A 50,591-nucleotide genomic window follows, 5' to 3' on the forward strand; every position below is an offset into this window, starting at 1 on the left:
CACGATCACCGAGACGCCGGTGTTCGAGGGCGTCGTCGCTGAAGGCCGGCGCGACAAGGTGCCTTTCCTGACGATGTTCCGCGTGCGCCCCGTCGCGATCCTCATCGCGATCGGCGCCGCCCTCCTCGGCATCGGCTCCTACTCGCTCATGAACACGTACACCGTCAACTACGGCGTGACCGAGCTCGGGTTCAGCTTCCAGGACCTGCTCATCGCGACGACGATCGGCGGCCTGCTGCAGCTCGTGACGATCCCCCTGTTCGGCGCGTGGGCGAACCGCATCGGCTCGGCGCAGGTCGTCCTGTGGGGCGCCCTCGGCACGCTCCTCATCACATTCCCGATGTACTGGCTGCTGCAGTTCGCGACGTTCCCGATCCTGGTGGGGACGATGATCGTCGGCGGAATCCTCCCCACCATGGCGTGGGCCGCGCTCGGCGGACTCATGAACGACCTGTTCCCCGACCACTTCCGCTACTCCGCGCTGTCGGTCTCGTACGCGTTCGCGGCGACGGTGAGCGGCTTCGTGCCGCTGGTCACGACGGCGCTCGGCGGTGCGACGGACTTCGCGTGGTGGCATCCGGGCATCGTCCTCGCGGTGATGTCGGCGATCACGCTCGTCGCAGCGTGGGCGGCGGCGCGTCTCGCGCGCACGCGTCCCGTGCCCGAGGCGGGACCGGCTCCCGAAGAGATCGAGACGCCGGTCGCGGCCGCTCGCTGACGCGATGGGGGTGACGGATGCCGCGGCATCCGTCACCCCCGCATCGTCGCCGGGCCCGTGTCGCCGACCCATGACAGGATGAGCGCATGCCCGGCCGCCTCATGCTGCTCGACAGCGCTTCGCTCTACTTCCGCGCGTTCTACGGCGTGCCCGACAAGGTGCGCTCCCCCGACGGCACGCCCGTCAATGCGGTGCGTGGGTTCCTCGACATCATCGCGCGGCTCGTCACGACGTACTCGCCGACCGATCTCGTCGCGTGCTGGGACGACGACTGGCGCCCGCAGTGGCGCGTCGACCTCATCCCGTCGTACAAGACGCACCGCGTCGCCCAGGTCGTCGAGGGCGCACCCGACGTCGAGGTGGTCCCCGACCCGCTCGAGGTGCAGGTGCCGATCATCCGCGAAGCGCTCGCCGCGGTCGGCATCGTCATCGTCGGCGCCGCCGAGCACGAGGCCGACGATGTGATCGGCACGCTCGCGACCCGCGCGACGCAGCCGGTCGACATCGTGACGGGCGACCGCGACCTCTTCCAGCTCGTCGACGACGCGCGCGACGTGCGGGTGGTCTACACCGCACGCGGCATGAGCAATCTCGAAGTCGTCACCGACGAGACCGTCGTCAAGAAGTACGGGGTGTTGCCGCAGCAGTACGCCGACTTCGCGACGCTGCGCGGCGACTCGTCCGACGGTCTTCCCGGCGTCGCGGGCATCGGCGAGAAGTCCGCGGCCGGACTCCTCGCGGCGTACGGCGACCTCCCGGGCATCATCGCCGCGGCCGAGAGCGGCGAGGGCGGGATGAGCGCGGGCGTGCGCGCCAAGATCACCGCGGGCCTGCCGTATCTCGCCGTCGCGCCGAAGGTCGTGGAGGTCGTGCGCGACCTCGACCTGCCCGACGTCGACGCGCGCCTGCGTCCCCTGCACGAATCGGCGAAGACGGATGCCGCGGCCTTCGCCGACCGCTGGGGACTCGGCGGCTCGATGACCCGGCTCATCGAGGCGCTCGATCGGGTCGAGACGGACTGACACACCGTGCGCCGGGCGCCCTGGGGCGGGATTCAGCGCCGGGGTCGTCCGGCCGCCGCGATCGCGGCCAGCAGCGCCGCGCAATAGCCGATCGCGAGCACGAGCAGCAGCACGAGCGCGGCTGTCCACTCCCCCGTCGCCTCGTGCATCGCGCCGACCACGGGCGCGCCGAGCGCGCCGATCGCGTACCCGACGCCCTGCACGAGGGCAGACAGGCCGGCGGCCTCTCCGTCGTCGCGCGCGACGGCGACGAGTGCGGAGAAAATGACGACGAACCCGCCCGCATGCCCGATCGCGCCGATCGACAGCCACACCCACAGCGGCCCGGGGTCGACGAGCAGGCCGATCGTCACGACGAGCCACGACGCGCAGATCACGAGCGGCGTCACGATCCGCGGAGTGAAGCGCATGAGCAGCGGCACGAGGAATGCTCCCGCGATGCCGACGCCCTGATAGACCGACGCGATCGCGCCCGCGGATGCCGCATCGAGCTGCAGCTCGTCGGCGGCGAAGGTCGGCAGCCACGTCGATAAGGCGTAATAGATCGTGCACTGGAGCGCGAACGACGCGACGAGCAGCCATGTGACGGGGCGGCGGAGCATCCGTCTGTGTCGGGTGACCACCGGAAGTGGTCCGGTGAGGATCTCGGGGTCGACGTCTCGCCCAGGTGCCGGCGCGGACGCCGCCGGAGCCGGAACCCCGGAGTACTGCTCGTCGGGATCCTCGCCGGTCCGCCGCTCGCGCTGCAGGTGCGCGGCCCACACGATGATGCCGGCGATCGTGATGACCGACCACGTGAGCAGCGCCGCCGGCCACCCGATCACCGACGCGAGGGGCGCGGTGAGCAGCGACGTGATGAGCGATCCGGCGTTGAGCATCGCTGCGTACGCGGCCGTCACGATCGCGACGCGCTCAGGACGCACGTCCCGGCGGATGATGACCGGTATGACGACGTTGCCGATCGTGATGGACGCCCCGATCACGACCATCCCGGTCAGCATCGAGCCGAAGCCGGGCAGAGCGCGGATGAAGGTGCCGAGCAGCACGCCGCTGAGCGAGAGGACGAGCGCCGTCTCTGCGCCCGCCCGACGGATCACGACGGCCGCGACCGGCGTGAGCAGCGCGAACATGAGGACCGGCGCGGTCGTGAGCAGACCTGCCGCCGCAGATCCGACGTCGAGGTCGCGCTCGATCGCCGACAGCACAGGAGTCGGCGCCACGATGGGGCCGCGCAGGCTCAATGCGGCGACGAGCACGCCCGTGATCACGAGCCACGGCATCCGGCTTCTCTCGTTGGATGCCGGGCGCGCGTTCACCTCACGAGTCTAGGCGGCGGCCTCCAGGCGCAGTCCGGTGGCGATCGCGTTGCGCGCCCAGCGGTAGTGGTTGCCGCCGCACTCCAGCGCGAACTCGCCGAGCGGCGAACCCTGCGTCCAGGGATGGATGTCGGGGTCGCTGAGCTCGGCGTCGGAGTGCAGCGCGACATCCGCCTGCAGCGACTGGTGAGACGCCTTCAAGAGCGCGAGCAGGTCGTGCAGGCTCGTGTCCTGCCACTGCTGACGCAGGTCCTCGTTGAGCTCGGCGAGCTGCGACCAGGAGTACCCGTCGGCGGGGATCGCGGGGATGCCGCCGGTCGTCCCCTCGGCGTACCAGCCCTCGAAGAGGATGTGCCACGCGTGCAGGTGGGCGACGACGTCGCGCACGTTGCGGTCACGCCCGTCGCCCGCGAACTCCTCGTCGAGACGGTCCGGCGGCAGCGAGTCGATCAGCCCCATGAGCGCCTCGAACTCCTCGTCGTTGCGCTCGAGCAGCTCGTCCCTCGTGAAGTCCACCATCATCCGAACGTACCGTGGGCCGGCGGCGTTCGGCGAGAGTTCATCGGGGTCTCCCGAGCCACTCCCGGAGCTGTTCGAGGGGCCACGTCGTCACGATGCGGTCGGCGGGCACGCCTGCGCGCTCGGCGCGCTCGGCGCCGTAGTCGATGAGCGACAGCTGGCCGGGCGCGTGCGCGTCGGAGTCGATCGAGAAGAGACACCCGATCTCGAGCGCGAGCGCCAGCAGGTCGTCGGGCGGATCCTGGCGCTCCGGCCGCGAGTTGATCTCGACCGCGACGCCGTGCTCGGCGCACGCCTCGAACACCGCGCGCGCGTCGAACGTCGACTGCGGGCGCGTGCCGCGCGAGCCCTCGACGAGGCGGCCCGTCACGTGCCCGAGCACATCCGTGCGCGGGTTCGACACGGCCTCGATGAACCGGCGGGTCATCGGCCCGGACTCCATCCGCAGCTTCGAGTGCGCCGACGCGACGACGACGTCGAGCTCGTCGAGCAGGTCGGGCTCCTGGTCGAGCGCGCCGTCGTCGAGGATGTCGACCTCGATGCCCCACAGGAGCGTGAACTTCTCGTCGCGGAAGCCCTCGACGACCTCGCGCTGTGCCCGCAGCCTTTCGGCCGACAGCCCGTTGGCGACCCGCAGGCGCGGCGAGTGGTCGGTGAGCGCGAGGTACTCGTGCCCGAGGATGCGCGCCGTCTCGACCATGAGGTCGACCGACGTGAGTCCGTCCGACCAGTCGCTGTGGCTGTGCAGATCGCCGCGCAGTTGGGAGCGCAGCTGCGATTCGCGCTGCACCCCGGCACGCTCGCGCAGATCCGCGAGATAGGCGGGGACACCGCCCGCGAGCGCCTCCTGGATGACCGCGAACGTCGAGTCCCCCACGCCCTTGAGCCGACGGACGGATGCCGAGTCCCGCAGCTCCTCGTCGCTCAGCCGCGCGATCGCGTCGGCGGCCGCGCGGAACGCCTTCGACTTGTAGCGCGACGAGCGCTCGCGTTCGAGGAGCGTCGCGATCTCGATGAGCGCATCACGCGGATGCATCGCGGTCTCCGCGGGACGCGTCGATCATGCCGGGCAGGTCAGTCCCCCGGCGCGGCGAACGCCGAGCGCTTCACGACGACGGGGGCCGTGGCGAGGCGGTGCAGGGCCCATCCGAACATGATCGACAGCACGCCGACCGCCGCGGCGAAGGCCGCGACGCCGTACGAGACGACCGACGTGAACAGCGACGCCCGAAGGAACGACGCGTTCATCATCGTCGCGCGCACCGGGTCGTCCTGCGGCAGTTCGGCGTACGTCTGGCCGCCGGACGCCTCGAGCGCATGGCGGTTGATGATGTCGGCCTGCACATACGCAGTGAAGGGGCCGGACACCTGCTGGCCTTGGAACGCCATCGCATCGTCGGGGATCGTGATGTTCTCAGCGCGAAGCTGCGTGGTCACGACGATCCACACGACGATCGCGACGACGATGAGTGCGATGCCCGCGAGGATGCCGAGGATCCCGACGACCTTGACGCCCCCGGTCTTGCGGGCGGGTGGTTCGATCGCGTCGGGGGCCTCGGGGGCGACGGCGTCTGACATGGCGAGCTCCTCTTCGTGTTCCCGAACGGATGCTGCGGCAAACCTAGCGTCCGGCGGCGACGCGCCGCCAGAGCGCTCCGCGCGTGTGCGGAGAAGGGTCGGTCAGGCGGGCGCGAGCGAGGTCGTGACCTCGACCCAGCGGTCGAGTGTGGCCGCGGCCCTGCCTTCATCGATGGCCGCTGCGCCGAGCTCCATCGCCTCGCCGAGGCGCTCGAGGATCGGTCGCTGCACCTCCGACGCGTCGCGGAACAGGCGGTACGCCACGATGCCCGCGGCGGCATTGAGCAGCACGATGTCGCGCACCGGACCCCTCTCGCCCGCGAGCACTCGTCGCACGATCTCGGCGTTGTGCGCGGGATCGCCGCCGAGGAGGTCGCCGATGTCGGCGAGCGGGATGCCCAGGTCGCGCGGGTCGAGGTCGTGCTCGTGGATGTCGCCGCGGCTCACCTCCCAGAGGCGACTGTGGCCGGTCGTGGTGAGTTCGTCGAGACCGTCGTCGCCGCGGAACACGAGCGCCGTCGCACCGCGCGTGCGGAACACGCCCGTGATGAGCGGCACGCGGTCGAGGTGCGCGACGCCCACCGCATTCGCCTCGGCGCGGGCCGGGTTGCACAGCGGCCCGAGGAAGTTGAACACCGTCGGCACGCCGAGCTCGGCGCGCGTCGGGCCAGCGTGGCGGAACCCGGGGTGGAACGCGGTCGCGAACACGAACGTGAGCCCGGCCCGGTCGAGCGTCTCGGCGACCGCCTCCGGCGAGAGGTCGAGGTCGACGCCGAGCGCGCGGAGCACGTCTGACGAGCCGGACGAGCTGCTGGCGGCCTTGTTGCCGTGCTTGACGACGGGGATCCCGGATGCCGCCGCCACGATCGCGGCCGTCGTCGACACGTTCACCGTGCCGAAGCGGTCGCCGCCCGTGCCGACGATGTCGAGCACGTCGGCAGATACGGGAAGCGGAAGCGCCGCCTCGAGGATCGCGTCGCGGAATCCGACGATCTCGTCGACCGTCTCGCCCTTCGCGCGCAGCGCCACGAGGAACGCGCCGAGCTGCGACGGCGTCGCCGACCCGCTCATGATCTGGCGCATCGCCCAGGTCGACTCCGACACGCTCAGGTCCTTGCCGTCGAGCAGGCTCGAGAGGATCTCCGGCCACGAGTACAGCTCCGCCATGACCCAGAAGCCTAGTGCGCGTCCCGACACGCCGACCGCGCACCGGGCCCGATCGAAGGCGTTCGCGCCGCCCGGCGGCCCCTCGGCGTTCTCCGGGACGCTTGTCAGCGCACTCTTAGGTGGCCTCAAGTTCTCCTTCAGGCCCGCTGGATGATCGGCGGTGCATGAAGCCTCTCTCAGGATCAGCCATAATGGGGACGTGACGAGCACGCCAGCGACCTATTCCCAGGCCATGCGATCCGTCAAGCGTCCTGATCCGGTCGCTGTCGGAACGATCGTTTGGCTCGGCAGCGAGGTGATGTTCTTCGCGGGACTCTTCGCGATCTACTTCACCCTGCGGGCCACCTCCCCCGAACTGTGGGCGGACCGCACCGCGCTGCTGAACATACCCTTCGCCGCCGTGAACACGCTCATCCTGGTGCTCTCGAGCTTCACCTGCCAGATGGGCGTCTTCGCCGCCGAGCGGTTCCAGCCGTACCGCACGGGCGGCTTCTGGAACTTCCGCCGGTGGGGCATGGTCGAGTGGTTCTTCCTCACCTTCTTCATGGGCGCCGTCTTCGTGTCCGGCCAGGTGTGGGAGTACGCGCAGCTGGTGTTCGAGGGCATGCCGATCCAGTCCGACTCGTACGCGTCGGCGTTCTACCTCACGACGGGCTTCCACGCCCTGCACGTGACCGGCGGCCTCATCGCGTTCCTGCTCGTCATCGGCCGCGCGTACGCGGTCCGCAACTTCGGGCGCAAGGAGATGACGTCCTCCATCGTCGTGTCGTACTACTGGCACTTCGTGGACGTCGTCTGGATCGCGCTGTTCATCGTCATCTACTTCCTGAGATAGAGCGGAGCGGAATCCCGACATGGCACGAGAGAGCAAGCGCCGCTCGCACGGGCGCCGGAGTCCCTGGGCGGCGGCCGCCCTCATCGGTATCGGTCTTCTGATCACCGGTGGCGTCTATGCCGGCGCGTCGGCGGCGATGGCCGCGACGGCGGAGCCGTCGGCCTCGAGCACCCTGACCGTCGAAGACGGCAAGCTGCTGTTCCAGGCGAACTGCGCCACCTGCCACGGCCTCAACCTCGAGGGGTCCGAAGACGGCCCGTCGCTGTACGGCGTCGGTGAGCTGTCGGTCGAGTTCCAGCTCGCGACCGGGCGCATGCCGCTGCAGATGCAGGGGCCGCAGGCGCCGCAGAAGCCGCCGCAGTTCACCCAGGAGCAGATCGAGGCGATCGCCGCCTACGTGCAGTCGACCTCGCCCGGCCCGACCTACCCCGACCCCGAGGTGCTCGACGGCGAGGGTGACATCGCGCGCGGAGCCGAACTGTTCCGCATCAACTGCGCGATGTGCCACAACGTCGCCGCGGCCGGCGGCGCGCTCACCGAGGGCAAGTACGCCCCCGCGCTCCACACCACGAGCCCGCTGCACATGTACGCGGCGATGGTGACGGGCCCGCAGAACATGCCCGTGTTCGGCGACATGAACCTCTCGCTCGAGGACAAGCGCGACATCATCTCTGCGCTCATCTTCCTGCAGAACGAGGAGTCCGCCGGCGGCTTCACGCTCGGCTCGCTCGGCCCGGTCTCGGAGGGCCTGTTCATCTGGATCTTCGGCATCGGCGCGCTGATCGCAATCACCGTGTGGATCACGGCGAAGTCCAACTGAATCGACGACGACACTCACGCGAAGAGGACACAGCAATGGCACACGAGGAAGACCCGCTCGAGCACGAGAGGGCCTCCTGGAAGCCCTCACCGGGGCTCGCGGTCGCTGTCAGCGACCCCGTGAAGACGCCGGACCTGCCGCCGCACAGGGCGCGCATGACCGACAAGGATCCGGCCGCGATGAAGCGCGCCGTGCGGACGATCTACACGCTGTTCTACCTGTCGGTGGCGGCGAGCGTCTTCTCCGTCGCGGCCTACATCATCTTCCCGATCGAGAGCGGCCGGATCGCCGACATCCGATACAACAACCTCTTCGTCGGCCTGGGCATCGCCCTCGCGCTGCTGGCCCTCGGCATCGGCGCGATCCACTGGTCGAAGGCCGTCATGTCCGACAAGGAGTTCATCGAGCCGCGGCACGCCACACGCGGTCGTGACTCGACGCGCGAGGCGGCGGTCAAGGCTTTCGCCGACGCGAACGAGGAGTCGGGCTTCGGCCGTCGTGCGATGATCCGCAACTCGCTGTTCGCGGCGCTCATCGCCTCGGTCGTTCCCGGCATCGCGCTGTTCCGCGGGCTCGCTCCGCAGAACAGCCCGACGAACCCGGTTGCGGGTGATCCGGTTGCGCTGCTCTCCCACACGATGTGGGAAGAGGGCATGCGCCTGGCGCGCGACCCCGAGGGCACCCCGATCCGCGCCGCGGACGTCACGCTCGGCTCGGCCATGCACGTGATCCCCGAGCCGCTTGCGGAGCTCGGCCACGAGGAGGGTTACCTCGAAGAGAAGGCCAAGGCGATCGTGCTGCTCATGCGCCTCCTGCCCGAGCAGCTCGTCGAGGCCGAGGACCGCAAGGATTGGTCGTACGACGGCATCGTGGCCTACTCGAAGGTCTGCACGCACGTCGGATGCCCGGTCGCCCTGTACGAGCAGCAGACACACCATCTGCTGTGCCCGTGCCACCAGTCACAGTTCGATGTCACGCGCGGCGCGGCCGTGATCTTCGGACCGGCGGCACGTCCCCTGCCGCAGCTGCCCATCACGGTCGACGATGAGGGCTACCTCGTCGCCCGCAGCGACTTCACCGAACCCGTCGGCCCGAGCTTCTGGGAGCGCCATTGAGTACCGCATCCGCAACCTCCCGGTTCCAGGCGGAGACCAACGAGAAGCCGCTCGGCGGCCGCTTCGTCGGCGCGGCCGCGAACTACATCGATGAGCGGACCAGCCTGTCCGGCTTCGTCAAGGAGCTCGGCCGCAAGATCTTCCCCGACCACTGGTCGTTCATGCTCGGCGAGATCGCGCTGTGGAGCTTCGTCGTCGTCCTGCTCTCGGGCACGTTCCTCACGTTCTTCTTCCAGGCCTCGATGGTGCCGACGCACTACACGGGCGCGTTCATCCCGATGCGAGGCGTCGAGATGTCGGCCGCGCTCGACTCGACCCTGAGGATCTCGTTCGACCTCCGCGGCGGCCTGCTCGTGCGTCAGATCCACCACTGGGCGGCTCTGGTGTTCGTGGCCGGCATCGGCGTGCACATGCTGCGCGTGTTCTTCACGGGCGCATTCCGCAAGCCGCGCGAGCTGAACTGGGTGATCGGCTTCATCCTGTTCATCCTCGCGATGGGCGAGGGCTTCACCGGCTACTCGCTGCCGGACGACCTCCTCTCGGGCAACGGCCTGCGCATCATCGACGGCATGATCAAGGGCATCCCGCTGATCGGCACGTGGACCTCGTTCCTGCTGTTCGGCGGCGAGTTCCCGGGCACCGCGATCGTCGGCCGCCTCTACACGCTGCACATCCTGCTGCTGCCGGCCATCCTCGTCGCGCTGCTCGTCGTGCACCTGATGCTCATGGTCATCAACAAGCACACGCAGTTCGCGGGCCCCGCGCGCACGAACAGCAACGTCGTCGGCTACCCGATGATGCCCGTGTACATGTCCAAGATGGGCGGGTTCTTCTTCATCACGTTCGGCGTGATCGTCCTCGTCGCATCGCTGTTCACGATCAACCCGATCTGGAACTACGGACCGTACGACCCCTCCCCCGTCTCCGCCGGAACCCAGCCCGACTGGTACATCGGCTTCGCGGACGGCGCCCTGCGTCTCGTCCCGCCCGGATGGGAGTTCGTGTTCCTGGACCGCACGTGGTCGTTCAACATCATCGTGCCCATCCTGGTGCTCGGTCTGTTCATCGTGCTCGTCCTCATCTACCCCTTCATCGAGGCGTGGATCACGGGCGACAAGCGCGAGCACCACATCGCGCAGCGTCCGCGCAACGCCGCGACGCGCACGGCCATCGGTGCGGCGGGCGTCACGTTCTACGCGGTCCTGTGGGCCGCGGCCTCGTCCGACATCATCGCGACGCACTTCTGGCTCACGATGGAGGGGGTCATCCACACCCTCCAGGTGCTGCTTATCGTCGGCCCGATCATCGCCTACTTCGTCACGAAGCGCATCTGCATCGCGCTCCAGAAGAAGGACCGCGAGATCGCGCTGCACGGCTACGAGTCCGGCCGCATCGTGCGCCTCCCCGGCGGCGAGTACATCGAGGTCCATCAGCCCGTCGACGAGTACGAGCGGTGGAAGCTCATCGGCCACGAGGTCGAGGAGCCCCTCGTCGTGCGCCCGAACGCGCGCGGTCGCATTCCGTGGCACCAGAACCTCCGCGCCGCGTTGTCGCGCTGGTTCTTCGAAGACCGTCTCGCCCCGATCACGCAGGCCGAGATCGAGGCAGCCGTCGAGCACCAGCACCACACCCTCGACCACATCGCGGTCGAGGAGGACGCCGAGATCCAGGCGGCTCACGAGCGCGCCGGCGTTCCCGACGCTCCGCACGTGCCGATCGACGACGGCCACAACACCGAGACGGCCAATCGTCCGTCGAACGTGATCGTGGTCGACGAAGAGAAGCCGAAGAAGTCCAAGAAGGGCGACGACAACGGCGACGAGTGATCAGCCGAACATGCACCGGATGCCCCGGCTCCCCCGACTCGGCGGGAGCCGGGGCATCCGCCTTCCCGCCTCCCCTGGGTCGACATCATCGGCAGGAATCCGGCGTCACATGGCGCCTCCGCGCGGCGGGCCCACGCGCACCCATCCCTAGGCTGGACCCATGACCGATGCGCTCACGTACTTCTCCGCCAAGCTCACCCACGAGACCGATGCTTCCGACGTCTACGCCGCTCAGAAGGCCGGCGAACGCTTCGTCCTCGTGGATGTGCGCAGCGATGAAGCGTGGGCGCAGGGCCGGATCCCGGGCGCCATCCACATGCACTACAGCGAGATCGCGACGCGTGCCCCGAGCGAGATTCCCGCGGACATGCCCGTCGTGGTCTACTGCTGGAGCCCCGGGTGCAACGCGGGCACCAAGGGCGCCCTCGAGTTCGCGAAGCTCGGGTACGCCGTGCGTGAGATGATCGGCGGCTATGAGTACTGGGTGCGCGAAGGCCAGCCCACCGAAAACGACGAGGGCTCGCTCCCCCGCACGTTCGACCCTCTCACGATGGTGGTGCGCGAGCGGGTCACATCTGCCCGATCGCATCCGGGCCACGAGCTGAAGTCGCCGTCGCCGCCGACCGCCGTAGCGCGCTGAGACGCCTCCTGCGCCCGTCGGGCGCGACGGCAACCAGGCAGACAGCCCTCCGGGCGCCTACGCGGACTCCAACTCCTCACGGAAGCGCTCAGCGGCCGCGCCGGCGAACTCCGGTGAGAGCGGGTCGAGCACGTCGGGAACGACGTCGCACACCACCGCCGTGATGTTGTCACGCGAGCCCGAGCGGATGGCGAGCTCGACGAGCAGGCGCGCCGCCGTCGTCGGCGATCCCGTCGCGAGCACCGGCGCGAGTGCGCGCTCCGTCACGTAGTCCGTCACGCCGTCGCTGCACAGCAGCCAGCGGTCTCCGAGGTCCGACACGCGCGCGACGATTGCGATGACGTCCGCATCGCGCCCCTGCATGGATGCGGTGATGATGTTCCTCTGCGGGTGGGTCGCGGCATCCGACTCGGCGATCAGCCCGCGGTCGACCAGCACCTGCACGAGCGAGTCGTCGTGCGACTCCTGCGTGAGCCCACCGTCGCGCAGGAGGTAGGCGCGCGAGTCCCCCGTGTGCGCGAGGATCACTGTGTCATCCGGCGCCGTGAGCAGCCCCGTGAAGGTGGTCGCCATGCCGGCGAGCGAAGGGTCGTGCTCCACACGCGCACGCAGGTCCCAATTGGCGATCCGGATGCGCTGCAGCCAGTCGTCGAGCACGAGAGGCCCCCGAACGCCGGCCACCAGGCGATGGAGGAACGCGGACGACGCGAGATCGCCCGATGGTCCTCCCCCGACCCCGTCCGCCACGGCGGCGCCCCAGGGCGCGGTGAACGCGGAGTCCTGGTTCGTCGCGCGGTGCGGGCCGACGTCCGACACCGCGGCAGCGCTCAGCCGCAACGGCACGTGATCAGCGCGCGAAGTAGCCGCGGTAGTACTCGTACACCCAGCCGACGATCGCGACCACGAAGATGCCGATTCCGATCGGCATCAGCCATGTGCCGACGGCGAGCCCGATCATGCCGATCGCGGCTGCGAACGCGAGCACGATGGGCCACCACGACCACGGGCTGAACTCCCCGAGCTCCGGGTCGCCGTCATCGATCTCCGCGGTGAGGCGGTCCTCCGGAAGCTCGCCGCCCTGCGCGCGGTGCACGCGGCTCACGTAGAACGCGATGAGCAGCGACATGAACGAGGTGAACAGCAGCGCGATCGTGCCGACCCACTCGATCCGGTTGACGAGCTCGCCGGTGTTGTTGACGATGTTCCACCACGTGTAGATGACCGCGACGAGGAAGAAGAACGCGCTGAGGACCCACCAGAGTCCGACGTTGGTCCGCATCTACTTCACTTCTCCTTCGGCTGCGTCGACAACGGGTGCAGCGGGTGCGTCCTTCGCAGGCCCCACGCCGACGGGCAGACCCGCCTCGGGGTGGTTGAGGTCGAACGCCGGACGCTCGCTGCGGATGCGCGGGATCGACGTGAAGTTGTGCCGCGGCGGCGGGCAGCTCGTCGCCCACTCGAGCGACGCACCGTAGCCCCACGGGTCGTTCACGGTCACCTTCGGCGCCTTGCGGGCGGTGATCCAGATGTTGAACAGGAAGGGGATCATCGACGCGCCGAGGATGATGGCACCGACCGTCGAGACCTGGTTCTGCCACGTCCAGCCGTCGGCCTCGGAGTAGTCCGCGTAGCGGCGAACCATGCCGTCGACGCCCAGCCAGTGCTGGATGAGGAACGTCATGTGGAAGCCGATGAACAGCATCCAGAAGTGCACGTAGCCGAGACGCTCGTTGAGCATGCGGCCCGTCCACTTCGGCCACCAGAAGTAGAAGCCGGCGAACATCGCGAACACGACCGTGCCGAAGACGACGTAGTGGAAGTGCGCGACCACGAAGTACGAGTCGGACAGGTGGAAGTCCAGCGGCGGCGACGCGAGGATCACGCCGGTCAGTCCACCGAACACGAACGACACGAGGAAGCCGAGGGCGAAGACCATCGGTGTCTCGAAGGTCACGGATCCTCGCCACATCGTGCCGATCCAGTTGAAGATCTTCACACCCGTCGGCACCGCGATGAGCATCGTCATGAGCGCGAAGAACGGCAGCAGCACCGCGCCCGTGACGTACATGTGGTGCGCCCACACCGCCACCGACAGCGCCGCGATCGCGATCGTGGCGTACACGAGCGTCTTGTACCCGAAGATCGGCTTGCGGCTGAACACCGGCAGCACCTCGGAGATGATGCCGAAGAACGGCAGCGCGATGATGTACACCTCGGGGTGGCCGAAGAACCAGAACAGGTGCTGCCACAGCAGCACGCCGCCGTTGGCCGGGTCGTAGATGTGCGAGCCGAGCACGCGGTCGGCAGCCGCCGCGAGGAGCGCCGCCGCGAGCACCGGAAACGCCATCAGGATCAGGATGCTCGTGACGAGCGTGTTCCACGAGAAGATCGGCATGCGCCACATCGTCATGCCCGGTGCGCGCATCGTGACGATCGTCGTGATGAAGTTCACGGCGCCGAGGATGGTGCCGAAACCGCTCATACCGAGGCCGAGCATCCAGAGATTGCCACCGGCCCCTGGCGAGAACGTCGCATTGGCGAGTGGCTGATACGCGAACCATCCGAACGCGGCCGCGCCCTGGGGCGTCAGGAAGCCCGACACCGCGATTAGCGAGCCGAACAGGAACAGCCAGAACGCGAAGGCGTTCAGGCGCGGGAACGCGACGTCGGGGGCGCCGATCTGCAGCGGCAGCACCGCGTTCGCGAAGCCCGCGAACAGCGGCGTCGCGAACATCAGCAGCATGATCGTGCCGTGCATCGTGAAGAGCTGGTTGTACTGCTCCTTCGTCGGCACGATCTGCATGCCCGGCTCGAAGAGCTCGGCGCGGATGATGAGCGCCATCACCCCGCCGAGCAGGAAGAACAGCACCGACGCGATGAGGTACATGTAGCCGATCGTCTTGTGGTCGGTGGAGGTGATCCACTTGACGATGATGTTGCCCTTCTGCTCGACGCGCGTGGCGCTGAGCAGCGCCGCCTGGCGCGGCGGCAGGGTGGTCGGGCGACCCTGCGTCGGTTCCTGGAGCGGAAGCGTCGTGGCCATGATCAGCTGTCTCCCTCGTGCTCGGACGCCTCACCAGTGGTGCCGGGCAGGTTCTGCAGGCGGTCGTACGCGTCGTCGATGTCGCCGGTCTGCCCCGCGGCGCGGAGCGACTCGAGGTAATCCTCGTACTCTTCCTCGCTGACGACCTTGACGTTGAAGAGCATCATCGAGTGGTACTCGCCGCAGAGCTCGGCGCACTTGCCGGCGTACGTGCCCTCTCGTGTCGGCGTGAAGGACCAGTAGTTGTCCTTGCCGATGTACATGTCCTTCTTGTAGAGGAAGTCGATGATCCAGAACGAGTGGATGACGTCACGCGACTGGAGCTTGATCTTGACGGTCTGGTCGACCGGCAGGTAGAGCGTCGGCAGCGAGTCCTGGTCGATGTCGCCGTTCGGCGCGGGCTTGGCCTGGACGCCCATGGTCCAGACGGCGTCGGAGTTGTCCTCCTCCTCGCCGTCGTACATGAAGTCCCACGACCACTGCTTGCCGATCGCGGTGATCGACACGTCGGGGTCGTCGTACTGCGTCTCCAGGATCGTCTGGTCACGCGCGGTGAACGCGAAGAACCCGATGACGAGGATGAACGGGACGATCGTGTAGAAGATCTCGATCGGCATGTTGTACCGCAGCTGCACGGGCAGGCCGACCTGACCCTTGCGACGGCGGTACGCGATCGCGGCCCACCCCATGAGGCCCCACGTGACGACGCCGACGACGAGCAGCACGATCCACGAGTTGGTCCACAGGCCGGACACCATCTCGGTGCGATCGGTCGCGGGCGTCCCGTCTTCGACGAAGCCCGGAAGGAAGCCGTTCAGCTCGGTCGGCGTGCAGCCAGCGAGCACGACGGCCGCGGCGATACCGACGGGTACCAGGGCCCAGCGAAGACGGCGTTTCGACGGCACGGGCGCACCTTTCAGAGTTGCGAAATGTGACTGTGGCCAGTCTAGGGCAACCGCTCAGCCGATTCCGGCCAAGTGCCCAGCATCCACCCGCTCAGCGGGTCGCGGATGCCCGGAAATCCGGCGTTTCCGCGGCACGACGAAGAGGCCCGGACACCAGGTCGCGGGCCTCTTCGGGTCAGCCGTCAGTGGAAGCTGTCGCCGCAGGCGCAGCTGCCGGCCGCGTTGGGATTGTCGATCGTGAAGCCCTGCTCCGAGATCGTGTCCTTGAAGTCGATCGTGGCCCCGTCGAGGTACGGGATGCTCATGTCGTCGACGATGACCTCGACGCCGTCGAAGTCCACCGTCTTGTCGCCTTCGAGGAACCGCTCGTCGAAGTACAGCTGGTAGATGAGGCCGCTGCATCCGCCGGGCTGGACGGCGACGCGCAGACGCAGGTCGTCGCGTCCTTCCTGCTCGAGCAGGCTCTTCACCTTCTGCGCGGCGGCGTCGGTGAGCAGCACGCCGTGCTCGCGCGCGATCTGATCGGTCGACAGTGCGGTGTCGGTCATGGCACTCCTCCGGACGGGCCGCGGTGACGCGGCGGATGCTGCGATTCTACGCCCGCCGCATGTGAGCGGGCTCGGGAACCGCCGCGCGGCACTCCGCTCACCGGGTGCGCGCGTCGAGCTTCTCGAGCAGCAGGGCCTCGGCCACGAGCGCGTTGCGGAACGTCTCGAGGTGCAGGGACTCGTTCGGGCTGTGCGCCTTGCCGTGCGGGTCCTCCACACCCGTGACGAGGATCTGCGCGCCCGGGAACTCGCGCACGAGGTCCGCGATGAACGGGATGGAACCGCCCACGCCCATGTCGACAGGGTCGACGCCGTACGCCTCGGTGAACGCGTCACGGACGTCGGAGACGGCCCATCCGGATGTGTCGACGAGGAACGGGTCGCCGTAGTCCTGGTCGGTGAACTCGAGCTGCGCGCCGAACGGCGCGTGCGCACGCAGGTGCGCCTCGATCGCGGCATACGCGTCGGCCGCTCGCTGACCGGGGGCGATCCGCGCGCTGATGACGACCGCGATCTCGGGACTGAGGGTGTTCGAGGCATTGGCGACGCTCGGCGCGTCGATGCCCGTGACCGTGATCGACGGCTTGTTCCACAGGCGGCTCAGGATCGTGCCACGACCGATCGGCGACACGCCCTCGGGGAGCCCCGCCTCGTCGCGCAGCTTGTCTTCGCCGTACTCGGGAGTGGGCGCGTCGCGCTCCGTGAGGCCTTCGACGGCGACCGCGCCGTCCTCGTCCCACAGGGTCGCGAGCAGCTTGACGGTCGCCATCATCGCGTCGGGGACCGCTCCCCCGAACATGCCCGAGTGCGATGCGTGCTCGAGCGTGCGCACCCGCATCGTGAAGCGCGTGTTGCCGCGCAGCGACACCGTGAGCGCGGGCGTCTTCGCGTCCCAGTTGCTCGAGTCGGCGACGACGATGACATCGGCCTTCAACGCATCCGCGTTGTCGCTCAGGAACTGCGCGAACGATCGCGAGCCGGCCTCCTCCTCGCCTTCGAAGAAGAGCGCGACGCCGAGGTCGAAGTCGTCGCCGAGCGCCTCCTTCAGCGCGCGCAGCGCGCCCAGGTGCACCATGATCCCCGCCTTGTCGTCGGCGGCGCCGCGGCCGTAGAGCCTCCCGTCGCGCAGCGTCGGCTCGAACGGCGGCGAGTCCCACAGCGCCTCGTCGCCGACCGGCTGCACGTCATGGTGGGCGTACAGCAGGATCGTGGGGCGGCCGTTGCGCGCGGCCCGCGTCGCGATCACCGCGGGCATGCCGAGCTCGTCGGTGCCGGGGATCGCGGCCTGCCGCACGTCGACCGTCTCGAAGATCCCGAGGTCGCGCGCGAGGCCGGCGACGGTCTCGGCGCTGCGGCGCACTTCGGCCGGGTCGAACCCGGGGAAGGCGATCGACGGGATGCGCACGAGCGTGCCGAGGTCTGCGAGGGCCGACGGGATGCCCGTCTCGGCCGCTTCGCGCACTGCCTGGGGCCGGGAGTTCTCTGAGGTCATGCGGGTAATCTTAAGGGCACCCGTTTCCGCACGATCGAGGATCAGCCGTGGCCAGAACCCCTTCCGCACCCGCATCCGACGGAGCCTCAGAAGGCACCGTCCTCAATGGGGAGCCCGCGCGCGGAGCCTCGGGCAAGGGCCGCCCCACCCCCACGCGCGCCGAGCGCGAGGCCGCCCGCAAGCGCCCGCTCGTCGCCGACACGAAGGAGGCGAAGGCGCGCGCCCGCGCCGAGCTCGCCGCGCAGCGCGAGAAGGCGCGTCAGGGCATGGCCGCCGGCGACCCCAAGTACCTGCCGCCCCGCGACCAGGGCCCGCAGCGCAAGTTCGCACGCGACTTCGTCGACGCGGGCTGGCACCTCGGCGAGGCGGTGATGCCCGCGATGGTCATCGTCATCATCGCGACGTTCATCCCCGCGGCGATGATCCAGTACTGGGCCTTCATCGGCCTGTGGATCTTCATCCTCTTCGTGGTCGGCGACATGATCGTGACGTCGATCCGCGTCAAGCGCGCCGCGCGCGCGAAGTTCGGCGCCGACCGTCTCGAGAAGGGTCTCGGCTGGTACTCCGCGATGCGCACGATCCAGATGCGCTTCATGCGCCTGCCCAAGGCGCAGGTCGCGCGCGGCCAGTACCCGTCCTGATCCGACGGATGCCGCGCCCCGCGCGCATCCGTCGGCTCACTTGCGAGCGGCCAGGCCGCGGTTGATCTGCCGCGGCCACAGCGGCCCACGGTAGAGGAACGCGGTGTAGCCCTGCACGAGATCGGCGCCCGCGTCGAGGCGCTCGCGCACGTCGGCGGCAGTCTCCACGCCGCCGACCGACACGACGCAGAACGACTCCGGCACAGCCGAGCGCACGAGCCGCAGCACGTCGAGCGACCGCTCCTTCAGCGGCGCCCCGGACAGTCCCCCGTCCCCCGCCCCGGCGACGACCCCGGGGTCGGTGACCAAACCCTCGCGCGAGATGGTGGTGTTCGTCGCGATGAGACCGGCGAGTCCGACGTCGACCGCGAGGGCGGCGATGCCCGTGATCTCGTCGTCGGGCAGGTCAGGCGCGATCTTGACCAGGAGGGGCGTCCGGCCGCAGGCGTCCTTGACCGCCTGGAGCAGCGGCCGCAGCGTCTCCACCGCCTGGAGCCCCCGCAGCCCGGGCGTGTTCGGTGAGGAGACGTTGACGACGAGGTAATCGGCGAGGGGCGCCAGCAGGCGCGCGCTGCGCTCGTAGTCGGCCGTCGCATCCGCCACGTCGACCACGCGGCTCTTTCCGATGTTGACGCCGACGACGGGGCGCCTCGCACGGCGTCGCAGCTTCGCGAGGCGCACCGCGGCCGCCTCGGCTCCGCGGTTGTTGAAGCCCATGCGGTTGACGACCGCGCGGTCGGGGATCAGCCGGAACAGCCGCGGGCGCGGATTGCCCTCCTGCGGGATCGCGGTGAGCGTTCCGACTTCGACGTGCCCGAACCCGAGCGCGTAGAGCCCCTTCACGCCGATGACGTCCTTGTCGAAGCCCGCGGCGACGCCGAACGGCGAGTCGAACGTGAGCCCGAGCGCCCGCGTGCGCAGGGACGGATCGGGGCGCGTGAGCGCGCGGGCGATCCAGCTCGCGGGGGGAAGCCCCAGCATCCGGATCACCGCCATCGCCAAGTGGTGCGCGCGCTCGGGATCCAGGCGCGACAGGACGGTGCGGAAGAGGAGGGGATACATCCCCTCCAGGCTATCGGCCGCGCTCCCCCGCTCCCGGCGGGTCAGTCGGTCTCGTCGTCGCCCGCGGCGCTCGCGTACGCGTGGTCGGCGCGCAGCAGCGCGATCGCCGCCTCGAAGTCCTCGAGCGACTCGAAAGCCTGATACACGCTCGCGAAGCGCAGGTACGCGACCTCGTCGAGCTCGCGCAGCGGCCCGAGGATCGCGAGGCCGATCTCGTTCGTGTCGACCTGCGACGCGCCGGTCTGGCGCACCGTCTCCTCGACCTTCTGGGCGAGCACCGCCAGGTCGCCGTCGGTCACGGGTCGCCCCTGGCACGCCTTGCGCACACCCGACATCACCTTCTCGCGGCTGAACGGCTCGATCACGCCCGAGCGCTTGATGACGTTGAGGCTCGCGGTCTCGATCGTCGAGAAGCGCCCACCGCACTGAGGGCACTGGCGGCGGCGACGGATGCTGAGTCCGTCGTCGCTCGTGCGGGAGTCGATCACGCGCGAGTCGGGGTGGCGGCAGAAGGGGCAGTGCATGGCACCGACAGACTACGCCCGACGAGCGGCGGCGTCCTCGGCCGACGCCGTGGGATCGGCGGATTCGAAGCGGACCGTGATCGCCTCGCCGTGCGCAGGAAGGGCCTCCGCATCGGCGAGGACCACGATCTCGTCGCGCACGCGCGCGAGCGCGACGTGGTCGTATTCGATGACCTGCTGCGGCCGGAGGAACGTCGCGGCCGACAGCCCCGAGGCGTACCGGGCCTGACCACCGGTCGGAAGCACGTGGTTGCTGCCGGCGAGGTAGTCGCCGAGGCTCACCGGGGAGTCCGGGCCGACGAACACGGCACCGGCGTGGACGAACTCCTCCGGACGCGGGTCGGCGAGGTGCAGCTCGAGGTGCTCGGGGGCGTAGGCGTTGCTGAACGCCGTGGCGGCGGCGATGTCGTCCACGAGGACGATCGCGGATTGCGGCCCCGACAGCGCGGCGGCGATCCGCTCGGCGTGCCGTGTACGAGCGGCGCGGTCGGCGATGTCGGCCGCGACGGCGTCCGCGAGGGAGGGCGACGTGGTCACGAGCACTGCGGAAGCCTGCTCGTCGTGCTCGGCCTGGCTGATGAGATCGGCCGACACGAGACGCGGATCGGCCGAATCGTCCGCGACGATGAGGATCTCGGTGGCGCCGGCTTCGGCATCCGTCCCGACGAGTCCCGCGAGGACCCGCTTGGCGGCCGCGACGAAGTTGTTGCCCGGCCCGGTGACGACGTCGACGCGCTCGAGGCCGAGATCCGGCACTCCGTGCGCGAATGCGCCGATCGCGCCGGCGCCGCCCATCGCGTAGACCTCCGTCACGCCCAGGAGACCCGCGGCGGCGAGGATCACCGGATGCGCGCGTCCGCCGTGCTCGTGCTGGGGCGGCGTCGCGAGGGCGATCTCCGAGACGCCGGCGACCTGTGCCGGAACGACGTTCATGACGACGCTCGACGGATACACCGCCTTGCCGCCCGGGACGTACACGCCCACGCGGCGCACCGGCTGCCACCGCTGGATCACCCGCGCGCCCGGTGCGAGCTCAGTCGTCGCAGGCTTCGGCACCTGTGCGGCCGACGCAGTCCGCACGCGCGCGATCGCCTCTTCGAGGGCGGCGCGGACGCGCGGGTCGAGGGCTGCCACCGCGTCGTCGATGTGATCCTGCGGGACGCGGATGTCGTGGCCGACCGTGCGGTCGAACTGCTCGGCCTGCGCCCGGAGCGCCTGCTCGCCGTCGCGGGCGACGTCGGCGACGAGACGCGCCGCGGCGTGCTGGGCCTCCTCTCGTGCCGCGGTGGCCCGCGGAACAATGGCGAGGAGCTCGGAAGGTGTCGGTGTGCGGCCACGCAGGTCGATCGTGCGGAGCATCGTTCCAGGCTAGCGCGAGTGCCTGGACGTTCCCGCGCGCCGGATCCCGCCGGGCGGGTGCCCGGTCGACCGCCGGACGGGTCAGCCCCGCGTGACGCCGGAGACGTCGTGCAGGTAGCCGACGCGGCCGTCCTCGTGGCGGACGACGAACGTGTCGCCGCGGTCCTCGATCACGAGCGCCCATGCGGTCGGGCCGATGCGGAACAGCGGGACACCCCGCTCGTCGACGACGTCGCGCTCCTCGGGCACGAGCGCCCAGAACGCCTGGTAGCGCACGGCCGACGTCTGCTGCGCCGACTGCGCGGGAGCCCACTCCTGCGCGGCATCCGTCCCCTGCGAAGCGTACGCGTCGCCGCTGTACGCCCGGTCGCCGTATCCGCCCTGGCCGAACGCGCCGCCCGTGTACGCCGCGGTCGACGTGTCGGGCTCGCCGTACGCCTGCGCGGGCGCGTACTCGCCGCCCGGCTGCGACGCCTCGGCGGCAGGGCGCCGCTCGGGCGCGGGGCGCTTGCTCACCGGGCGCGTCGGTCGCGCGACCTTGTGCGCGACGACTTCGGGTCGGCCGCGGAAGTCCTCTGAGAACGGAGGGATGAGCGGCGCGAACACCGTGAACACAACGCCCGCCAGCATCGCCGCGAACGAGACCCACATGACCCACGAGCGGACCCACGGTCCGTTCTGGGCGACGATGCTCACGGTCTCCCAGATCCACGTGAGCCACACCACGGCCGAGACCGAGAAGGCCACCGATGCGAACTGGTCGATGCCGAGCGAGCCGACACGGCGGATGCCCTCGGGCGAGAGGCGCCGCAGGACGATGAGGAACACCGCCACCGTCGGGAGGGCGATCGTCAGGATCCAGCTGATCCCGGCGGTCCACACCGACTCGAAGCGGAGGTTGTTGACCGAGAAGAACGAGACGACGAAGGCGACCAGCCACGCCACGCCCAGCGCGACCTCGCGGATCGAGAACGGGCCCACGCCGTACTGCGGGGGCAGCTCGGGGCCACCGACGTCGTCGCCCACCACGGGCTCGGACTCGGCCGCACTCGTGTCGTCGGCTGTCGCGTCGGCCTGGGCCGCTGCTTCGTACTCGGTGGTCTCGCTCCGTTCGTCAAGCCTGCGCTCGTCTGTCACGATCTTCCCTTTCCGCACGACGTCTGTCCTGACGCGTGGTTGCGATCCTACTCACGGCTGATGAGACGACCGTGAGACAACGCCGATGTCGGCGAGGCTCGGTCAGCCCAGGCACTGCGGCCCGAGCAGACCCTTCAGCTCGCCGTACAGGTCGGCCGTCACCGACACCGGATGCGGCACCTCGAACACCTTCGCGGTGCCGCCTCTGTGCAGCCGCAGCGTCACCTCGGTGTCGCCGCGATGGCGCTCGAGCACGTTCGCAAGCTCGGTCACGACCGACTCGGTCGCGCGGTGCTCGGGCATCTGCAGAATGAGCGGGCCGGATGCGTCGACCGCCCCGAGATCGGGCGCGAAGCACGACACCGCATGGAGGTTCAGGCCGTCGTCGCGTCGCGAGACGCGGCCGCGCACGACCAGGATCGAGTCGGGCTGCAGCATCGACTGGAACTCGGTGTACGTCTTGCCCATGAACATGACCGTGACCTCACCGTCGAAGTCCTCGACGGTGATCATGCCGTAGGGATTGCCGCTCGACTTCGCCACGCGGTGCTGCACGCTCGTCACGAGACCGGCGATCGTGACCTGGTCGCCGTCGCTCAGGTCGTCGGACGCGAGCAGGTCGTGGATGTTGATCGAGGCATGCTTCGCGAGCGGGATCTCGAGGCCGGCGAGCGGGTGGTCGGACACGTACAGCCCGAGCATCTCGCGCTCGAACGCGAGCTTGTCCTTCTTCGTCCACTCCGGACGGTCGGGGACCTTCTGCGTCTGCTGCGGTTCGTCGTCGCCCCACAGCGAGTCGAAGTCGAATCCGACCTCGCCGTTGGCCTCGCGACGCTTGTCGAGCACTGCCTGCTCGGTCGCATCCTCGTGGATCTCCATGAGCGCGCGGCGCGTCGCCCCGAGCGAGTCGAACGCCCCCGCCTTGATGAGCGACTCGACGGTGCGCTTGTTCGCGACGTGGACGGGCACCTTCGCCAGGAAGTCGTGGAACGACGTGAAGGGCGCCTCGGCGCGCGCCGCGACGATCGCGTCGACGACGTTCGCACCGACGTTTCGCACGGCGCCCAGGCCGAACCGGATGTCGTCGCCGACTGCCGCGAAATACCGGGTCGACTCGACGACGTCGGGTGGGAGGACCTTGATGCCCATGCGGCGGCACTCGTTGAGGTACACCGCGAGCTTGTCCTTCGCGTCGCCGACGCTCGTGAGGAGCGCGGCCATGTACTCCGCCGGGTAGTGCGCCTTCAAGTACGCGGTCCAGTACGCGATGAGGCCGTACGCGGCCGAGTGCGCTTTGTTGAACGCGTAGTCCGAGAACGGGACGAGGATGTCCCACAGGGTCTTGATCGCCTGCTCGCTGAAGCCGTTGGCCTTCATGCCGGCTTCGAAGCCCTCGTACTGCTTGTCGAGCTCGGACTTCTTCTTCTTGCCCATCGCGCGGCGCATGATGTCCGCTTGGCCGAGTGTGAAGCCGGCGACCTTCTGGGCGATGGCCATCACCTGCTCCTGATAGATGATCAGGCCGTAGGTGGTGTCGAGGATGTCGGCGAGGGGCTCTTCGAGCTCGGGATGGATCGGCGTGATCTGCTGCTGGCCCGTCTTGCGCAGCGCGTAGTTGATGTGCGAGTTCGCACCCATCGGGCCGGGCCGGTACAGCGCGATGACGGCCGAGATGTCTTCGAAGTTGTCGGGCTTCATGAGCCGCAGGAGAGACCGCATGGGTCCACCGTCGAGCTGGAACACGCCCAGCGTGTCACCGCGCGCCAGCAGGTCGTACGCCGCCTTGTCGTCGAGGCCGAGGTCTTCGAGCACGAGCCGCTCACCGCGGTTCGCCTCGATGTTGTCGAGCGCGTCGTCGATGATCGTGAGGTTGCGCAGCCCCAGGAAGTCCATCTTGATGAGGCCGAGCGCCTCGCACGCCGGATAGTCGAACTGCGTGACGATCTGCCCGTCCTGCTCGCGCTTCATGATCGGGATGATGTCGATCAGCGGCTCGCTCGACATGATGACGCCGGCCGCGTGCACACCCCACTGGCGCTTGAGGTTCTCGAGGCCGACCGCCGTGTCGTAGACGGTCTTGGCCTCGGCATCCGTCTCGATCAGCGCCCGGAACTCGGACGCCTCCTTGTAACGCGGATGCTGCGGGTCGAACATGCCGTCGAGCGGCATGTCCTTGCCCATGACGGCGGGGGGCATGGCCTTCGTGAGCCGCTCCCCCATGCTGAAGGGGAAGCCGAGCACGCGCCCCGCGTCTTTGAGCGCCTGCTTCGCCTTGATCGTGCCGTACGTGACGATCTGGGCGACGCGTTCATCGCCGTACTTCTCGGTCACGTACTGGATGACCTCGCCGCGGCGACGGTCGTCGAAGTCGACGTCGAAGTCGGGCATCGAGACGCGGTCGGGGTTGAGGAAGCGCTCGAAGATCAGTCCGTGCTGGAGCGGGTCGAGGTCGGTGATCTTCATCGCGTACGCCGCCATGGAGCCGGCGCCCGAGCCGCGACCGGGGCCGACGCGGATGCCGTTGCGCTTGGCCCAGTTGATGAAGTCGGCGACCACGAGGAAGTACCCCGGGAAGCCCATCTGCACGATGACCTGGGTCTCGTACTCGGCCTGCTTGCGGACCTCGTCGGGGATGCCGTCCGGGTAGCGCTCGTGCAGGCCGCGCTCGACCTCCTTGATGAACCACGACTCCTCGGTCTCGCCCTCGGGCACCGGGAAGCGGGGCATGTAGTTCGCCGACGTGTTGAACTCGACGTCGCAGCGCTCCGCGATGAGGAGGGTCGACGCGATCGCCTCGGGGTGATCGCGGAACACCTGCTTCATCTCGGCGGCGCTCTTGAGGTAGTAGCCGTCGCCGTCGAACTTGAACCGCTTCGGGTCGTCGAGGGTCGAGCCCGACTGCACGCACAGCAGGGCCGCGTGGCTCTGCGCGTCGTGCTGGTGCGTGTAGTGCAGGTCGTTCGTGCCGACGAGCGGGATCTTGAGGTCTTTCGCGATCGACAGCAGATCGCTCATGATGCGCCGCTCGATGGACAGCCCGTGATCCATGATCTCGGCGAAGTAGTTCTCTTTGCCGAAGATGTCCTGGAACTCCGCTGCCGCGGCGCGCGCGGCGTCGTACTGCCCCAGACGCAGACGCGTCTGCACCTCGCCCGACGGGCAGCCCGTCGTCGCGATGAGGCCCTTGGCGTACTTCTGCAGCAGCTCGCGGTCCATGCGGGGCTTGAAGTAGTAGCCCTCGATGCTCGCCAGCGACGACAGGCGGAAGAGGTTGTGCATGCCCTCCGTCGTCTCGGAGAGCAGGGTCATGTGGGTGTACGCGCCCGAGCCCGACACGTCGTCGTCGCTCTGCTCGGGCGTGCCCCAGCGGACACGGGCCTTGTCGGCGCGGTGCGTTCCGGGCGTCACGTACGCCTCGATGCCGATGATCGGCTTGATGCCCGCGTCCTTCGCGGTCTTGTAGAACTCGAACGCCGCGAAGGTCTGCCCGTGGTCGGTGACGGCGATCGCCGGCATGCCCTGCTTGACCGCCTCCTGGATCAGCGGGCCGATGCGCGCGGCGCCGTCGAGCATCGAGTACTCGGTGTGCACATGGAGGTGAACGAAGGAGTCGGATGCCACGTCGTCGAGTCTATGGAGCGGTCCCGACACAACAGGGCGGCGCACGCGGCATCCGCCGATTCACGCGCCCAGCTCATCTCACCTTCGACTCGAACGTGAGGGTCCGCGCGTATCGTGAAGCGGCACCCGCTCCCTTTACGACGAGAGAAGCACGATGCCCGACTCCGACGCGGTCTCCGAATTCTGGCTGCGCGCCGCACGCGCAGCGGGCCTAGACTCCGCCGCCGAGCCGCCCGCATGGAGCTTCGCCGACACGCCGCGCCTCGCCGACGAGCTCCTGCAGGCCGTGCTCGACGGGCGCAAGACGGGGACGTCGACGAGCATGCTCGAGCTCACCGACGACGGCGAGCCCGTGCCGCAGCCGGGTGAGCTGTCGATCGTCTTGGACGGCGGGGGTGCACCGCGCGCGGTGATCCGCACGACGGCGGTCAGGATCGCGATCTTCGACGATGTGGACGCGGAGTTCGCCGCCTCCGAGGGCGAGGACGACCTTTCGCTCGCCGCGTGGCGGGACGGCCATGAAAGGTACTTCCGGCGCGTTCTCGAACGCCGCGGCTTGTCCGTCGACGACGTCGGCGCACTCGAGGTCGTGCTCGAGCGATTCGAGGTCGTCTACTCCGAGTCCTCCTGACGGCGACTCACTCGGGTTCGAGCGCGTACCGATCGATCCATGACTCCGGGATGCGCAGCGGGACGGCGTAGAAGTACCGGATCAGCTGACCTTGATGCTGCGTCTCGTGCTCGAGGAGACTCACCGCGAACCGCCACGCCGGGTCGTCGTCGGAACCGATCTCATCGAGCCACGCGGCGACCTCGGCGGCGGTGCGTTCGAGCGCCGCTCGAACCGATCCGGGGTCTTCGTCGTCGTCGAGAGAGCACGTGAAACCCTGCCACGAACCTGCGCGCGCGGCCCGCACGTGACTCTCCCGGCCGCCGACGACGCACCAGAACTGATTCGACACGGGGCTCGAGCGCACACCGGGAAGTCGCGCCCGCAGCAGATCAGGAGTCAGCGTGTCGAGGAGGTCGAGATAGAGCGCGTTGGCCGCGGCGTGACGGCGGCGAAGGAGCTCGGCGAGTTCGCTCATGACAGGTCCTTCCGCATCAACACACGCGGGAACCCCGAGAGCACCGACTCGGTGTCGGCCGCCTTCGTGAACCCGGCCTTCTCGAAGAGGCGCCGCGTGCCCACGTACGCCATCGTGAGATCGACCCGCGCATCGCCGTTGTCGACCGGGTAACCCTCGATCGCGGGCGCTCCGCGCTCACGCGCGAACTCGACGGCTCCCTCGAGGAGCGAGTGCATGATCCCCTTCTTGCGGTGGCCCGGTCGCACGCGGAAGCACCACACGCACCACACGTCGCGGTCGTCGATGTGCGGGATCTTGCGGAACGTCGCGAAGTGGGTGCGCGAGCGCGGGGCGACCGCCGCCCAGCCGACGACCTCGTCGCCCTCGTACGCGAGCACGCCGATCGGGCCCTCCTCGTCCATCAGACGACGGACGCGTTCGGCGCGCGCGGGCCCGCGCAGCTCCTTCGCCTCTTGCGAGGGAATGCGGTAGCTCAGGCAGAAGCAGACAGACGAGTTCGGATTCTTGGGGCCGAGGATCGTCGCGACGTCGTCGAAGACCTCGGCCGGACGCACGTCGATCACCATGGGAACACTCTGCCGCCGGCATCCGACATTCGTCAGTCCTCGCGCAGCACCTCGAGCGCGTGCGCGAGGTCGGGTGGGTACTCCGACGTGAACTCCATCCACTCCCCCGTCGTCGGGTGGGTGAACGCGAGGCGGCGCGCGTGGAGCCACTGCCGCTTCAGTCCGAGCCGCGCGGACAGCGTCGGATCGGCGCCGTACAGCGGGTCGCCCACGCACGGGTGGCGGTGCGCGGCCATGTGCACCCGGATCTGGTGCGTGCGCCCCGTCTCGAGGTCGATCTCGAGGAGCGCCGCACCGCGGAACGCCTCGATCGTCTCGTAGTGGGTGACCGAGTCCTTGCCGGTCGGGGTCACCGCGAACTTCCACGAGTGCGTGGGGTGCCGGCCGATGGGCGCGTCGATCGTGCCGACGAGGGGATCCGGATGCCCCTGCACCACCGCGTGGTAGATCTTGTCGACCTCGCGCTCCTTGAACGCGCGCTTGAGCGCGGTATACGCGCGCTCCGACTTGGCGACCACCATGAGTCCGCTCGTGCCGACGTCGAGCCGGTGGACGATGCCCTGTCGCTCCGCGGCGCCGGTCGTCGCGATGCGGTAGCCGCCCGCGGCGAGCGCACCGAGCACCGTCGGCCCCTCCCACCCGAGCGACGGATGGGCGGCGACGCCCGGAGGCTTGTCGACGACCACGATGTCATCGTCGTCGTACACGATGCCGAGGTCCGGCACCTCGACCGGAACGACGCGCGGCTCCTCTTTCGGGGTCCACGTCACCTCGAGCCACGAGCCGCCGTGCAGCTTGTCGGACTTCGAGAGCGGCCGACCGTCCAGCATCACGCCGCCCGCCTCGGCGACCTCGGCGGCGAACGTGCGCGAGAAGCCGAGCATCTTGGCGAGGGCGGCGTCGACGCGCACGCCGTCGAGTCCGTCGGGTACGGGGAGGCTCCGGGACTCCATGTCAGTCCCTCGGCGCGTCGCCCGCCGTCGGTTGGTCGGGCAGCTCGCGATCGGAGGCGCCGGCGGGTGCCCCATCCGTCTCTTCGTCGTCGTCGGATGCCGCGCGGCGCTCACGCGTGCCGTCGAGGTGGAGCCCGACGAGCACGAGCAGCGCGACACCGATCATCATCGAGACGATGAAGATGTCGGCGACGTTGTAGATCGCCGGCATCATCCACGGCGTGTTGATGAAGTCGACGACGTGCCCGACGGGGAACCCCGGCTCACGCAGCACGCGGTCGGTGAGGTTGCCCAGCACGCCGCCGAGCAGGAGTCCGAGGGCGACCGCCCACAGCCGTGAGCGGACGCGGGTGGCGGTGAGCCACACGACGACCACGGCGACCACGGCCAGCGCGATCGTGAAGATCCACGTGACACCCTCGCCGAGCGAGAACGCCGCACCCGGGTTGCGCGTGAGGATGAAGATCAGGAAGTCGCCGAGGACGTGGACCGGCTCACCCGGGGGCAGGTTCTCGATCGCGAGGTACTTCGTGAACTGATCGGCGGCCAGTACCGTCGCCGCGAGAAGCGCGACGATGGCACCGGCCGCCGCAGGTCTGAGAGGACGGCGGTTCGTCAAAGGATCGGCCTAGAGGCCGCCGATGCTCGAAACCGGCGTGGGCCCGGATGCCGTGGCCGAGGTCTCGAGGTCGCGCAGCTTGCCCTCGATGAAGCCGCGAAGCTGCGCGCGGTAGTCGCGCTCGAACGTGCGCAGCTCGGCGATGCGGGCCTCGAGCGACGTGCGCTCCTTGTCGAGACGGGCGATCTCGTCGCGGCCGCGCGCCTCGGCGTCGGCGATGATCGAGGCGGCCTGCGACTGAGCCTCGGCGATGAGCTGGTCGCGCTTGGCGCGGCCTTCGGCGACGTGCTCGTCGTGCAGGCGCTGGGCCAGCTCGATGATGCCGGCGCTCGCGGCGGCAGGCGGAGCGCCCTCGCCCGACGGGGCCTGCGCGGGAGCGGCGGCCTGGGCGGCGGGAGCCGCGGCACCCGACTCGTACGCGGCGAGCTTCGCCTTCAGCTCCTCGTTCTCGGCCAGAGTCTTGCGCCACTCCACGACGATCTCGTCGAGGAAGTCGTCGACCTCGTCCGGGTCGAAGCCCTCCTTGAACCGGACGTGCTGGAACTGCTTCGTGACGACGTCATCGGGAGTCAATGCCATGGTGTTTCCTCTTTCGCGCGCACTGGTCGCTGGCCGATGTCGGGGTTGGCCCGCCGCGGAGGACGCGCCACTGTCCAAGACAGCATAGCCGCGGCTCATGGGCCTGTCGAAGGGGCGACCCCCGTGTGTCCCACTGAGAAGGTGTCGAGGCTCGTCCTGCTCAGCCTGCGATGGCGCGCGTGACCGACAGCAGGATGAAGCACAGCAGCATCGTCAGCGCGAAGGCGAAATCGATCGCCACGGAGCCGACCCGCAACGGCGGGATGAACCGACGGAACAGCTTGATCGGCGGGTCCGTGATCGTGTAGACGACCTCGGCGACGACGAGTCCGGCACCCCGCGGACGCCACTCGCGATTGAAGAACGGGATCCAGTCGAGCACGAGGCGTACGAGCAGGATGAGGACGTAGATCAGGAGGAGGGTGTTGAGGATCCCGGCGATGATCTGGATTATGAACACGGGTTACGGCGCGAACGGCACCGCGTCGGGATCCGCCTGCGCGACCGTCCCGTCACCCGACACCGCCACGTTCTCGGGCGACAGCAGGAACACCTTGCTCGTGACGCGCTCGATGCGGCCGTAGAGGCCGAGCGAGAGGCCGCTTGCGAAGTCGATCAGACGCCGCGCGTCGCCGTCGCTCATCTGCGAGAGGTTGATGATGACCGGGATGCCGTCGCGGAAGTTCTCGGCGATCACCTGCGCGTCGCGGTACTGCTTGGGGTGGACGGTCAGGATCTCGGAGACCGCGCTCGCCGTCGGCTGCCGAACCACGGCGGGCCGGTGAATGGGCGTGATCGGCGCTGCGGGCTTCTCAACCGACTTGGAGGCACGCTGAGCCGGCTGAGGCGTCGGCTCCTCGTAGGCCTCTTCCTCATCGGCGAGTCCCAGGTACACCATCGTCTTCTTCAGCGGGTTGGACATCGCATCCTCCGTCATCGCGTTGCTCGTCTGTTCCGAGGCTAACCGTGCACCGGCCTCGGTCCGGTGATTGCTGTGCCGATCCGCAGGTGTGTCGCGCCGGCGGCGATCGCCTCGGCGAAGTCGCCGGTCATTCCCGCGGACATCCAGGTGGCGGAAGGCTCGAGTTCGCGCACGAGATCCGCGCACGCGCGCAGTCTCTCGAACGCGGGAGCGGGAGGCTCGTCGAGCGGGGCGACGGCCATGACCCCGCGGAGGCGGAGGGTGGGGCATCCGATCACGTGCTCGGCGAGCGGCCGCAGGTCGCTCGGCGCCACCCCTCCCCTCTTCGGATCGTCGGTCAGGTTGATCTGCACGAGGACGTCGAGGAGCGGCGCGTCGTCACCGCCCGCCGCGTCGAGGGCGTCGGCGAGCCGGGCCCTGTCCACCGAGTGCACGACGGATGCCGCGGCCCGGATCGCCTTCGCCTTGTTGGTCTGCGCCTGGCCGATGAAGTGCCAGGTCAGCCCGGGGAGGTCGCGCAGGCGGCCCCGCTTGTCGGTGAGCTCCTGCTGGCGGTTCTCACCGACGTCGCGCACGCCGAGGTCGTAGAGCTGTTCCACGAGGGAGGCCGGATGGAACTTCGTCACGACGATGCGGGTGAGCTCGGCGGGGTCGCGTCCTGCAGCCCGGGCGGCGTCGGCGATCCGCGCGTCGACCTCAGCGAGGCGAGAGGCGAGATCCACCGTGGTTCCTGAGCCCGTCCGTCGGTTCCTGAGCCCGTCGAAGGGCTACTTCAGGAAGTCGGGGATGTCGAGGTCGTCGTCGAACGAGTCGTGGCTCGGCTCCGACGTGACGCTCGCCCCGACCGACACCGGCTCGGACTGGTCGCTCGCCCGCGCCTTCGCGGCGTCCTCGGGCGCGACATCGGGCAGCACGGGCGGCGCGGTGACCGGCGTCGAGCGCAGGCTCGAGATCGGCTCGATCCGGGCGGTGGGTTCACCGCCGTCGAAGCCGGCCGCGATCACGGTGACGCGCACCTCGTCGCCGAGGGTGTCGTCGATGACCGTTCCGAAGATGATGTTCGCCTCGGGGTGGGCGGCTTCCTTCACGAGCTGTGCGGCGTCGTTGATCTCGAAGATGCCGAGGTTCGACCCGCCCTGGATCGACAGCAGCACGCCGTGCGCGCCCTCGATGGACGCTTCGAGCAGGGGCGATTCGACGGCGAGCTCCGCTGCCTTGATGGCGCGGTCCGCTCCTCGCGCCGAGCCGATGCCCATGAGCGCGGAGCCCGCACCCTGCATGACCGACTTCACGTCGGCGAAGTCGAGGTTGATCAGACCCGGCGTCGTGATGAGGTCGGTGATGCCCTGGACACCGGCGAGGAGCACCTGGTCGGCCGTTGCGAACGCCTCGATCATCGAGATGCCGCGATCGCTGATCTCGAGCAGGCGGTCGTTGGGCACGACGATGAGGGTGTCGACCTCTTCCTTCAGCTTCGCGACGCCCGTCTCGGCCTGCTGCTGACGGCGGCGGCCCTCGAACGAGAAGGGCTTCGTGACGACGCCGATCGTCAGCGCGCCGATCGACTTCGCGATCTTCGCGACGACGGGCGCACCGCCCGTGCCCGTTCCGCCACCCTCACCCGCCGTGACGAAGACCATGTCGGCGCCGCGCAGCGACTCCTCGATCTCCTCGGCGTGGTCTTCTGCCGCACGGCGACCGACCTCGGGGTCGGCGCCCGCGCCGAGTCCCCGCGTGAGCTCGCGACCGACGTCGAGCTTGACATCGGCATCGCTCATCAGCAGCGCCTGCGCGTCGGTGTTGATCGCGATGAACTCGACACCCCGCAGCCCGAGTTCGATCATGCGATTGACGGCGTTGACGCCTCCGCCACCCACGCCGACCACCTTGATGACGGCGAGGTAGTTCTGGTTCTGGCTCATGCCGGCCTCCGAATCGTGCGAACCAAACCTTCAACCTCTAGTAGAGGTGTAAAGAATTGCCCGGTATGCAATTCCTTTGACCTCGAAGGTAAGCGGATGCCACGCCTCGACTCGGAAGCGCTTGGGCGTGTCGCGGCACCCGGCGTGAAACTCGCCGATCGAGGCTTCAGCGGACGACGATCGAGCCCGGCGACGACACGTCGTACGCGCTCACCGACGCGGGCGGACGCTGCTTCATCATCGTCTGGAGCACGAGCGCCTTCATCGCGGAGTCCTCCGCGCTCCCCCACACCACCTGCGTGTCGGTCCCGCCCAGGATCAGGGTCACGTCATCGGGCGTCGACGCCGTGACACCGGTCACGAGCGAGCGGATGTCGTCGGGCAGCGAGCGGATCACCTGCCCGACGGACTCGAACGCACCGGAGCGGACGCCGCCCTGCACATCGAGGATCGGACGCCCCGGCGCGGGCGTCTCGGTCGTCGACAGAGCGACCCCGGCCGCGTCGACGAGCGTGTAGCCGGCACGCGTCTCGATGAGCCCGATCGGCGTGCGCTCCACGATCCGCACGACCAGCTCGTGCGGCGGGCGGGCCTCGAGCCGATACGACTCGACGAGGGGGAAGGCGACGAGCGCCGCCTTGACCTCGCTCTCGTCGACGAGCGGCAGCGGTGTGCCGAGCTGACCCGCGAGCGCCGCCTCGACGGCAGCTGCATCGAGCTGCTCGGCACCGACGACCCGGAACCGCTCGACCGCGAAGAGCGGGCTGTACGCGGCCCCGAGCGTGCCGAGCACGAGCAGCACGAGCGCGGCGGCGACGCCGAGCCACGTGAGCCGCCGGCGCCGCTGGCGCGCGGTGAAGCGCCGGATCTCGGAGCGCAGGGCCTTGCGCCGCGCGCGCGACGCGCGCCAGACGTCGCGCAGGCCGACGGCCTCGGCCGGAGCATCCGAATCGCTCGCCGCTCCGTCCATCCCCGGAAGGAGCTCGGGGGCGTCGCCCGGACGCGCGGTCAGCGGGATGACCGGCGCGACGGCATCCGGGTCGGCCGTCGTGTCCGCAGCGGCGTCGGCGCCCCTCGCCGCGCGGCGGGCCCCGTCATCCGCCCGCGCTCCGGCCGGCGGAGGCGGCAGCGGCGTCGGCCGGCGCATCCGCGACTACTCCCCTGATCCCTCGGCGGGGGCCGAGGACGCGAGCGCCTCGAGAACCTGCGGAATGATCAGGTACACGTTGCCGCACCCGAGCGTGATGACGTAGTCGCCCTCGCGCGCGACGGATGCCGTGTACTCGGCGGCCTCCTGCCAGTCGGGCACGTAGTGCACGCGCGACGGGTCGGAGAACGCGCCGCTCACGAGCTCGCCGGTGACACCCGGGACGGGGTCCTCGCGGGCGCCGTACACGTCGAGCATCACGGTGTGGTCGGCGTAGGTCTCGAGCACCTCGGCGAACTCGCGGTACATCTCCTGCGTGCGCGAGTACGTGTGCGGCTGCTGGATCGCGATGATGCGTCCGTCGCCGATCACGGTGCGCGCTGCCGCAAGCGCCGCAGCGACCTCGGTCGGGTGGTGGGCGTAGTCGTCGTAGACGCTCACGCCCCGTTCGACGCCGTGCAGCTCGAAGCGGCGGATCGTGCCCTCGAAGCGCTCGACCGCGCGAACGGCGGGCTCGAGCTCGTGGCCGAGGGTCAGGAGCACCGCCACCGCCCCGGCGGCGTTGATCGCGTTGTGCGCCCCGGGGATGGGGAGCTTCGCGTCGATCGAGATGCCACCGTGCTCGATCGTGAACGACACGGGGCCGTCGGTGCGGATGCCGGTGACCCGCACGTCCGCTCCCGCGGACTCGCCGAACGTGACGACGTTCTCGTGCGAGATGCGTGCGGCGACGCTCCGTGCGCCCGGGTCGTCGGCCGAGATGACGACCGCCTCGCGCGCCTCGTTCGCGAACCGGGCGAACGCCTCGTCGAACGCGTCGCGCGTCCCGTAGTGGTCGAGGTGGTCGGGGTCGACGTTGGTGATGAGCGCGATCGACGTGTCGTACAGCAGGAAGGTGCCGTCGGACTCGTCCGCCTCGATCACGAAGAGCTCGTCGGCGCCCGTGCGGCTCGAGACGCCGAGCTGCGCGATGACGCCGCCGTTCACGAACGTCGGGTCGGCGCCGAGCGCGTCGAGCGCGACGACGATCATGCCGGTGGACGTCGTCTTGCCGTGCGCGCCCGCGACGGATACGAGCCGGCGTCCGCCGATGAGCCAGTACAGCGCCTGCGAGCGGTGGATGACGTGCAGTCCGCGCTCCTTCGCGAGGACGTACTCCGGGTTCTCGGGCCAGATCGCGCCCGTGTGCACGACGGTGTCGACGTCGTCGGCGAGGTTCGCGGCGTCATGCCCGACGTACACGCGCGCGCCGCGCGCGGCGAGAGCCTGCAGGGCCGCGCTGTCGGCGCGGTCGGAGCCCGACACGCGGATGCCCCGATCGAGGAACATGCCGGCGAGCCCGGACATGCCCGAGCCTCCGATCCCGATGAAGTGGGCGGACTCGATGGTCTCGGGGATGGGAAGGCTCAGGTCAGGTCTGATCATGACCCGTCAATCTTAGGTTGGGCGCCGGTGCGGACGGCCTCCGCACACGCCGCTCCCGGGTGCCGCTCAGGCTCGGCGCCGGGCGAGCGCTCCGTCGATCATCGCGACGACGTTGTCGGTGCCCGCACGCGTGCCGACGGATGCCGCGGCCGCCCGCATCGCGTCACGTGCTGCCTCGTTCGCGAGCAGCGGCACCACCTCGGAGCGCACGCGATCGCCCGTGAACTCCACGTCGAGGATGAGCCGTGCCGCGCCGGCGCGCACCGCCGAGGACGCGTTGAGCACCTGCTCGCCGTTGCCCACCGCGTACGGCACGTACACCGCGGGGATCCCGAGCGCGCTGATCTCGCTCACCGTCGCGGCGCCCGCGCGCGACACGATGAGGTCGGCGATCGCGAACGCGAGGTCCATGCGGTCGACGTAGCGCCGCACGCAATACCCCGGCACGCCGGGGTCGGCGAGGTCGGAGCGCTCGCCCGTCACGTGGATCAGCTGCCACCCGGCGGCGAGCACGTCCTTCCATGCGGCACCGTGTCGTTCGCCAAAGGCCTCGTTGAGGCGCTGGGCGCCGAGCGAGCCGCCGAAGACGAGAAGCGTGGGCTTCTCGGGGTCGAGACCGAAGTGCTCGGCCGCCTCGGCGCGCAGCGCCGCACGATCGAGGTCGACGATCTCGCGTCGCAACGGCATCCCGACGACCTGCGCGCCCTTGAGCGGCGTTCCCTCGAACGCGACGCCCACGCCCGCGGCTCCGCGCGCGCCGAGCCGGTTCGCGAGGCCCGGGCGGGCGTTCGCCTCGTGCACGATGTACGGCACGCCCTCGCGACGCGCAGCGACGTAGGCGGGGGCGGATGCGTACCCGCCGAAGCCCACGACGACGTCGACGCCGCGCTCGCGGATGTGCCGGCGGACCTGCGCGATCGCGCGCGCGAAGCGCGTCGGGAATGCCGCCGCCGCGCGATCCGGCCGCCGGGGGAAGGGAACCTTGTCGACGATGAGCAGCTCGTACCCGCGCTCGGGCACGAGACGCGCCTCGAGCCCCTCGCGCGTGCCGAGCACGAGCACGTCGGCGTCGGCGTCACGCTCGCGGAGGGCGTCCGCGACGGCGAGCAGCGGGTTGACGTGTCCGGCGGTTCCACCGCCGGCGAGCAGGTACGTGGTCATCCGTTCGATTCTCCCAGACGCGGTCGCCGGAGCATCCGTCTCTCCCCACCGGCGTCCCGCACTCGGCTCCCCTTCACCGGTTCAGGACATCCGGCGCAGTCAGGAAAGTGCGTGGGCGAAGGTCCTGCGCCGGGCGGATCACCTGATCTCGGACGCTCGAGCGGCGGATCGCGGTGCGCGGCGGCGCGCCGCTGCCGAGCCCGACGCGGCACGCTTGGCCGGGAGCGACCGAGCGAACGACAGCAGCACGCCCGACGCGAGGAGCACCGACAGCAGCGACGTGCCGCCCTGCGACATGAACGGCAGGGGCACGCCCAGCACGGGGAAGACCCGCAGCACGACGCCGATGTTGATGAGCGCCTGGCCGACGATCCACACGGTGATGCCGCCCGAGACGATCCGGACGAACGGGTCGTCGGTCTTGCGGATGACGTGGAACGCGCCGACCGCGAAGAGGGCGAAGAGCGCCAGCACGACGGCGCATCCGATGAGCCCGAGCTCCTCGCCCACGATCGCGAAGATGTAGTCGTTCGCGGCGGCCGGGAGCCAGTCGTACTTCTCGCGGGAGTTGCCGAGGCCGAGGCCGAAGATGCCGCCGCCCGCGAGCCCCCAGATGCCGTGCAGGGGCTGGTAGCAGTCGTTGTAGTAGTCGCCCAGGCAATCCGGGTTGAGGAAACTCATGAAGCGGCGCACACGGTCGGGGCTCGTGACCGCGAGATACGCGACCGCGAGGCCCGCGGCGATCGCCGGCAGCACGAAGATCCGCAGCTTGACGCCCGAGAAGAAGAGCGCGCCGAGCACGATCAGCACGAGGATCATGGCCGTGCCGAGGTCGTCGCCCGCCATGACCGTGCCGATCACGAGGATCGCCACCGGAACCAGCGGGATGAACACGTGTCGCCACAGCCCGAGCAGCGTCCGCTTGCGGAACAGCACATACCCGACCCACAGCGCGAGCGCGAGCTTCAGGAACTCCGACGGCTGCGCCTGCACGCCCGCGATCTGGATCCAGTTGCGGTTTCCGTACGCCTCGACGCCGAGCGGCGTGAACACGAGCATCTGGAAGATCGTCGCGAAGATGAGCGCGATCCACGCGATGCGCTTCCAGAACGCGACCGGGAACCGGCTCGCGACGAACATGAGGGGCACGCCGATCGCAGCGAACATGAGCTGCTTGAGCACGGCGTCGTACGGTTCGCCGCCGGATGCGGCAGACGTCGCCGATGTCGCCGACAGCACCATCACGAGCCCGAAGATCGTCAGCAGCAGCGCGGTCGACGAGATGAGCAGGAACTCGTTCGGCACCGGCGCGAACACGCGCCCGAGCGAGATGCGGGCGGCGAGGCCCTTGCGGGGCTTCGGCTCAGGCGCCGTCGCCGGAGGGCGGGTCTGCGTCGTGCTCACCGTCGCCCCCTCCGGTCCTCGTTCTCACCGCGTCCGCGAACCGGCTGCCCCGGTCCGCGTACGACGCGAACTGGTCGAACGATGCGGCGGCCGGGGCGAGCAGGACGACGTCGCCGTCCTGTGCCACCTCGGCCGCGAGCTCGACCACCCGCGCCATGACATCCTCAGTCTCCGCGTCGTCCACCTCGATGACCGGCACGTCGGGCGCGTGTCGCGCGAACGCCGAGACGACGTCGGTGCGGTCGACGCCGATCACGATGGCGGTTTTCACGGATGCCCCGCGCTCCGCCACGAGCGCCGAGATGTCGACGCCCTTGAGCAGTCCGCCCACGATCCACACCGCGCCGGGGTACGCCGCGAGCGACGACGCGGCCGCGTGGGGGTTGGTCGCCTTGGAGTCGTCGACCCACGTGACGCCGTCGGTCACCGCGACGACCTCGATGCGGTGCGGGTCGAGGCGGAACGTGCGCAGCGCGTCGCGCACGGCGGACGGCGGCACGTCGAGCGAACGCGCGAGCGCCGCCGCCGCGAGGATGTTCGCGACGACGTGCGGCGCGGAGAGACCTTCTTCGGCGAGCTCGGCGACCGTGGTCAGCTCGAGTGCGCTCGTGCGGCGATCCTCCAGGAATGCGCGATCGACGAGGATCCCCTCGATGACGCCCATGTCACTCGGCCCGGGCACCCCGAGGTCGAACCCGATCGCGCGCGCGCCCTCGACGACGTCGGCGTCCTCGACCATGCGGCGCGTCGCCTCATCCGCCTTGTTGTAAACGCACGCGACGCGCGTGTTGTCGTAGACGTGCGCCTTCGCCTCGCGGTAGGAGTCGAACGACCCGTGCCACTCGAGGTGGTCGTCGGCGAGGTTGAGGCACACGGCCGCGTGCGGCGACACCGGGTCGGGGCCGCTCTGCAGCCCGAGGTACCACAGCTGGTGGCTCGACAGCTCGACCACGAGCGCGTCGAAGCCCGCCGGATCGCGCACCGCGTCGAGCACGGGCGTGCCGATGTTGCCGACGGGGGCCGCGCGGAGACCGCCGGCCACGAGCATCGTCGCCGTCAGCCGTGTCGTCGTCGTCTTGCCGTTCGTGCCCGTCACCAGCACCCAGTCGGCCGGAGTCCCGTCGGACCGCACGACCTTGTCGCGCACGCGCCACGCGAGCTCGATGTCGCCCCACAGGGCGATGCCCCTCTCCTGCGCCCAGGCGATGACCGGATGCCGCGGCGCGAACCCGGGTGATGCGACGATCACCTCGGGCGCGAAGTCGACGAGGTCGGCCGGCACCGGATCGAGCGGGCCGATCGACGACCGCGCCCCGATGACGGGCAGCAGCCGCGCGTACTCCTCGTCGGCGGACTCGGACACGACGAGCACCTCGGCACCGAGCTCGGCGAGGGTGTCGGCGACCGAGAAGCCCGTCACCGACATGCCGAGCACGGCGGCGCGGAGCCCTTTCCAGTCGGCATGCCAGCTCGTGAGCTCGTCGAGACGGCTCATGTGCGCGTGAGCCATTCGACGTAGAAGAGGCCGATGCCGGCGATGGCGAGCATGCCCGCGATGATCCACATGCGCACGACGATCGTGATCTCGGGCCATCCGCGCATCTCGAGGTGGTGGTGCAGCGGGCTCATGAGGAACAGACGCTTGCCGCGGGTGAGCTTGAAGTAGAGCCGCTGAAGCACGACGGATCCGGGTGCGATCACGTAGACGCCGGCGACGAGCACCGAGAGAAGCTCGGTGCGCGTCAGGATGCACATCGCGGCGATCACGCCGCCGATCGCCATCGAGCCGACGTCGCCCATGAAGACCTTCGCCTTCGGCGCGTTCCACCACAGGAAGCCGAGCATCGCGCCGACGAACGAGGCCGACACGATGGCGAGGTCGAACGGGTCGCGCGTCTGATAGCACGCGTTGCGGACGGCCTCGTTGAGCGTCTCACCGCCCCAGCACGCCTGGTTGAACTGCCAGAACGCGATGAGGCTGTACGCACCGACCACGAAGATCGACGCGCCCGCGGCGAGGCCGTCGAGGCCGTCGGTGACGTTGACGCCGTTCGAGAAGGCGACGCCGATGAACGTGATCCACAGCGTGTAGAGGATCCAGCCGGCGACCGCGCCGAGCGCCATGAACGAGAGCACCGGGATGTCGCGGAACAGCGACACATACGGCGAGGCGGGCGTCTGGCCCATCGGGCTCGGGAAGTTGAGCGCCGTGATCGCGAAGGGCACCGCGACGAGCACCTGACCGAGGATCTTGCGCCAGCCGGTGAGCCCGAGGCTGCGCTGGCGGCGCACCTTCATGAAGTCGTCGATGAACCCGACGGCGCCGAAGCCGACCATCATCCACAAGACGAGCAGACCCGAGATGGTGGGCGGGTTGTTTCCCGTGTAGCCGCCGACGAGGTATCCGACGACCGTCCCGACGATGAAGATCGTGCCGCCCATCGTGGGCGTGCCGCGCTTGGCGCCGTGGCTCGGGTTGTGGATGTCTTCGGGGGTGCGGATGACCTGGCCCCAGCCCCACTTGCGGAACAGCCGCAGGAACACGGGGGTGAGGAAGAGCGTGAACGCGAGCGAGATCGCCGCCGCCGTCAGGAGAGATCTCACGAGAACGATTCTCCCAGACGATCGCCCAGGAACCGGAGGCCCGCCGAGTTCGACGACTTCACGAGAACGCGATCGCCGTCGCGCAGCTCGCCCATGAGGTAGTCGTACGCCTCGTCGGCGGTCTCGAAGAAGACGGCTTCGTCGGACCATGACCCTTCGCCGACCGCGGCGAGGTACATGCGCCGCGCGTCGCGACCGACGATCACGATCCGCGGGATCCGCAGCCGCACGGCGAGCTCGCCGATGCGGTCGTGCTCCTCCCCCGCGAACTCGCCGAGCTCGCTCATCGCGCCGAGGACGGCGACCATGCGCTCGCCGGGTCGCGTGATCTGCGCGAGGGTGCGGAGTGCAGCGGCCATCGAGTCGGGACTCGCGTTGTAGGCGTCGTTGATGATGCGCACGCGGTCCGAGCCGAGCGGCTGCATCCGCCAGCGCTCGGCGAGCTCGAGGGTCTCGAGCCGCGCGACGCTGTCGGCCGGCGAGACCCCGAGGGCTGTTGCGGTCGCGATCGAGGCGAGCGCGTTCATGACGTGGTGCTCGCCGAGCACCTTGAGCCGCAGCTCGTGCCGCTCGCCATCGACCACGATGGTCGAGCGGGTGCCGCCGGGCGTCACCTCGACGTCCTCGGCGCGCACGTCCGCGCTCTCGCCGCGTCCGAACCAGCGCACGCGCGCGCCCTTCTCGGCGGCGATCGGCGCCATGCCCGCGACGCGCGCGTCGTCGGCGTTGAGCACTGCGATCCCGCCGGGGCGCATCGCCCGCACGAGCTCCGACTTCGCCTCGACGGTCGTCTCGATCCCGCCGAATCCGCCCGCGTGAGCGAGACCCACCATGAGCACGACCGCGACATCGGGCTCGACGAGACCCGCGAGGCGGGCGATCTCGCCCGGCGCGCTCGCGCCGAACTCGCTCACGAGGAAGGCCGTGTCGTGCGTGACGCGCAGCATCGTCAATGGCGCGCCCACCTCGTTGTTGAACGACGCGCGCGGCGCGACGGTCTCGCCCTCGTCCTGCAGGATTCGCGCGAGCATGTTCTTCGTCGTCGTCTTGCCGTTCGAGCCGGTGATGCCGACGACCCGGATGCCGCCACCGGCCCGCACCCGCGCGACGACCTCGCGCGCGAGATCGGCGAGCGCCGCGACGGCATCCGCGACGATCACCTGCGAGACGGGGGCGTCGACCTCGCGCTCGACGATCGCGAGGACGGCGCCTCGCTCGACGGCGGCGCCGACGAACAGGTGCCCGTCGGTGGTCTCACCCGGCTTCGCGACGAACACGTCGCCCGGCTCGATGAGTCTCGAATCGGTGTCGACCGTCCCCGAGACGGTGGTTTCGGCGGTGTCGCCTTCGGCGAGTCGAAGGGTTCCCGAGACGGCGCGGGCAAGCTCGTCGAGGGTCACGCTGATCATGTCTTCTCCGGATGCGGGGGCTCACCCGAACTTCGGGAGCACCTCGGCGGCCTCCGTCGCCGGCATCACACGGTACGTCTTCAGCACCTGTGTCATCGCCTTCTGGAACGCGGGCGCGTTGGCACCAGACGACTTTATCCTGGTGGGCTCGTCGAGGGTGACCGCGACGACGAACTGCGGATCGTCGGCCGGGGCGAACCCGATCATCGTCGTGAAGTACGAGCCGGCCTTGTAGCGGCCGTTCCCGTCGGACTTCTCACCCGTTCCCGTCTTGACGCCGATGCGGTAGCCCGGGATCTCGACCTGCCTCGCGTAGTTCGCCTGGAGCGCGACGTTCTCGAGGATCGTCCGCATCTGCGCGGAGGTCTGCTCGCTCACAACCTGCGTCGGGGCCGGAAGCTCCGGCTCGACGACGGTCCCGTCGGCCTTCGTGCACGCCTCGACGATCGACAGCGGCATCCGGATGCCGTCGTTCACGAGCCCGGCGTACGCTCCGACCAGCTCGGGCAGGGTCGTCGTCACGCCCTGACCGTACGACGTGTTGTAGACCGTCTGGCGGTCCCACTCGGACGCAGGACGCAGCAGGCCGTGCTGCTCCCCCGCGAAGCCGACGGCGCTGCCCTCTCCGATGCCGAACCTCTTCAGGTACTCGTACCGGGTCTGCGGGTCGACCTTCTCGCTGAACTTCGAGATGCCCGCGTTCGACGAGTCGATGAGCACGCCCGTGAGCGTGTACTCGTACGGCGGGTGGGCGAACGCGTCGCGCACGCGCGCGCCGTTCGGGAAGCGCTCGTCGCTGGACGCGATGACGGTCGACAGCGGCGACTGGCCGCCCGCGTCGATGACGGTCGCGGCGGTCAGCGCCTTGAACGTCGACCCCGGCTCGAACCAGTTCACGAATGCGCGGCTGCCTCGGTCGGCCTCCGGCGACGCGTCGACGTCGTTCGGGTCGACGGTCGGGTACTCGGCGATCGCCCGGATCTTGCCCGTCTCGACCTCGGCCACCATGATCGAGCCGCTCTGCGCACCCATGTCCTGCACCTGCTCGGCGATGAGCTGCTGCAGGAACCACTGCAGGTCGCGGTTGATCGTGAGCTGCAGCGTGCCCCCGTCGACGGCGTCCTCCCGCCGCTCGGTGCCGGGGATGACGACTCCATCCGCCCCGCGCTGGTACGTCACGCGACCATCCTTCGCCGACAGGCAGTCGTCCTCGCTCAGCTCGATGCCCGCGAGCGGGTCGCCGTCGAGGCCGACGAACCCGACGAGGTTGCCGGCGACCGCGCCGTCGGGGTATGCCCGAGCCGGGTGCGGGTCGAAGTACAGGAACGGGATGCCGAGGTCGGCGAGCTTGCGGTACTGCTGCGTCGTGAGCCCCTTCACGAGGCGCGCGTACTGCGAGTTCGGATTCTCGGCGAGCGCGTCTTCGACGACCTTGCGCACCTCTTCGGGGGTCTGCCCCGTGATCTCGGCGATCTGCGCGGAGGACTGCTCCCACGTGATCTCGACCGTGTTGCCGTCGTCGTCCTTGCGCTTGATCGTGCGCACGTTGGACGGGTCGAGCTGCGCGTCGTAGAGCATGATGCTCCCCGCGAGCGGCTGGCCCGTCGCGTCGACGATGGATCCGCGCTCGCCGTACAGCGTGCGCGCGCCGGCGAGCGCGCGGTCCATCGAGTCGGCGATGTGGTCGTCGGCGTTCACGACCTGGATGTCGACCAGACGCACGATGAACCCGGCGAGCACCGCCAGGACGACGGCGAGTGCGACGACGGTCCGCCGGCGCGGGCTGCGTGTGGCTTTCGTCGTCATGTGCTCAGTGTGTCTCCGGGATGGGCAGGCCGTCGGTCAGGGCGGGCGGGGTGTTCACGACTCCGCCGTCACCGGCGTCGGTCCCCGCATCCGTCTCGACGACCGTGGGTCCTTCGATGGTCGCGTCGGGGTCGGTGACCAGCGGCGTGTCCTCGACGAGCGCGTTCGGCACGGCGGCGCGACCGAGCGCATCGATCGACGACCTGCCGAACGACACCTGCCCGGGCCCGAGCAGCGCGCCGTCGCTGAGGCGCAGGTAGGACGGCGCCTCGTCGATCACCATGCCGAGCGCTGTCGCGTTCGCGGCGAGGAACTGCGGTGAGCTGAGCCCCGCGATGTCGTCCTGCAGGATCTGCTTCTGGTAGCTGAGGGCTCGCTGCTCCTCGTTGAGCTTCGACAGCTCGTACGAGCCCTGGGTCATGAGGATCGACAGGACCATCTGGGCCGCCCCGATCGCGAGCGCGCCGACGACGGCGACGATGCCGTAGACGAGCTTCGGGCGACGACGGCGTCGGGCGGGCGCGTCGACGACATGCAGGCGGCGGCCGGGAGACTGCCGCTCGGGCAGCGGTGCGGCGGCGACCGCCGCGGCGGCCGGCGTCATGCCGAGGATGTCGGCGCTGGGCGCGGCGTTCATGCGGTCGCCTCCTTCGCGTGGGCGGGTCGGATCCGCTCGGCGGCACGCAGGCGCACCGGCGTCGCGCGCGGGTTGCGCGCTCGTTCTTCCTCCGTCGCCTGCTCGGCGCCCTTCACGAGGAGCCGGAAGCGCGGAGCATGCTCGGGCAGTTCGACCGGAAGGCCGGCCGGTGCGGTCGACGCGGATGCTTCGGCCAGCGCGCGCTTGACGAGGCGGTCCTCGAGTGACTGGTAGGAGAGCACGACGATCCGGCCGCCGACGGCCAGCAGGTCGAGTGCCGCCGGGATCGCCCGTTCGAGGACGGACAGTTCGCGATTGACCTCGATGCGCAGCGCCTGGAACACGCGCTTGGCCGGATGCCCCGTCCGCTGCGCCGCGTACGGCGTCGCCTTCGTGAGGATCTCGACGAGCCGCCCCGACCGGTCGATCGGGGCTTCGGCGCGCGCGGCGATGATCGCCCGCGCGTACCGGGCCGACAGCTTCTCCTCGCCGTAGCGCTCGAAGATGCGACGCAGCTCGCCCTCGCTGTACGTCGCGAGGATGTCGGCGGCCGTCGTCCCGGACGACTGGTCCATGCGCATGTCCAGCGGTGCGTCCTGCGCGTAGGCGAAGCCGCGCTCCGCCTCGTCGAGCTGGAGGGACGAGACGCCGAGGTCGAACAGAATGGCGTCCACCTCGCTGCGACCCGTCGAGGCGACCGCGTCGGCGATGCCGTCGTAGACCGTGTGCACGAGCGTGACGCGATCGCCGAAGGGGGCCAGGCGATCGCCCGCGATGCGGAGCGCCTCGGTGTCGCGGTCGAGGCCGATGACGTGGAGTGCCGGGAACCGGTCGAGGAATGCCTCGGTGTGACCGCCCATGCCGAGCGTCGCGTCGACGAGCACGGCGTCGGGCCGCCCAAGGGCGGGCGCGAGCAGCTCGATGCAGCGCTCGAGCATGACGGGGGTGTGGATGTCGCGGAGGTCCATGATGTCGGACGGCCTTGTCCCTCGGCCCTGATCCCCATCCGCTTCGACCTGGCACCGGGGAAGGTGCGCCAGGGCGGCAGCGGCTGGGAGTCAGGACCGAGGGCCTCAGAACAGGCCCGGGATCACCTCCTGCTCCATCTCGGCGTAGCTCTCTTCGTTGCCTTCGAGGTAGGCGTTCCACGCGTCGGCGTTCCAGATCTCGGCGTGCGCACCGACGCCGGTGACGACGAGGTCGCGCTCGAGGCCTGCGTAGGCGCGCAGCGGAGGGGGGATCGTTATGCGGTTCTGGCTGTCGGGCTTCTCGGCGCTCGCGCCCGAGAGGAACATGCGGAGGAAGTCGCGGGCCTGCTTGTTCGAGAGCGGTGCCTCGCGGATGCGCTCGTGGATCCGCTCGAACTCCTCGCTGCTGAACACGTACAGGCAGCGCTCCTGCCCGCGCGTGACGACGACTCCTGAGCCGAGGTCGTCGCGGAACTTGGCGGGGAGGATGACGCGCCCTTTGTCATCGAGCTTGGGAGTGTGCGTGCCAAGAAGCATCGACACTTCACCCCCTCACGTCCGGCCCCCACCAGGTTGTCCGCCACTTTACTCCACTTCCCTCCACTTCGTAACCCACATGCGCCCCGACGCGCCGAGCGGGGCGAAGAATGGGCGTGCGGAGGGCACAAAAAAGCACCGACCCTCGGGTCGGTGCTTCGATGCGGTGTCAGCGGATGCGGATCAGCGTTCCCCCTGCCGGCGGTCCCAGCGATCGTTCATCCGGTCCATGAAGGAGGACGACGTCTTCGGCTTGCGCTCACGGGAGGATCCGGCGGCCGCAGCGGTCGCTCCCCCGGCGCCACGGGTCGGAGTGACCGCGAGGATCACGCCACCCAGCATGACGACGAATCCGATCACGCCCACGATGACGAGCGGAACCGAGACCCCGGCGATGAGGCCGCCGAGTCCGATGAGCACCAGGACGGTGCCGAGCACGATGTTGCGATAGCTCAGGGAACGGCCGCCTCCGCGCGCGCTCACGACATCGGCGTCGTTGCGCATGAGATGGCGTTCCATCTCGTCGAGCAGACGCTGCTCCTGTTCGGAGAGTGGCATGCATCCCCCTCTTTGGGCTCTTTCGCCTCGATTCTACGCGGCGCTGGGATCACTAGGCTAGGCCCGTGTCACCCCATAGCGACCCGGTCGAGGCGGTTTCCCAGCGACTCGACACCTTCGTCACGGGTCAGCGCACGAGCACCGCGCGGATGGGCGACGAGGCGGCGCTCCTGGTCGAGGTCGCCGCGTCGACCCTGCGGGGCGGAAAGGGCCTCCGCGGACGCTTCTGCATCGCCGGGTGGAGGGCGGTGGAGGAGGCATCCGTCACGTCTCCCTCGGCGCCCGAGATCACGGATGCCGCGACCACCGCTGCGGCCGCCCTCGAGGTCTTCCACGCCGCGGCCCTCGTCCACGACGACCTGATCGACAACTCCGACACGCGCCGCGGGCGCCCCTCCGCGCACCGCGTCCTCGAGCGCGCGCACCGCGACGCCGGATGGACGGGTGACGCCGAGGCTTTCGGGCGCTCGGCCGCCGTGCTGCTCGGCGACCTGCTCGTCGCGTGGAGCGACGACCTCTTCGAAGAGGCGCTCGCCCAGCTCGACGCCGGGCGCGCCGCCCGCGCCCGCGCGGAGTACGCGACCATGCGGCGCGACGTCACGATGGGGCAGTTCCTCGACATCGCCGAGGAGTCCGCGTACGCGAGCGAGCCCGACGACCGCCATGCCGACCGCGCGCTGCGGGTCGCGTCGTTCAAGTCCGCGCGCTACAGCGTCCAGCAGCCCCTCGTCATCGGCGCGGCGATCGCCGGCGCCGACGACGCGCAGCGCGAGGCGCTCGCGGCGTTCGGGCATCCGCTCGGCATGGCGTTCCAGCTGCGCGACGACGTGCTCGGCGTCTTCGGCGACAGCGCCGAGACAGGCAAGCCGTCCGGGGACGACCTGCGCGAGGGCAAGCGCACCGTGCTCATCGCGTACGCGCGCGCTGCGCTTCCGCCCTCGGCGCGCCGGATCGTCGACGAGCTCATCGGCGACCCGGGGCTCGACGACGAGCAGGTCGCGTCGCTCCAGCGCACGATCGTCGACAGCGGTGCGCTCGACCGAGTCGAGCAGCTCATCGCGGACTACGCGCACGACGCCGACCGCGCGCTGTCGGGCGCACGCCTCGGGAACGCGGCGGTCGGCGAGCTGCGCGATCTCGCGCGAGCCGCGACCGTGCGCACGCGCTGACTACGCGAGAGCCTGCGCGACCCGTCGCACCTCGCTCTTTCGGCCGGCGCGGAGCGCCTCGATGGGTGCGACGCCGATCGAGTCCTCGCTCGTGAGCAGCCAGTCGATCACCTCGTCGTCGGAGAACCCGGCATCGTGCAGCACGATCACGGTTCCCCGCAGCGACGACAGCGGGCGGCCGTCGACGAGGAAGACCGACGGGACCTTGAGCGGCCCGTGGCGGCGCGAGCCGATGAGGTGCGATTCGTCGAGGAGACGATGAACGCGCCCGAGCGGCTCGCCCAGGATGTCGACGAGTTCGGGAAGTGTCAGCCAATCGGTCTCGATGCGCGGCGCGGAATCAGCGGTCACGAAAGCCACTATCTCATCCGCGCGGTGGGGCGGCTCTTGCCACATTCGTCACATCTTCAACACCCGTCACGCAAGAGCACACCTGTTGACACCTGTTCCCATTCGTGACAGCGTTTTCGAAGTCGACAGAGGGGGGATCTCTTGCGACACGAGAATGGTTCGACAGCTTTTCCGGAGGGGCGTGCCGCGCTCCGCCGACGCCGCGCCGCGGCGAGCGGCGCCGCGATAGCGGGCTCCATCGCCATGGTGCTCTCGGCCGCGCCCGCGCAGGCCGCCGAGACGACGGCGGAGACGCCGACACGGATGCCGCACCTCGACCCCGCCGAAGCGGCGCGACTCGGTCCTGCGCGCCCTGCGGGCATGACTGCTGTGGCGGCTCCCGCCGCTGGGCGTCTTGCCGCAGCAGCCACGGTGGGCGCCCCCGCGCCCGCCTCGACCCCGGCGCCGGAGACGTACGTGGTCCAGCGCGGCGACACGGTGAGCGCCATCGCGGCGCGCCACGGCCTGCGCACGGCGGACGTGCTCGCGATCAACGGCCTCAGTTGGTCGAGCATCATCTACCCCGGCCAGGTGCTGCGGCTGACGTCGGGCGCGGCATCCGCCCCCGCCCCCGCCCCTGCGCCGTCGGCGGGCACGACGTACACCGTCCGCGCGGGGGACACGATCTCCGCGATCGCCCGGCGGCACGGCGTCTCGACGACGGCGATGCTCGCCGCGAACGGGCTCGGGTGGTCGAGCATCATCTACCCCGGCCAGGTCGTGAAGATCCCCGGGGGCGGAACGGCCGCCACCGCGCCCTCCGCCGCTCCCTCACCGACGCCGGCGCCCGCACCTGCGCGGCCGGGCACGTCGTACACGATCCAGGCGGGCGACACCGTTTCGGCGATCGCCCGTCGACACGGTGTCTCCACGGCAACCGTGCTCTCGGCCAACGGTCTCAACTGGTCGAGCATCATCTACCCCGGCCAGGTCATCACCATCCCGACGGCGGCGCCGGCCGTGCCCGGCCTCGACGCGGAGCAGGTCGCCAACGCGCAGCTCATCATCCGGATCGGCCGCGAGCTGGGCGTGCCCGACCGCGGCATCGCGATCGCACTCGGCGCGGCCATGCAGGAGTCGTGGCTGCGCAACCTCGACTGGGGTGACCGCGACTCGCTCGGCCTCTTCCAGCAACGGCCGAGCGCCGGATGGGGCACCGCGGCGGAGGTGCTCGATCCCGCACGGGCCACGCGCGCGTTCTTCGGCGGTCCGGGAGACCCCAACGGCACGCGCACGCGCGGACTGCTCGACATCCCCGGATGGGAGGGCATGAGCTTCGCGCAGGCCGCTCAGGCCGTGCAGGTCTCGGCGTATCCGGATCGTTATGCGAGGTGGGAGCAGCCCGCTCACGCCTGGCTCGCGGCCCTCGGCTGACGGTCGCGCGGGTGCGCCGCTGCCCGGGCTGCTCTCACGGCGTCCGTAGACTTCTCCCGTGAGCACGAGCCAGCAGGTGGACCCGCTGATCGGCCGTCTCGTCGACGGCCGATACCGGGTTCGCGCGCGCATCGCGCGCGGCGGCATGGCGACGGTCTACGTCGCCACCGACCTGCGGCTCGAGCGCCGCGTCGCGCTCAAGGTGATGCACAGCCATCTGAGTGACGACACCGTGTTCCAGAGCCGGTTCATCCAGGAGGCCCGAGCCGCCGCCCGCCTCGCCGACCCCCACGTCGTCAACGTGTTCGACCAGGGTCAGGACGGCGAGATGGCGTACCTCGTCATGGAGTACCTGCCGGGCATCACCCTGCGCGAACTGCTCCGCGAGCAGCGGCGCCTCACCGTGCCCCAGACGATCTCGGTCATGGACGCCGTGCTGTCGGGCCTGGCCGCCGCGCACCGCGCGGGCATCGTGCACCGCGATGTCAAGCCCGAGAACGTGCTGCTCGCCGAGGACGGGCGCATCAAGATCGGCGACTTCGGGCTAGCGCGCGCGACGACCGCGAACACCGCGACCGGCTCGCAGCTGCTCGGCACGATCGCCTACCTCGCACCCGAGCTCGTCACGCGCGGCACCGCCGACGCCCGCAGCGACATCTACGCACTCGGCATCATGCTCTACGAGATGCTCACCGGCGAGCAGCCGTACAAGGGCGAGCAGCCGATGCAGATCGCCTACCAGCACGCGACCGACTCGGTGCCGCGCCCGAGCGTCAAGAACCCCGGCGTGCCCGAGCAGCTCGACGAGCTCGTGCTGTGGGCCACCGAGAAGGCGCCAGACGACCGCCCCACCGACGCGCAGGTCATGCTCGACCGGCTGCGCGAGATCGAGCGCGAGCTCGGCATCACGCCGCAGACCACCACGCGCTCGGCGGCGACCGGCGTGATCGCCGACGATGTCATCGACTCGGGCGAGCTCACCGCCGTGCTCCCCACGACCGCAGGGCACACGACCAGCCCCGTCGAGACCGTCGACAACGCGACGCGCCTGCGCCGCGCCACCAAGCGCCGCGCCGCGAAGGGCGGCTGGCTCATCGCGCTCGTCCTGCTCCTCGCGGGTCTCGCCGGCGCGACCGGGTGGTGGTTCGGGTCGGGTCCCGGATCCCTCGTCGCGGTGCCGGATGTCGCGGGGCGCACGTTCGCCGAGGCGCAGCAGCTCCTCGCGGCCGAGTCGCTGGTGGCCGTCGAGGAGGGCGAGAACAGCCTCGACGTCGAACCGGGACTCGTGATCCGCAGCGAGCCACCCGTGGGGGCCCGCGTCGAGAAGGAGTCCGAGGTCCGCGTCATCGTGTCGCTCGGACCGGCTGAGGTCACGGTGGAACGGCTCATCGACCTCACCGAGACGGATGCGCGAAGAATCCTCCAGGACCTCGGGATCACACCCGACGAAGAGAACGAGGAG

General features: G+C 69.8%; 50 protein-coding genes. 12 read left to right on the forward strand and 38 right to left on the reverse strand.

The window, feature by feature from the left end; all coding sequences use genetic code 11:
* Both VFF97_RS02080 and VFF97_RS02085 read left to right on the forward strand, forming a co-directional pair.
* The coding region (locus tag VFF97_RS02080) for an MFS transporter (protein ID WP_325031833.1) at positions 1 to 718 on the forward strand (718 nt) is incomplete at its 5' end.
* Between the two features lie 86 nt (positions 719 to 804).
* Positions 805 to 1,740, forward strand: coding sequence for a 5'-3' exonuclease (locus VFF97_RS02085; RefSeq protein ID WP_325031834.1), 936 nt, complete (start codon positions 805 to 807; stop codon positions 1,738 to 1,740).
* 32 nt (positions 1,741 to 1,772) lie between these two features.
* Here the strand turns inward: VFF97_RS02085 and VFF97_RS02090 are convergent, their stop codons facing one another.
* The 5 genes from VFF97_RS02090 to trpD form a co-directional block, all read right to left on the reverse strand.
* Positions 1,773 to 3,056 carry a CynX/NimT family MFS transporter gene (locus VFF97_RS02090; protein WP_325031835.1) on the reverse strand — a complete coding sequence of 428 codons (1,284 nt, stop codon included), beginning with the start codon at positions 3,054 to 3,056 and terminating at the stop codon, positions 1,773 to 1,775.
* Between the two features lie 9 nt (positions 3,057 to 3,065).
* Positions 3,066 to 3,575: a ClbS/DfsB family four-helix bundle protein gene (locus tag VFF97_RS02095; RefSeq protein ID WP_325031836.1), complete on the reverse strand. Its 510-nt coding sequence runs from the start codon at positions 3,573 to 3,575 to the stop codon at positions 3,066 to 3,068.
* Positions 3,576 to 3,615: 40 nt separating this feature from the next.
* A complete protein-coding gene (locus tag VFF97_RS02100) occupies positions 3,616 to 4,611 on the reverse strand; it encodes a PHP domain-containing protein (protein WP_325031837.1) in 996 nt (331 codons plus the stop codon).
* A gap of 38 nt (positions 4,612 to 4,649) precedes the next feature.
* Positions 4,650 to 5,153, reverse strand: coding sequence for an aromatic ring-opening dioxygenase LigA (locus VFF97_RS02105; protein WP_325031838.1), 504 nt, complete (start codon positions 5,151 to 5,153; stop codon positions 4,650 to 4,652).
* 102 nt (positions 5,154 to 5,255) lie between these two features.
* On the reverse strand, positions 5,256 to 6,320 hold the full coding sequence (gene trpD / locus VFF97_RS02110) for an anthranilate phosphoribosyltransferase (RefSeq protein ID WP_325031839.1): 1,065 nt from the start codon (positions 6,318 to 6,320) through the stop codon (positions 5,256 to 5,258).
* Positions 6,321 to 6,552: 232 nt separating this feature from the next.
* Here trpD and VFF97_RS02115 point away from each other — a divergent pair, with 232 nt between their 5' ends.
* From VFF97_RS02115 to VFF97_RS02135, 5 genes are all read left to right on the forward strand, one after another.
* Entirely contained in the window at positions 6,553 to 7,155 is a 603-nt protein-coding gene (locus VFF97_RS02115; protein WP_325031880.1) for a heme-copper oxidase subunit III, read from the forward strand.
* A 19-nt stretch (positions 7,156 to 7,174) separates the two neighbouring features.
* Positions 7,175 to 7,975, forward strand: coding sequence for a cytochrome c (locus VFF97_RS02120; protein WP_325031840.1), 801 nt, complete (start codon positions 7,175 to 7,177; stop codon positions 7,973 to 7,975).
* Positions 7,976 to 8,010: 35 nt separating this feature from the next.
* Positions 8,011 to 9,090 (forward strand): Rieske (2Fe-2S) protein, encoded by a 1,080-nt coding sequence (locus tag VFF97_RS02125; RefSeq protein ID WP_325031841.1) that lies wholly within the window; start codon positions 8,011 to 8,013, stop codon positions 9,088 to 9,090.
* Positions 9,087 to 10,916, forward strand: a complete 1,830-nt coding sequence (locus tag VFF97_RS02130; RefSeq protein WP_325031842.1) for a ubiquinol-cytochrome c reductase cytochrome b subunit — start codon at positions 9,087 to 9,089, stop codon at positions 10,914 to 10,916. The genes VFF97_RS02125 and VFF97_RS02130 overlap by 4 nt, the downstream gene beginning before the upstream one ends.
* Before the next feature lie 160 nt (positions 10,917 to 11,076).
* Complete coding sequence (locus tag VFF97_RS02135) at positions 11,077 to 11,556, forward strand: rhodanese-like domain-containing protein (protein WP_325031843.1); 480 nt, start codon at positions 11,077 to 11,079, stop codon at positions 11,554 to 11,556.
* Between the two features lie 57 nt (positions 11,557 to 11,613).
* On the opposite strand, the gene VFF97_RS02140 is transcribed toward VFF97_RS02135, so the two are convergent.
* The 6 genes from VFF97_RS02140 to VFF97_RS02165 all read right to left on the reverse strand — a co-directional run bounded on the left by VFF97_RS02140 (position 11,614) and on the right by VFF97_RS02165 (position 17,544).
* Positions 11,614 to 12,399 carry a PP2C family protein-serine/threonine phosphatase gene (locus tag VFF97_RS02140; protein ID WP_325031844.1) on the reverse strand — a complete coding sequence of 262 codons (786 nt, stop codon included), beginning with the start codon at positions 12,397 to 12,399 and terminating at the stop codon, positions 11,614 to 11,616.
* Positions 12,400 to 12,403: 4 nt separating this feature from the next.
* Positions 12,404 to 12,835: a cytochrome c oxidase subunit 4 gene (locus tag VFF97_RS02145; protein ID WP_325031845.1), complete on the reverse strand. Its 432-nt coding sequence runs from the start codon at positions 12,833 to 12,835 to the stop codon at positions 12,404 to 12,406.
* Positions 12,836 to 14,599 carry a cytochrome c oxidase subunit I gene (gene ctaD, locus VFF97_RS02150; RefSeq protein WP_325031846.1) on the reverse strand — a complete coding sequence of 588 codons (1,764 nt, stop codon included), beginning with the start codon at positions 14,597 to 14,599 and terminating at the stop codon, positions 12,836 to 12,838.
* Positions 14,600 to 14,601: 2 nt separating this feature from the next.
* Positions 14,602 to 15,504 carry a cytochrome c oxidase subunit II gene (gene coxB / locus VFF97_RS02155; protein WP_325031847.1) on the reverse strand — a complete coding sequence of 301 codons (903 nt, stop codon included), beginning with the start codon at positions 15,502 to 15,504 and terminating at the stop codon, positions 14,602 to 14,604.
* Positions 15,505 to 15,686: 182 nt separating this feature from the next.
* On the reverse strand, positions 15,687 to 16,052 hold the full coding sequence (gene erpA / locus VFF97_RS02160) for an iron-sulfur cluster insertion protein ErpA (protein WP_325031848.1): 366 nt from the start codon (positions 16,050 to 16,052) through the stop codon (positions 15,687 to 15,689).
* A 97-nt stretch (positions 16,053 to 16,149) separates the two neighbouring features.
* Positions 16,150 to 17,544: a dipeptidase gene (locus tag VFF97_RS02165; protein WP_325031849.1), complete on the reverse strand. Its 1,395-nt coding sequence runs from the start codon at positions 17,542 to 17,544 to the stop codon at positions 16,150 to 16,152.
* Between the two features lie 47 nt (positions 17,545 to 17,591).
* On the opposite strand from VFF97_RS02165, the gene VFF97_RS02170 reads away from it, so the two are divergent.
* Positions 17,592 to 18,185 (forward strand): DUF3043 domain-containing protein, encoded by a 594-nt coding sequence (locus VFF97_RS02170; RefSeq protein WP_325031850.1) that lies wholly within the window; start codon positions 17,592 to 17,594, stop codon positions 18,183 to 18,185.
* Between the two features lie 36 nt (positions 18,186 to 18,221).
* Here the strand turns inward: VFF97_RS02170 and VFF97_RS02175 are convergent, their stop codons facing one another.
* From VFF97_RS02175 to dnaE, 5 genes are all read right to left on the reverse strand, one after another.
* Positions 18,222 to 19,247 carry a quinone-dependent dihydroorotate dehydrogenase gene (locus VFF97_RS02175; RefSeq protein WP_325031851.1) on the reverse strand — a complete coding sequence of 342 codons (1,026 nt, stop codon included), beginning with the start codon at positions 19,245 to 19,247 and terminating at the stop codon, positions 18,222 to 18,224.
* A 41-nt stretch (positions 19,248 to 19,288) separates the two neighbouring features.
* Entirely contained in the window at positions 19,289 to 19,771 is a 483-nt protein-coding gene (gene nrdR, locus VFF97_RS02180) for a transcriptional regulator NrdR (RefSeq protein WP_325031852.1), read from the reverse strand.
* A gap of 12 nt (positions 19,772 to 19,783) precedes the next feature.
* Positions 19,784 to 21,130, reverse strand: a complete 1,347-nt coding sequence (gene hisD, locus VFF97_RS02185) for a histidinol dehydrogenase (RefSeq protein WP_325031853.1) — start codon at positions 21,128 to 21,130, stop codon at positions 19,784 to 19,786.
* 81 nt (positions 21,131 to 21,211) lie between these two features.
* Positions 21,212 to 22,267, reverse strand: coding sequence for a hypothetical protein (locus VFF97_RS02190; RefSeq protein WP_325031854.1), 1,056 nt, complete (start codon positions 22,265 to 22,267; stop codon positions 21,212 to 21,214).
* Positions 22,268 to 22,369: 102 nt separating this feature from the next.
* Positions 22,370 to 25,840, reverse strand: coding sequence for a DNA polymerase III subunit alpha (gene dnaE, locus VFF97_RS02195; RefSeq protein ID WP_414684210.1), 3,471 nt, complete (start codon positions 25,838 to 25,840; stop codon positions 22,370 to 22,372).
* 202 nt (positions 25,841 to 26,042) lie between these two features.
* On the opposite strand from dnaE, the gene VFF97_RS02200 reads away from it, so the two are divergent.
* Positions 26,043 to 26,519 (forward strand): ASCH domain-containing protein, encoded by a 477-nt coding sequence (locus VFF97_RS02200; protein ID WP_325031856.1) that lies wholly within the window; start codon positions 26,043 to 26,045, stop codon positions 26,517 to 26,519.
* Positions 26,520 to 26,526: 7 nt separating this feature from the next.
* On the opposite strand, the gene VFF97_RS02205 is transcribed toward VFF97_RS02200, so the two are convergent.
* The 21 genes from VFF97_RS02205 to VFF97_RS02305 all read right to left on the reverse strand — a co-directional run bounded on the left by VFF97_RS02205 (position 26,527) and on the right by VFF97_RS02305 (position 46,196).
* A complete protein-coding gene (locus VFF97_RS02205) occupies positions 26,527 to 26,976 on the reverse strand; it encodes a hypothetical protein (protein WP_325031857.1) in 450 nt (149 codons plus the stop codon).
* The gene (locus tag VFF97_RS02210) at positions 26,973 to 27,545 is read right to left on the reverse strand and encodes a GNAT family N-acetyltransferase (protein WP_325031858.1); all 573 of its coding nucleotides are present in this window, start codon (positions 27,543 to 27,545) and stop codon (positions 26,973 to 26,975) included. Before VFF97_RS02210 ends, VFF97_RS02205 begins: the two co-directional genes overlap by 4 nt.
* 32 nt (positions 27,546 to 27,577) lie before the next feature.
* Positions 27,578 to 28,498, reverse strand: coding sequence for an RluA family pseudouridine synthase (locus VFF97_RS02215; RefSeq protein ID WP_325031859.1), 921 nt, complete (start codon positions 28,496 to 28,498; stop codon positions 27,578 to 27,580).
* Position 28,499: 1 nt separating this feature from the next.
* Positions 28,500 to 29,117 carry a signal peptidase II gene (gene lspA, locus VFF97_RS02220; protein WP_325031860.1) on the reverse strand — a complete coding sequence of 206 codons (618 nt, stop codon included), beginning with the start codon at positions 29,115 to 29,117 and terminating at the stop codon, positions 28,500 to 28,502.
* A 9-nt stretch (positions 29,118 to 29,126) separates the two neighbouring features.
* Positions 29,127 to 29,696, reverse strand: a complete 570-nt coding sequence (locus VFF97_RS02225; protein WP_325031861.1) for a DivIVA domain-containing protein — start codon at positions 29,694 to 29,696, stop codon at positions 29,127 to 29,129.
* Between the two features lie 160 nt (positions 29,697 to 29,856).
* Positions 29,857 to 30,156: a YggT family protein gene (locus tag VFF97_RS02230; protein WP_325031862.1), complete on the reverse strand. Its 300-nt coding sequence runs from the start codon at positions 30,154 to 30,156 to the stop codon at positions 29,857 to 29,859.
* A gap of 3 nt (positions 30,157 to 30,159) precedes the next feature.
* A complete protein-coding gene (locus VFF97_RS02235; protein WP_325031863.1) occupies positions 30,160 to 30,618 on the reverse strand; it encodes a cell division protein SepF in 459 nt (152 codons plus the stop codon).
* Between the two features lie 38 nt (positions 30,619 to 30,656).
* Positions 30,657 to 31,340 carry a YggS family pyridoxal phosphate-dependent enzyme gene (locus VFF97_RS02240; RefSeq protein ID WP_325031864.1) on the reverse strand — a complete coding sequence of 228 codons (684 nt, stop codon included), beginning with the start codon at positions 31,338 to 31,340 and terminating at the stop codon, positions 30,657 to 30,659.
* A 45-nt stretch (positions 31,341 to 31,385) separates the two neighbouring features.
* A complete protein-coding gene (ftsZ, locus tag VFF97_RS02245; protein ID WP_325031865.1) occupies positions 31,386 to 32,540 on the reverse strand; it encodes a cell division protein FtsZ in 1,155 nt (384 codons plus the stop codon).
* 166 nt (positions 32,541 to 32,706) lie between these two features.
* Complete coding sequence (locus VFF97_RS02250; protein WP_325031866.1) at positions 32,707 to 33,687, reverse strand: FtsQ-type POTRA domain-containing protein; 981 nt, start codon at positions 33,685 to 33,687, stop codon at positions 32,707 to 32,709.
* Positions 33,688 to 33,693: 6 nt separating this feature from the next.
* Positions 33,694 to 35,112, reverse strand: a complete 1,419-nt coding sequence (murC, locus tag VFF97_RS02255; RefSeq protein WP_325031867.1) for a UDP-N-acetylmuramate--L-alanine ligase — start codon at positions 35,110 to 35,112, stop codon at positions 33,694 to 33,696.
* 66 nt (positions 35,113 to 35,178) lie between these two features.
* Positions 35,179 to 36,273 (reverse strand): UDP-N-acetylglucosamine--N-acetylmuramyl-(pentapeptide) pyrophosphoryl-undecaprenol N-acetylglucosamine transferase, encoded by a 1,095-nt coding sequence (locus tag VFF97_RS02260; protein WP_325031868.1) that lies wholly within the window; start codon positions 36,271 to 36,273, stop codon positions 35,179 to 35,181.
* Between the two features lie 138 nt (positions 36,274 to 36,411).
* On the reverse strand, positions 36,412 to 37,677 hold the full coding sequence (gene ftsW / locus VFF97_RS02265; protein WP_325031869.1) for a putative lipid II flippase FtsW: 1,266 nt from the start codon (positions 37,675 to 37,677) through the stop codon (positions 36,412 to 36,414).
* Complete coding sequence (murD, locus tag VFF97_RS02270) at positions 37,637 to 39,172, reverse strand: UDP-N-acetylmuramoyl-L-alanine--D-glutamate ligase (RefSeq protein WP_325031870.1); 1,536 nt, start codon at positions 39,170 to 39,172, stop codon at positions 37,637 to 37,639. The genes ftsW and murD overlap by 41 nt, the downstream gene beginning before the upstream one ends.
* Positions 39,169 to 40,281 (reverse strand): phospho-N-acetylmuramoyl-pentapeptide-transferase, encoded by a 1,113-nt coding sequence (mraY, locus tag VFF97_RS02275; protein WP_325031871.1) that lies wholly within the window; start codon positions 40,279 to 40,281, stop codon positions 39,169 to 39,171. Before mraY ends, murD begins: the two co-directional genes overlap by 4 nt.
* A complete protein-coding gene (locus VFF97_RS02280; RefSeq protein ID WP_325031872.1) occupies positions 40,278 to 41,690 on the reverse strand; it encodes a UDP-N-acetylmuramoyl-tripeptide--D-alanyl-D-alanine ligase in 1,413 nt (470 codons plus the stop codon). The genes mraY and VFF97_RS02280 overlap by 4 nt, the downstream gene beginning before the upstream one ends.
* Positions 41,691 to 41,711: 21 nt before the next feature.
* On the reverse strand, positions 41,712 to 43,496 hold the full coding sequence (locus tag VFF97_RS02285) for a penicillin-binding protein 2 (protein WP_325031873.1): 1,785 nt from the start codon (positions 43,494 to 43,496) through the stop codon (positions 41,712 to 41,714).
* A gap of 4 nt (positions 43,497 to 43,500) precedes the next feature.
* Positions 43,501 to 44,133 carry a hypothetical protein gene (locus tag VFF97_RS02290; RefSeq protein WP_325031874.1) on the reverse strand — a complete coding sequence of 211 codons (633 nt, stop codon included), beginning with the start codon at positions 44,131 to 44,133 and terminating at the stop codon, positions 43,501 to 43,503.
* Positions 44,130 to 45,101, reverse strand: a complete 972-nt coding sequence (gene rsmH / locus VFF97_RS02295) for a 16S rRNA (cytosine(1402)-N(4))-methyltransferase RsmH (RefSeq protein ID WP_325031875.1) — start codon at positions 45,099 to 45,101, stop codon at positions 44,130 to 44,132. The genes VFF97_RS02290 and rsmH overlap by 4 nt, the downstream gene beginning before the upstream one ends.
* Before the next feature lie 105 nt (positions 45,102 to 45,206).
* Positions 45,207 to 45,638, reverse strand: a complete 432-nt coding sequence (gene mraZ / locus VFF97_RS02300) for a division/cell wall cluster transcriptional repressor MraZ (protein WP_325031881.1) — start codon at positions 45,636 to 45,638, stop codon at positions 45,207 to 45,209.
* Between the two features lie 183 nt (positions 45,639 to 45,821).
* Positions 45,822 to 46,196, reverse strand: a complete 375-nt coding sequence (locus VFF97_RS02305) for a DUF3040 domain-containing protein (protein WP_325031876.1) — start codon at positions 46,194 to 46,196, stop codon at positions 45,822 to 45,824.
* 65 nt (positions 46,197 to 46,261) lie between these two features.
* On the opposite strand from VFF97_RS02305, the gene VFF97_RS02310 reads away from it, so the two are divergent.
* Complete coding sequence (locus tag VFF97_RS02310; protein WP_325031877.1) at positions 46,262 to 47,365, forward strand: polyprenyl synthetase family protein; 1,104 nt, start codon at positions 46,262 to 46,264, stop codon at positions 47,363 to 47,365.
* Here VFF97_RS02310 and VFF97_RS02315 read toward each other — a convergent pair whose 3' ends face one another.
* Positions 47,366 to 47,692 carry an Rv2175c family DNA-binding protein gene (locus VFF97_RS02315; protein ID WP_325031882.1) on the reverse strand — a complete coding sequence of 109 codons (327 nt, stop codon included), beginning with the start codon at positions 47,690 to 47,692 and terminating at the stop codon, positions 47,366 to 47,368.
* A 267-nt stretch (positions 47,693 to 47,959) separates the two neighbouring features.
* Between VFF97_RS02315 and VFF97_RS02320 the strand changes: the two genes are divergently transcribed.
* Both VFF97_RS02320 and pknB read left to right on the forward strand, forming a co-directional pair.
* Positions 47,960 to 49,129 (forward strand): muramidase family protein, encoded by a 1,170-nt coding sequence (locus VFF97_RS02320; protein ID WP_325031878.1) that lies wholly within the window; start codon positions 47,960 to 47,962, stop codon positions 49,127 to 49,129.
* Between the two features lie 58 nt (positions 49,130 to 49,187).
* The coding region (gene pknB / locus VFF97_RS02325; RefSeq protein ID WP_325031879.1) for a Stk1 family PASTA domain-containing Ser/Thr kinase at positions 49,188 to 50,591 on the forward strand (1,404 nt) is incomplete at its 3' end.

The sequence above is a fragment of the Microbacterium sp. genome, from assembly GCF_035687345.1.
Taxonomy (GTDB): Bacteria; Actinomycetota; Actinomycetes; order Actinomycetales; family Microbacteriaceae; genus Microbacterium.

What these genes read in the sequence shown, in the direction of transcription:
- VFF97_RS02135 (WP_325031843.1), top strand. Translation starts at nt 11,077, where the DNA reads ATGACCGATGCGCTCACGTACTTCTCCGCCAAGCTCACCCACGAGACC.
- VFF97_RS02205 (WP_325031857.1), bottom strand. Translation starts at nt 26,976, where the DNA reads ATGAGCGAACTCGCCGAGCTCCTTCGCCGCCGTCACGCCGCGGCCAAC.
- erpA (WP_325031848.1), bottom strand. Translation starts at nt 16,052, where the DNA reads ATGACCGACACCGCACTGTCGACCGATCAGATCGCGCGCGAGCACGGC.
- nrdR (WP_325031852.1), bottom strand. Translation starts at nt 19,771, where the DNA reads ATGCACTGCCCCTTCTGCCGCCACCCCGACTCGCGCGTGATCGACTCC.
- VFF97_RS02100 (WP_325031837.1), bottom strand. Translation starts at nt 4,611, where the DNA reads ATGCATCCGCGTGATGCGCTCATCGAGATCGCGACGCTCCTCGAACGC.
- VFF97_RS02260 (WP_325031868.1), bottom strand. Translation starts at nt 36,273, where the DNA reads ATGACCACGTACCTGCTCGCCGGCGGTGGAACCGCCGGACACGTCAAC.
- hisD (WP_325031853.1), bottom strand. Translation starts at nt 21,130, where the DNA reads ATGCTCCGCACGATCGACCTGCGTGGCCGCACACCGACACCTTCCGAG.
- VFF97_RS02200 (WP_325031856.1), top strand. Translation starts at nt 26,043, where the DNA reads ATGCCCGACTCCGACGCGGTCTCCGAATTCTGGCTGCGCGCCGCACGC.
- rsmH (WP_325031875.1), bottom strand. Translation starts at nt 45,101, where the DNA reads ATGGACCTCCGCGACATCCACACCCCCGTCATGCTCGAGCGCTGCATC.
- VFF97_RS02305 (WP_325031876.1), bottom strand. Translation starts at nt 46,196, where the DNA reads ATGCCACTCTCCGAACAGGAGCAGCGTCTGCTCGACGAGATGGAACGC.
- VFF97_RS02290 (WP_325031874.1), bottom strand. Translation starts at nt 44,133, where the DNA reads ATGAACGCCGCGCCCAGCGCCGACATCCTCGGCATGACGCCGGCCGCC.
- VFF97_RS02165 (WP_325031849.1), bottom strand. Translation starts at nt 17,544, where the DNA reads ATGACCTCAGAGAACTCCCGGCCCCAGGCAGTGCGCGAAGCGGCCGAG.
- VFF97_RS02145 (WP_325031845.1), bottom strand. Translation starts at nt 12,835, where the DNA reads ATGCGGACCAACGTCGGACTCTGGTGGGTCCTCAGCGCGTTCTTCTTC.
- murC (WP_325031867.1), bottom strand. Translation starts at nt 35,112, where the DNA reads ATGATCAGACCTGACCTGAGCCTTCCCATCCCCGAGACCATCGAGTCC.
- VFF97_RS02095 (WP_325031836.1), bottom strand. Translation starts at nt 3,575, where the DNA reads ATGGTGGACTTCACGAGGGACGAGCTGCTCGAGCGCAACGACGAGGAG.
- VFF97_RS02215 (WP_325031859.1), bottom strand. Translation starts at nt 28,498, where the DNA reads ATGGAGTCCCGGAGCCTCCCCGTACCCGACGGACTCGACGGCGTGCGC.
- trpD (WP_325031839.1), bottom strand. Translation starts at nt 6,320, where the DNA reads ATGGCGGAGCTGTACTCGTGGCCGGAGATCCTCTCGAGCCTGCTCGAC.
- VFF97_RS02225 (WP_325031861.1), bottom strand. Translation starts at nt 29,696, where the DNA reads ATGGCATTGACTCCCGATGACGTCGTCACGAAGCAGTTCCAGCACGTC.
- VFF97_RS02120 (WP_325031840.1), top strand. Translation starts at nt 7,175, where the DNA reads ATGGCACGAGAGAGCAAGCGCCGCTCGCACGGGCGCCGGAGTCCCTGG.
- VFF97_RS02125 (WP_325031841.1), top strand. Translation starts at nt 8,011, where the DNA reads ATGGCACACGAGGAAGACCCGCTCGAGCACGAGAGGGCCTCCTGGAAG.
- ftsZ (WP_325031865.1), bottom strand. Translation starts at nt 32,540, where the DNA reads ATGAGCCAGAACCAGAACTACCTCGCCGTCATCAAGGTGGTCGGCGTG.
- VFF97_RS02210 (WP_325031858.1), bottom strand. Translation starts at nt 27,545, where the DNA reads ATGGTGATCGACGTGCGTCCGGCCGAGGTCTTCGACGACGTCGCGACG.
- mraZ (WP_325031881.1), bottom strand. Translation starts at nt 45,638, where the DNA reads ATGCTTCTTGGCACGCACACTCCCAAGCTCGATGACAAAGGGCGCGTC.
- dnaE (WP_414684210.1), bottom strand. Translation starts at nt 25,840, where the DNA reads ATGCTCGACGGCGCCGCGCGCATCGGCCCGCTGATCCAGGAGGCGGTC.
- VFF97_RS02250 (WP_325031866.1), bottom strand. Translation starts at nt 33,687, where the DNA reads ATGCGCCGGCCGACGCCGCTGCCGCCTCCGCCGGCCGGAGCGCGGGCG.
- VFF97_RS02285 (WP_325031873.1), bottom strand. Translation starts at nt 43,496, where the DNA reads ATGACGACGAAAGCCACACGCAGCCCGCGCCGGCGGACCGTCGTCGCA.
- VFF97_RS02235 (WP_325031863.1), bottom strand. Translation starts at nt 30,618, where the DNA reads ATGTCCAACCCGCTGAAGAAGACGATGGTGTACCTGGGACTCGCCGAT.
- VFF97_RS02115 (WP_325031880.1), top strand. Translation starts at nt 6,553, where the DNA reads ATGCGATCCGTCAAGCGTCCTGATCCGGTCGCTGTCGGAACGATCGTT.
- VFF97_RS02175 (WP_325031851.1), bottom strand. Translation starts at nt 19,247, where the DNA reads ATGTATCCCCTCCTCTTCCGCACCGTCCTGTCGCGCCTGGATCCCGAG.
- VFF97_RS02105 (WP_325031838.1), bottom strand. Translation starts at nt 5,153, where the DNA reads ATGTCAGACGCCGTCGCCCCCGAGGCCCCCGACGCGATCGAACCACCC.
- VFF97_RS02320 (WP_325031878.1), top strand. Translation starts at nt 47,960, where the DNA reads ATGGTGCTCTCGGCCGCGCCCGCGCAGGCCGCCGAGACGACGGCGGAG.
- ctaD (WP_325031846.1), bottom strand. Translation starts at nt 14,599, where the DNA reads ATGGCCACGACGCTTCCGCTCCAGGAACCGACGCAGGGTCGCCCGACC.
- VFF97_RS02280 (WP_325031872.1), bottom strand. Translation starts at nt 41,690, where the DNA reads ATGATCAGCGTGACCCTCGACGAGCTTGCCCGCGCCGTCTCGGGAACC.
- murD (WP_325031870.1), bottom strand. Translation starts at nt 39,172, where the DNA reads ATGAGCCGTCTCGACGAGCTCACGAGCTGGCATGCCGACTGGAAAGGG.
- VFF97_RS02085 (WP_325031834.1), top strand. Translation starts at nt 805, where the DNA reads ATGCCCGGCCGCCTCATGCTGCTCGACAGCGCTTCGCTCTACTTCCGC.